The sequence below is a fragment of the Natrialba swarupiae genome (assembly GCF_008245225.1).
Classification (GTDB): Archaea; Halobacteriota; Halobacteria; order Halobacteriales; family Natrialbaceae; genus Natrarchaeobius; species Natrarchaeobius swarupiae.
In genome coordinates this window covers 1-42,389 of record NZ_VTAW01000031.1, presented here as the reverse complement: position 1 = coordinate 42,389, position 42,389 = coordinate 1, and the positions used below count along the sequence as shown (strand labels likewise).

At 64.5% G+C, this 42,389-nt stretch carries 36 protein-coding genes and 1 pseudogene; 22 read left to right on the top strand and 15 right to left on the bottom strand.

The genetic code is table 11. The features are described from left to right. Nucleotides 1-450: 450 nt before the first annotated feature. Complete coding sequence (locus tag FYC77_RS17370) at nucleotides 451-828, top strand: winged helix-turn-helix domain-containing protein (RefSeq protein WP_149082759.1); 378 nt, start codon at nucleotides 451-453, stop codon at nucleotides 826-828. Then, nucleotides 825-1,118 (top strand): DUF7521 family protein, encoded by a 294-nt coding sequence (locus FYC77_RS17365; protein ID WP_149082758.1) that lies wholly within the window; start codon nucleotides 825-827, stop codon nucleotides 1,116-1,118. The genes FYC77_RS17370 and FYC77_RS17365 overlap by 4 nt, the downstream gene beginning before the upstream one ends. Before the next feature lie 113 nt (nucleotides 1,119-1,231). Here the strand turns inward: FYC77_RS17365 and lpdA are convergent, their stop codons facing one another. The 6 genes from lpdA to FYC77_RS17335 form a co-directional block, all read right to left on the bottom strand. Next, a complete protein-coding gene (gene lpdA, locus FYC77_RS17360) occupies nucleotides 1,232-2,701 on the bottom strand; it encodes a dihydrolipoyl dehydrogenase (RefSeq protein ID WP_149082757.1) in 1,470 nt (489 codons plus the stop codon). 84 nt (nucleotides 2,702-2,785) lie between these two features. Further along, entirely contained in the window at nucleotides 2,786-4,411 is a 1,626-nt protein-coding gene (locus FYC77_RS17355; RefSeq protein WP_149082756.1) for a 2-oxo acid dehydrogenase subunit E2, read from the bottom strand. Between the two features lies 1 nt (nucleotide 4,412). Further along, complete coding sequence (locus FYC77_RS17350) at nucleotides 4,413-5,399, bottom strand: alpha-ketoacid dehydrogenase subunit beta (protein WP_149082755.1); 987 nt, start codon at nucleotides 5,397-5,399, stop codon at nucleotides 4,413-4,415. Between the two features lie 3 nt (nucleotides 5,400-5,402). After that, a complete protein-coding gene (gene pdhA, locus FYC77_RS17345) occupies nucleotides 5,403-6,533 on the bottom strand; it encodes a pyruvate dehydrogenase (acetyl-transferring) E1 component subunit alpha (protein WP_149082754.1) in 1,131 nt (376 codons plus the stop codon). Between the two features lie 412 nt (nucleotides 6,534-6,945). Continuing rightward, on the bottom strand, nucleotides 6,946-7,938 hold the full coding sequence (gene lipA / locus FYC77_RS17340) for a lipoyl synthase (protein WP_149082753.1): 993 nt from the start codon (nucleotides 7,936-7,938) through the stop codon (nucleotides 6,946-6,948). Nucleotides 7,939-8,002: 64 nt separating this feature from the next. After that, nucleotides 8,003-8,764 (bottom strand): SDR family oxidoreductase, encoded by a 762-nt coding sequence (locus tag FYC77_RS17335; RefSeq protein ID WP_149082752.1) that lies wholly within the window; start codon nucleotides 8,762-8,764, stop codon nucleotides 8,003-8,005. A gap of 201 nt (nucleotides 8,765-8,965) precedes the next feature. On the opposite strand from FYC77_RS17335, the gene FYC77_RS17330 reads away from it, so the two are divergent. The 5 genes from FYC77_RS17330 to FYC77_RS17310 all read left to right on the top strand — a co-directional run bounded on the left by FYC77_RS17330 (nucleotide 8,966) and on the right by FYC77_RS17310 (nucleotide 13,990). Next, the gene (locus tag FYC77_RS17330; RefSeq protein ID WP_238387023.1) at nucleotides 8,966-9,703 is read left to right on the top strand and encodes a YqjF family protein; all 738 of its coding nucleotides are present in this window, start codon (nucleotides 8,966-8,968) and stop codon (nucleotides 9,701-9,703) included. 52 nt (nucleotides 9,704-9,755) lie between these two features. Continuing rightward, nucleotides 9,756-10,271: a PH domain-containing protein gene (locus FYC77_RS17325; RefSeq protein WP_149082751.1), complete on the top strand. Its 516-nt coding sequence runs from the start codon at nucleotides 9,756-9,758 to the stop codon at nucleotides 10,269-10,271. Between the two features lie 90 nt (nucleotides 10,272-10,361). Continuing rightward, the gene (locus FYC77_RS17320) at nucleotides 10,362-10,967 is read left to right on the top strand and encodes a hypothetical protein (RefSeq protein ID WP_149082750.1); all 606 of its coding nucleotides are present in this window, start codon (nucleotides 10,362-10,364) and stop codon (nucleotides 10,965-10,967) included. A gap of 198 nt (nucleotides 10,968-11,165) precedes the next feature. Continuing rightward, nucleotides 11,166-11,447, top strand: coding sequence for a hypothetical protein (locus FYC77_RS17315; RefSeq protein WP_160049039.1), 282 nt, complete (start codon nucleotides 11,166-11,168; stop codon nucleotides 11,445-11,447). 185 nt (nucleotides 11,448-11,632) lie between these two features. Then, a complete protein-coding gene (locus tag FYC77_RS17310; protein ID WP_149082749.1) occupies nucleotides 11,633-13,990 on the top strand; it encodes a DEAD/DEAH box helicase in 2,358 nt (785 codons plus the stop codon). Between the two features lie 151 nt (nucleotides 13,991-14,141). On the opposite strand, the gene FYC77_RS17305 is transcribed toward FYC77_RS17310, so the two are convergent. Continuing rightward, on the bottom strand, nucleotides 14,142-14,795 hold the full coding sequence (locus tag FYC77_RS17305) for an HAD family hydrolase (RefSeq protein ID WP_149082748.1): 654 nt from the start codon (nucleotides 14,793-14,795) through the stop codon (nucleotides 14,142-14,144). A gap of 118 nt (nucleotides 14,796-14,913) precedes the next feature. Here FYC77_RS17305 and FYC77_RS17300 point away from each other — a divergent pair, with 118 nt between their 5' ends. Then, nucleotides 14,914-17,481, top strand: a complete 2,568-nt coding sequence (locus tag FYC77_RS17300; RefSeq protein ID WP_238387022.1) for a PAS domain-containing sensor histidine kinase — start codon at nucleotides 14,914-14,916, stop codon at nucleotides 17,479-17,481. Between the two features lie 85 nt (nucleotides 17,482-17,566). Here the strand turns inward: FYC77_RS17300 and FYC77_RS17295 are convergent, their stop codons facing one another. Then, entirely contained in the window at nucleotides 17,567-18,163 is a 597-nt protein-coding gene (locus tag FYC77_RS17295) for a DJ-1/PfpI family protein (protein ID WP_149082747.1), read from the bottom strand. Nucleotides 18,164-18,244: 81 nt separating this feature from the next. After that, on the bottom strand, nucleotides 18,245-19,084 hold the full coding sequence (locus FYC77_RS17290; RefSeq protein ID WP_149082746.1) for an inositol monophosphatase family protein: 840 nt from the start codon (nucleotides 19,082-19,084) through the stop codon (nucleotides 18,245-18,247). Nucleotides 19,085-19,186: 102 nt separating this feature from the next. Here FYC77_RS17290 and FYC77_RS17285 point away from each other — a divergent pair. After that, nucleotides 19,187-19,490: pseudogene (locus FYC77_RS17285) on the top strand (MazG-like family protein). Nucleotides 19,491-19,502: 12 nt separating this feature from the next. Here the strand turns inward: FYC77_RS17285 and FYC77_RS17280 are convergent. The 5 genes from FYC77_RS17280 to FYC77_RS17260 all read right to left on the bottom strand — a co-directional run bounded on the left by FYC77_RS17280 (nucleotide 19,503) and on the right by FYC77_RS17260 (nucleotide 24,392). Further along, nucleotides 19,503-20,678: an HD domain-containing protein gene (locus tag FYC77_RS17280; protein WP_149082745.1), complete on the bottom strand. Its 1,176-nt coding sequence runs from the start codon at nucleotides 20,676-20,678 to the stop codon at nucleotides 19,503-19,505. 112 nt (nucleotides 20,679-20,790) lie between these two features. Continuing rightward, nucleotides 20,791-21,312 carry an AAA family ATPase gene (locus FYC77_RS17275; protein ID WP_149082744.1) on the bottom strand — a complete coding sequence of 174 codons (522 nt, stop codon included), beginning with the start codon at nucleotides 21,310-21,312 and terminating at the stop codon, nucleotides 20,791-20,793. A 148-nt stretch (nucleotides 21,313-21,460) separates the two neighbouring features. Next, nucleotides 21,461-22,552 carry a phosphonate ABC transporter, permease protein PhnE gene (gene phnE / locus FYC77_RS17270; protein WP_149082743.1) on the bottom strand — a complete coding sequence of 364 codons (1,092 nt, stop codon included), beginning with the start codon at nucleotides 22,550-22,552 and terminating at the stop codon, nucleotides 21,461-21,463. Next, a complete protein-coding gene (locus FYC77_RS17265) occupies nucleotides 22,549-23,355 on the bottom strand; it encodes a phosphonate ABC transporter ATP-binding protein (protein ID WP_149082742.1) in 807 nt (268 codons plus the stop codon). The genes phnE and FYC77_RS17265 overlap by 4 nt, the downstream gene beginning before the upstream one ends. 41 nt (nucleotides 23,356-23,396) lie before the next feature. Beyond that, entirely contained in the window at nucleotides 23,397-24,392 is a 996-nt protein-coding gene (locus tag FYC77_RS17260; RefSeq protein WP_149082760.1) for a PhnD/SsuA/transferrin family substrate-binding protein, read from the bottom strand. A gap of 555 nt (nucleotides 24,393-24,947) precedes the next feature. Here FYC77_RS17260 and FYC77_RS17255 point away from each other — a divergent pair. From FYC77_RS17255 to pheT, 7 genes are all read left to right on the top strand, one after another. Next, nucleotides 24,948-25,724 (top strand): endonuclease NucS domain-containing protein, encoded by a 777-nt coding sequence (locus tag FYC77_RS17255; RefSeq protein WP_149082741.1) that lies wholly within the window; start codon nucleotides 24,948-24,950, stop codon nucleotides 25,722-25,724. A gap of 162 nt (nucleotides 25,725-25,886) precedes the next feature. Continuing rightward, complete coding sequence (gene endA, locus FYC77_RS17250) at nucleotides 25,887-26,933, top strand: tRNA-intron lyase (RefSeq protein WP_149082740.1); 1,047 nt, start codon at nucleotides 25,887-25,889, stop codon at nucleotides 26,931-26,933. Between the two features lie 77 nt (nucleotides 26,934-27,010). Next, nucleotides 27,011-28,246 (top strand): tubulin/FtsZ family protein, encoded by a 1,236-nt coding sequence (locus FYC77_RS17245; protein WP_149082739.1) that lies wholly within the window; start codon nucleotides 27,011-27,013, stop codon nucleotides 28,244-28,246. A gap of 236 nt (nucleotides 28,247-28,482) precedes the next feature. Next, nucleotides 28,483-30,108, top strand: coding sequence for a tryptophan--tRNA ligase (locus FYC77_RS17240; RefSeq protein ID WP_149082738.1), 1,626 nt, complete (start codon nucleotides 28,483-28,485; stop codon nucleotides 30,106-30,108). 181 nt (nucleotides 30,109-30,289) lie between these two features. Further along, nucleotides 30,290-31,732 (top strand): ICP22 family protein, encoded by a 1,443-nt coding sequence (locus FYC77_RS17235; protein ID WP_149082737.1) that lies wholly within the window; start codon nucleotides 30,290-30,292, stop codon nucleotides 31,730-31,732. A 342-nt stretch (nucleotides 31,733-32,074) separates the two neighbouring features. Then, entirely contained in the window at nucleotides 32,075-33,601 is a 1,527-nt protein-coding gene (gene pheS / locus FYC77_RS17230; protein ID WP_149082736.1) for a phenylalanine--tRNA ligase subunit alpha, read from the top strand. Continuing rightward, on the top strand, nucleotides 33,601-35,328 hold the full coding sequence (gene pheT, locus FYC77_RS17225) for a phenylalanine--tRNA ligase subunit beta (RefSeq protein WP_149082735.1): 1,728 nt from the start codon (nucleotides 33,601-33,603) through the stop codon (nucleotides 35,326-35,328). The genes pheS and pheT overlap by 1 nt, the downstream gene beginning before the upstream one ends. Nucleotides 35,329-35,693: 365 nt before the next feature. Here pheT and FYC77_RS17220 read toward each other — a convergent pair whose 3' ends face one another. Continuing rightward, on the bottom strand, nucleotides 35,694-35,891 hold the full coding sequence (locus FYC77_RS17220) for a hypothetical protein (RefSeq protein WP_149082734.1): 198 nt from the start codon (nucleotides 35,889-35,891) through the stop codon (nucleotides 35,694-35,696). A gap of 225 nt (nucleotides 35,892-36,116) precedes the next feature. On the opposite strand from FYC77_RS17220, the gene FYC77_RS17215 reads away from it, so the two are divergent. From FYC77_RS17215 to FYC77_RS17190, 6 genes are all read left to right on the top strand, one after another. Further along, nucleotides 36,117-36,425, top strand: a complete 309-nt coding sequence (locus tag FYC77_RS17215; protein WP_149082733.1) for a non-histone chromosomal MC1 family protein — start codon at nucleotides 36,117-36,119, stop codon at nucleotides 36,423-36,425. A gap of 260 nt (nucleotides 36,426-36,685) precedes the next feature. Further along, nucleotides 36,686-37,504 (top strand): prephenate dehydratase, encoded by an 819-nt coding sequence (pheA, locus tag FYC77_RS17210; RefSeq protein WP_149082732.1) that lies wholly within the window; start codon nucleotides 36,686-36,688, stop codon nucleotides 37,502-37,504. Nucleotides 37,505-37,585: 81 nt separating this feature from the next. Further along, on the top strand, nucleotides 37,586-38,041 hold the full coding sequence (locus tag FYC77_RS17205; RefSeq protein WP_149082731.1) for a peroxiredoxin: 456 nt from the start codon (nucleotides 37,586-37,588) through the stop codon (nucleotides 38,039-38,041). Between the two features lie 116 nt (nucleotides 38,042-38,157). Beyond that, the gene (locus FYC77_RS17200; RefSeq protein ID WP_149082730.1) at nucleotides 38,158-38,577 is read left to right on the top strand and encodes an Hsp20/alpha crystallin family protein; all 420 of its coding nucleotides are present in this window, start codon (nucleotides 38,158-38,160) and stop codon (nucleotides 38,575-38,577) included. A gap of 137 nt (nucleotides 38,578-38,714) precedes the next feature. Continuing rightward, nucleotides 38,715-41,669 (top strand): leucine--tRNA ligase, encoded by a 2,955-nt coding sequence (leuS, locus tag FYC77_RS17195; RefSeq protein WP_149082729.1) that lies wholly within the window; start codon nucleotides 38,715-38,717, stop codon nucleotides 41,667-41,669. Nucleotides 41,670-41,829: 160 nt separating this feature from the next. Next, nucleotides 41,830-42,294 (top strand): PAS domain-containing protein, encoded by a 465-nt coding sequence (locus tag FYC77_RS17190; RefSeq protein WP_149082728.1) that lies wholly within the window; start codon nucleotides 41,830-41,832, stop codon nucleotides 42,292-42,294. The last annotated feature ends 95 nt before the right edge of the window (nucleotides 42,295-42,389 follow it).

The window sequence follows — 42,389 nt, the reverse complement described above, 5'->3', positions numbered from 1 at the left end:
AGCCGCCGTCACCGTCCGAGGCGTAGTGGATGCGTATGCTCTCCGTGCCGGAATACGGCCGGAGAACGCGGCGACCGACGCCGCGTCGTTCGTATTCATGACGAGGTCCGGGTCCATACATAAGGCCGTCGAACGAGCAGCACATCGGAACACGATACCATGTGAAAAGGTTACACCGACCGGGGCCGCTCGAGCCGAGAGCAGTCACTCGAGATCAGGTGTCACGCGGGAGGAGGTCGGTCGGTCATTCCGCCCTTGTAGACGCGGTCGGACCGGATGATGCCCGCGTAGTTCGAATCTACGGACGCGCATGCGCAAGAAGGCTTCGTGTGTGGGCGAACCAAAAACCGATAGATGGGGGGACGAACACATCCGAGACGCCGAAAGCGACGAATCGGGAACGACACGCATCGATGCGAATAAACCACGTGGGTCGTAAGGGACGAACGAATGGTCCGGGACTCGATCGCCTCGGAGTCGACCCCACCGGCGGAGGAGATCTGCGCCGCGCTCGACGATCCCGACTGCCGAGAGATTATCCGGAATCTCGAGGAACCTATGACGGCTTCTGAGCTCACGAAGCGGTGTGACATCCCCCAATCGACGTTGTACCGAAAGCTCGAGTTGCTCACCGACTCGACGTTACTCGAGGAGTCGACCGAGATTCGCCGGGACGGTCACCACGCGAGTAAGTACTCGGTCGCATTCGACGAGATCACGCTCGCACTGGAGGACGACCGGACCCTCGGCGTGCAGATCGAGCGGCCGGCCCGGACGGCAGACGAGCGACTGGCCGAACTCTGGTCGGAGGTGCGAAAGGAGACATGAGCCCGTACGCTGAAGCGACCGAACTCGCCCTCGCGCTCGCAATCGTAAAGACGCTCGTGTTAGTCGTCGGGAGTGTCATCACGTACTTCGCATTCAAAGCCTATCGCCGGACCAGACAGCGGGCACTCGGGTTACTCGCGGGCGGGTTCGGTCTCGTCACGCTCGGATTGGTGTTGGCGGGAATGCTCTATGAACTCCTCGACGTGCCGCTGGCGATAGGGATCTTACTCGAGAGTCTACTCGTTCTCGCGGGCTTTGTGGTGATCGCGTACTCGTTGTACGTGCAGTGAGCGGTCGACGGTCGAGTCGCGGACCCAGTTTATCCGTCGTATCCGGCGAGAGATGGGATTTTGACGGCGTCGACGGTTGAGAGTTCCGTTCGGCGACGGCCACAGATCACGAACTACCGGTTTAGGGTGTGGATTGCGTGTCCGAGTGCGTTCTCGGCGGCTTCCATCACCGATTCGGAAAGGGTCGGATGGGCGTGGACCGTCGAGGCGACGTCCTCGAGGGTTGCGCCGAGTTCGATCGCGAGGCCGAGTTCGGCGATCAGCTCCGAGGCTTCGGGGCCGACGATGCTCGCGCCCAAGACGTACCCCTCCGACTCGTCGGCGACGATCGTGACGAAGCCGTCAGACTCGCCGGTCGTCAGCGCGCGGCCGCTGGCCCGGAACGGAAACTGGCCGACGACGGGCTCGAAGCCGGCCTCCTCGGCTTCCGTCTCGGTCATGCCGACGGTCGCGATCTCGGGATCGGTGAAGACGACGGCAGGAATTGCCTGGGAGTCGATGGCGGCCGGTTCGCCGGCGATCACCTCGGCGGCGACCTGCCCCTCCATGCTCCCTTTGTGGGCGAGCATCGGCTCGCCCGCGACATCGCCGGCGGCGAAGACGTGGTCGACGTTCGTACGCGCGCGCGAATCGGTTTCGATGAACCCGCGCTCGTCGGTCTCGACGCCGACGGCCTCGAGGTCGAGCGTGTCGGAGACGGGTTCGCGACCGACGGCGATGAGGATCTTCTCGACGTCGAGTTCCAGTCGTTCCGATTCGACCGCCTCCGCGCCCTCGGTTCCGCCATCGGCCGCGGCGTCGTCGGCTGGCTGTGCGACGAGGCGAACCCCGCCGTCCGGTTCGTACCACTCGGAGGCGGTGTAGCCGAACTGAAAGTCGACGCCGAGATCGCTCGCACGTTTTTTGACCGGTCGTTTGAGGTCGTCGTCGTACCCCGGCAGGATCGACTCGAGCATCTCGACGACCGTGACGTCGGTGCCGAGTTTCGTGAAGACGGTCGCGAGCTCCATCCCGATGTAGCCGCCGCCGACGATGGCCATGGAGTCGGGGACCGACTCGAGGGCGAGTGCCTGGCGGGAGTTCAAAATTGGCGGATCGTCGAACGAAAAATCGGGGATCGAGATGGGACGGGAGCCGGTCGCGACGATCGCGTGTTCGAACTCGAGGGTCTCCGACCCCTGTCCGTCGCCGCTGTGGGAGACCCGAACAGTGTGGTCGTCGACGAACGTGGCGGTTCCCTCGAGCAAGTTGACGCCGTTTGCCTTACAGAGTTTCTCGACGCCGCCCGTAAGCTGTGAGACGACCTCGTCCTTCCAGCCGACCATCCCCGAGAGATCGATCGCGGGGTCGGCGTGGATCCCCATCTCCTCGGCGTGGCGGGCCTCGTGGGCGACGTCCGTCGCGGTGATCAACGCCTTCGAGGGGATACAGCCGTGGTTCAGACACGCGCCGCCGTAGGCCTCTTTCTCGACGAGCGTGACGTCCAGATCGAGCTGTCCGGCGCGGATCGCAGCCACGTACCCCGCGGGGCCAGCGCCGATGATCAGTACGTCGGTTCCGGTGGTGACGTCTCCAACGACCATTACTCGAGCGAACGGGGCGAGGGGTTGTGTAGGTATGGGACGACGTCGGCGGGAGCCGGAGACCGGAGAGGTCGTCCCGCGCGATCACTCGAGCAACAGGAGTTCGGGGTTCTCGAGGTACTCCATGACGGTGTTCGTAAACCGCGCGCCGACGGCACCGTCGACAAGCCGGTGGTCGAACGACAGCGAGAGCGTCAACACGGACCGTGGCTCGATCGACTCGTCTCCGCTCTCGTCGGTCACAACGCGGGGTTTGCGCTTGATCTCGCCGATCGCCAGGATGCCCGCCTCGGGGTAGTTCAAGATTGGCGTCGCGTACTCGCCGCCGATACCGCCGACGTTCGTCACGGTGAACGTCGATCCTCGCAGTTCCTCGGGAGAAACCGAGCGTTCTCGAGCCTTCTGGACGAGTTCGTTCATCTCGGAGGACAGTTGCAAGAGGCCTTTTCGGTCGGCGTCCTCGACGACCGGTACCATCAGTCCGACGTCGGTGGCCGTCGCCACGCCGAGGTTGTAGTAATCGCGGTAGACGATCTCCTCGTGTTCCTCGTCGATCACCGCGTTCATCTCCGGGAACTCCTCGAGTGCGGCGACCACGGCTTTCATGATAAACGGCATGTACGTCAGCCGAATCCCCTGTTCCTCGGCTCGCGGTTTGAGCCGCTCGCGGGCCTCGACGAGGGCCGTCACGTCGACCTCGTCGTGGTGGGTGACGTGTGGGGCGCTGTACTTCGATTCGACCATCGCCTCCGCGATTCGCTTTCGCACCCCACTGAAGGGGTCGCGACGCTCGCGCTCGCCCTCGGCGAACTCGGGTTCGGTCTCCCCGGCAGCCGCCTCGCAAGCCTCGAGCGCTTCGCGGTCGGCCTGCTGTGGGCGGCGCTGGGGGTCGGCGTACTCCCGAACCGCTTCCGGAGTGACGAACGCCTCGCCGTCTCGCTGTTCGGCCGCAGGAACGACGTCGAGGTCGACGCCTTCCTCCTGAGCGATTCGACGGGTCGCGGGCGCGGCGAGCGTCCGCTCGCGATCCGACGATTCGACCTGTGGCGACGGATCGGCACTCGCCTCGCGACTCGGATCCTGACCCGCGGACTCCGCCCCTGCGCTCGCCGGTTCCACCGTGTCCGAATCGGCGGACGACGCTGATCCGGTTTCCGACGGCTCCGCCTCGTCGTCTTCCGTGACGCCCGCCGAACCGGCGGCGGCCCGAACGTCGACCGTAGTCACTCGCCCGTCGGGGCCGCTTCCCTCGAGTCTCGAGAGGACGATTCCCTCCTCGCGCGCCAGCCGTCTCACGCGCGGGGGCGCGAAGACCCGTTCCTGGGGCGTCTCGATCTCGGCCGTCCCGGCGTCGGGGTCGCCCGCGGGCTCGCCGCCGGTATCCCCCACGTCGTCGGTCGTCCCCTCGGACCCGTCGACGTCGGCCGGTTTGCTGGCGCGGTCGGCCTCGGGTTCTCGATCTTCCAGTTTGCCGTCGACGTCGAAGGTGACGAACACCTCGCCGACGGGGATGACGTCGCCCTCCTCGTAGCGCAACTCCCGCACTGAGCCGTCGACCGGCGCCGGGACCTCCACCAGCGCCTTGTCGGTCTCGACCTCCGCGACCGGCTGATCCTCGCTCACGTCGTCGCCTTCCGCGACGAGCCACGAGACCAGTTCGCCCTCCGCGACCCCCTCGCCGACGTCGGGGAGTTGGAACTTGCGGACCATCTCAGAACTCCATCGCGTTCCGGATGCCGTCTTCGATACGGGCGGCTTCTGGCAGGTAGTAGTCCTCGAGGGCGTACAGCGGGAACGGCGTGTCGAAGCCGGTGATGCGCTCGACCGGCGCCTCCTGATAGAGCAACGACTCCTCCTGGAGGGTTGCGATGATCTCGCCGGCCAACCCGCCGGTTTTCGGCGCTTCGTGGACCACGGCAGCGCGGCCGGTTTTCTCGAAGGAGTCGACTATCGCCGCCTCGTCTAACGGTGACAGCGTCCGCAAGTCGACCACCTCGACGTCGATCTCGCCGTCGAGATTGTCCGCAGCCTCGAGCGTCGGCCGAGTCATCGCACCCCACGTGTAGACGGAGATATCCGAGCCCGCGCGACGGACGGCGGCCTCGCCGATCGGCACCTCGTAGGACTCGTTCGGGATCTCCTCGCGAAACGCCCGGTAGATGAGTTTCGGCTCTAAGAAGATCACCGGATCGGGGTCACGGATCGCACTCGTCAACAGCCCCTTCGTGTCGTACGGCGTGGAGGGGACGACCACCTTGAGTCCGGGCTGGTGGACGAACATCGCCTCCGTCGACTCGGAGTGGTGTTCGGGCGCGCGAATTCCGCCGCCGTAGGGCGCACGAACGACCATCGGGCACGTAAATCTCGCGCGCGAACGCGTCCGCAAGCGCGCGGCGTGCGAGACGATCTGGTCGAACGCGGGGTAGATAAAGCCCATGAACTGGATCTCGGGAACAGGCTTCATCCCGTAGGCTGCCATCCCGATCGCGGTTCCGACGATGCCGGACTCGGCGAGCGGTGTGTCGACGACGCGGTCCTCGCCGAACGCCTCGTAGAGCCCTTCGGTCGCGCGGAAGACGCCGCCGTTTTTCCCGACGTCTTCGCCCATGACGATGACGTCCTCGTCGCGTTCCATCTCCGCGTGCAATCCGTCCCGAACCGCCTGTACCAGGGTGAGGTTTTCCGATTCTGCTGCCATCTGTTAACCCTCCAGTAGCGCGTCGTCGCCGTGTCGGTCGCGAACCGTCTCGAGGTACTCGAGTTGGCGACGTAATCGTTTTGGCATTCCCTCGTAGACGTGTGCAAAAATCTCCTCGGGGTCCGGCCGTTGTGTTCCCTCGACGGTGTCGATCGCCTCGGCGACCGCCGTCTCGATCCGTTCTTCGATGGCGTCGACGCGCTCGTCGTCCAGAATTCCCCGGTGGCGGAGGTAGGTCTCGAGTCGCGGGATCGGGTCCTTCTGTTTCCAGCGTTCGACCTCGTCGTCGTCGCGGTAGACCGAGGGGTCGTCGGCGGTGGTGTGTGCCCCAAAGCGGTACTGGACGGCCTCGATCAGCGTCGGCCGGGTCGCCCGTCCCGGCGCTTCGTCGGCGGTTTCGTCGGACTGTTTGGCCTTCTCGACCGCGTCGCGAGTGACCTTGTACACCGCGAGCGGATCCATCCCGTCGACCTGGACGCCCTCAAAGCCGTAGGCCTCGGCCTTCTGGGCGAGGGTCGCACTCGCCGTCTGGCGTTCTCTCGGAACCGAGATCGCCCACTGGTTGTTCTGACAGAAGAACACGTTCGGGGTGTCGAAGACGCCCGCGAAATTCAGAGCCTCGTGGAAATCGCCCTCGGAGGTCGCGCCGTCACCGAAATAGCAGAGAAACGCCTTGCGTTCGTCGGTGAGCGTCGAGGCCCACGCTGCGCCCACCGCGTGGGGGATCTGCGTCGCGATGGGAACCGCGACCGAGAAGATGTTGACGTCCTCGGGGATGTAGTTGCCCCGCTCGTGGCCCATCCAGTACAGTAAGGTACGCTCGAGGGTGAGACCGCGGACGAGGCCGACCCCGTGCTCGCGGTAGCTCGGGAACACCCAGTCCTCCTCGTCTAAGGCGTGGGCGCTACCGATCTGTGACCCCTCCTGGCCCGACAGCGGCGGATAGGTCCCCATCCGCCCCTGGCGCTGGAGACTTACCGCCCGTTCGTCGAACCGGCGGGCCAGGCGCATCTGCTCGTACATCTCGACGAGCGTCCCCTCCGAGAGGTCGGGTACGTCGGCCCCCTCGAGGACTCGACCTGCCTCGTCGAGTACCTGTACTCGTTCTCGGGGGTCGCGCTGTATCGTGCTCACGGGTGAACCCACCTGCACATATCCGAATAATATATCGCTCAGGATAAAGGATTTTCCCCGATATAGTTTACTATCTGTGAGATTATTGCCACACGACGACAGTGATTCGAGAGACAGGTAGACAAATATAGAGTCGACAGCGGGTTAGATTCGGGAATTATCCACGAGCGGTTTCAACACGTACATTCGACGACAGGTACCGCCACTACCGCAGCACAACACCTCGAGTGGAGAGACGCTCGAGGACGAGGCAGGCACTCGGGTGGCGGTACGTGAAAGTCAAAACCGATCGCCGAGCACTGACCGTTCCGAGGGTCGAACTGACAGGGTCATACGGTTTACTGGAGGTCGGTACCGCCGCTCCCGTGACCCGTTTTCCGGGAGCGGCGGGACACAGGGACAGCAATTCGTATCAGACTGTCCTGCGCGCCTCGTCGCGCGCTTTCTCGACGCTTTTGCCCTCTCGCAGGACGGCGTCGACGAACAGCTCGCCGGCCTTGTACGAGGAGCGAACCATCGGCCCGCTGGCACAGTAGAGGAAGCCTAACTCCTCTTCGGCGACCTGACGCCACGTCTCGTACTTGTCCGGGTGGTCGTACCGCTGAACCTCGAGGTGACTTCTCGAGGGACGCAGGTACTGACCGAGCGTGACGATGTCGACGCCGCGCTCGCGACAGTCCGCTAGGGTCTGGTAGACCTCGTGGTCGTACTCGCCGTGACCGAGCATGATCGAGGTCTTGGTGTAGGTGTCGGATTCACGCTCGACTTGCGCTAAGACCGACAGCGATTGCTCGTAGCCGGCCCGGCGGTCCCGCACGGGGTACTGGAGGCGGGAAACGGTCTCGACGTTGTGTGCGATTACGTCCGGATCGGCGTCGATTATCTTTCGTACCAGACGCTCCTCGCCCTGGAAATCGGGGATGAGCACCTCGACGAGAATGCCCGGATGGCGCGCTTTGATCTCGCGGATCGTCTCGGCGAAGTGGCCCGCCCCCTGGTCGGGGAGGTCGTCGCGGTCGACGCTCGTGAGGACGACGTAGTCGAGGCCGATCTCGGCGACCGCCTCCGCGACGTTTTCGGGTTCGTCCGGGTCGAGTGGCTCCATCCCGCCCGTCTCGACGTCACAGAAGTTACAGCCTCGAGAGCAGCGATCGCCCATGAGCATGAACGTCGCGGTGCCACCCCCCTCTCCCGCGGGTGGGTCGCCGTCTCCACCGGCGTGTTCGCCAGCCGAACCGCGTCTCGAGGACGACCGTCCCGACCAGCACTCGCCGAGGTTCGGACAGTTGGCTTCCTCACAGACGGTGTGGAGATTCCGTTCGCGCAGCGTCTCCCGAATGTCTGCGAACTCCCGTCCCGACGGCGGGCGGCTCTTGAGCCAGTCGGGCTTGCGTACGCTGCTCATACCAGTCTATTGGGGACGCGCCGTGAAAAATCGTCGCCATCACGAACCCGGTCGCGTTCGGCGATCAGTGCAGCGCTGTAACGCCGCCGTCGATGGCCAGCGGATGGCCCGTGATGAACGAGGCGTCGTCAGAGCAGAGCCAGACGGTTGCGCTGGCGACCTCGTCCGGTTGACCGAACCGATCCATCGGCCGGCCGATTATCATCTGCTCGACGTCGTCGGGGGCGGTCTCCAGTAATTCGTTCACCATCGGCGTTTCGATCACACCGGGACAGACCGCATTTATCCGGATCCCCTCGCCACCGAACTCGAGGGCAGCGCTCCGAGTGAGACCGACGACGCCGTGTTTCGTCGAGTTGTACGGCGTCATGTTCAAGTCGCCGCCCAGGCCAGACACCGAGGAGGTGTTGACGATGGCACCGCCGCCGTGTTCGAGCATGACGGGAATTTCTTCTTTCAGACAACGCCAGACGCCTTTGAGGTTGATCTCGTACAGGGAATCCCACGTGTCCTCGGTTTGTTCCGTCAGCGGAACCATCTCGGCGCCGATACCGGCGTTGTTGTGCGCGAAGTCGAGTTGGCCGTACGTGTCTACCGTCTCCTCGACCATCTGCTCGACGTCGGATTCGTCGGTCACGTCGGTTTCGACGAACGTGGCGTCGCCGCCGTCGTCTTCGATCTGCTCGACGGTTTCGTGGCCGCCGTCTTCGTCGACGTCCGCGACGACTACCTGCGCGCCTTCCGCAGCGAACCGTTTTGCAGTTGCTCGCCCGATTCCCGATCCGGCGCCGGTTACTAAGCCGGCCGTTCCTTCGATTCCCTTCATATCGGATACCCGTGCGTCCGTCGTTCACCTCGAGACGGCATAAACGACGAGCCTGAGTGGGACACCGCAGCCGATCTGCATTGATCCAACGCCGTATCGAGTGAAACGTATCCGAGGATCCGACGGAGTTCGAACGCCGTCCCGACGGATAGACGCCGAACGGACGATACAGTTAATTGGCCGACATCCCGAGTTTACGGTATGGTCCCCCTCGAGATGGGCTGGCGTCACCTGTTGTTCGAAAACTGGCCGGTCGCCCCCGACGTCGTCGACGCACACCTGCCCGACCGACTCGCGGTCGACGAACACGACGGGACCGCGTGGCTCTCGGCAGTTCCGTTCACGAACGTGGCCGTCCGTCCGGCGGGCGTTCCGCGGCGGCTGGGGATCCGCCTTCCCGAACTCAACCTCCGGACGTACGTCACCTACGACGGCGAACCCGCCGTCTACTTTTTCAATCTGGACGCCCAGGGGGTCGCGAGCGTCATCGGCGCGCGGCTCTTTCATCACCTGCCGTACTACTACGCGCGGATCTCCCTCGAGCCCCGTGAGGGGCGGATTGCGTTCTCGAGCCGTCGTCGCCACCCCGGAGCGCGGCCCGCCGAGTACGAGGCGACCTACTGGCCGACCGGAGCGCCAATCTCGGCGCCCGACGATCCGCTGGCTCGGTTTCTGGTCGAACGCTACAGCTTCTTCACCGAGGCGCCAGACGGCACGCTCCGGCGAACGGGCGTCGACCACGAACCGTGGACGCTCTATCCGGCGAGTGCCGAGGTCGAGACGAACACGCTGTTGCAGGCGAACGGCTTCGCCGTCCCCGACGCCGATCCCGTCTATTTCTACAGTCCGGGACTCGACGTCCGAGCGCGCGCGAGCGAGGTCGTAGGGGACGACAACAGGATCGGTGGTGAGCCCGACAGCACCGATTTCCACACGTAGCCACCCCATACCCCCGACAGATTTACGGCCAGCAACGGAATAGCGCGGGCCGATGGCGTTCGGCACGACCCCCGACTGGTTTCACATCAGCGACGACGAGGAAGTCGTCTGGGAGAGTCGACCGCACCCGATCGCGATGGGAACAGGCGTGCCGATCGCGATCGGTGTCGTCATCGTCGGACTGTTCGTCGCCGGCTGGACGGGAGCCGAGGGAGTCGGGATCTGGACGGTTCTTGGCGTCGTCCTCGCCGTCGCGGGCACTGCGGTCGTGGCCGCACGCTATCTGGTCTGGACGAACACCCGCTACGTGATCACCTCGAGTGAACTGTACAAGAAACGGGGTGTGATCTCGCGGGACGTCACCCAGTTTCGCCTGGACCGGATCCAGAACACGAGCCTGCGACAGTCGATGCTCGGCCGACTTGTCGGGTTCGGCGACCTGACCGTCTACACCGCCGGCTCGGGCGATCCGGAACTCACGTTCGAGCGCGTTCCCCGTCCCGAAGCCGCCTCGAGCGTGTTGAGCGATCGGCTCGAGGGGAGCGCGACGGACGAACCGGTTCGGTGAACGCTCGGATCAGAACGCCGTAATCGTGGGCGACGTTCTCTCGGTGAAACCACAAAGCCCATTACATCAACGGAGAACGGAAGCGGTACAATGGCACGACAGCAACTGCCATCGTCCGCACAGCCGGTATCGCGCGGGACGAGTATTGCGGCGAGTGCGGGGGTTGGCGTGCTGACCGCCGCAGTCGGCTACTTGATCACGTATCTAGCGGTCGCAAGCGAGGTTCACGAATCCCTCGGCGGGAACGTCGCCGAGTGGAAAGGCGTCGCCTGGTACTACTACAACGCCCACGCGGTCGACGTCCACGCCAGCGGCGAGATCGGTTCGTTCGGACGAGCCGAGACGGTAAACTTCATCACCGAGTCGGGCGCGACGAGTACGACGGTGCTCTATCTCGTCCCGCCGCTTGTACTCATCGGCGCCGGCGGATTACTGGCCTCTCACCTCGAGGCACGCGACCTCGGCGAGGCCGTCGTCGTCGGGGCACCGGTCACCGTCGGCTACGTCGTCGTGATGGGGCTCGGTGCCGTCGTCACCGAGACGAGCTCGGAGGCCACGTTCCTCGGCATCGAGGCGAGCGGAACGATGGGGCCTGCGGTCGTCCCCGCCGTTCTTCTCGCCGGCATCCTGTATCCGCTCCTGTTCGCGACCGTCGGTGCGACACTCGTCGCGCTCGTCGCCTCGCGTGGCGGGTAGACGCGAACGGAGCGCGGAGTTTCGGGGACGTCGGTTTCACCACGAATCATTTTTACATCCGCACGAAAGGTGTGAGAAGAAGGTTGACGCCAGCTCGTTTTCGCCAGACTGCAAAATGATAGGAGACGTTCGTCGAACATATCACATACCCGTAGAGTATAAGTAGTTTGCATCGGTATTCGGACCTGGTACGATACTATGGCAAATGCAGCTACAACGGGCAACGACGAAGTAAACGAGATACTGTCGGCAATTATCTCGTTTTTCATTCCGGGTGTTGGGCAGATTTACAACGGCCAGACGAAACGCGGCGGCATCATCCTGGGGGCGTACGTCGTCTTCTGGATCGTTGTCTTCGTCACGATGTTGCTTTTCATCGGGTTCCTGCTGATGTTCCTCTCGCCGCTGTTCCACATCGGCGCAGCGGCTGACGCGTATCTCCAGGCAGGAAAGATCAACGACGGCGAGATTACGGTCTAGAACGGATCGCCGTCCCGAGTTGTCGGGCCGACCACGAACCGTTCGTGGACCGTCCGACACCGACGGCCATCAGCCGAGAAGTTTGATCGATCGACGACGACACAGTCGTCCGTTCTTTCACCCGCCGAGAGCGGTGTCGCCCCGGAAGGAAACGCCTTTCACCCGGCACATCCCGTTTTCGTGTGATGGAGGTTGCCGAGGTTCTTCCCGAGTTTGCCGACGCCTTCGCCTTTGAGGAGTTCAACCGGATGCAACGCGAGGCCCTCCCCGCGCTCATCGAGCGTGAGGACAACGTCGTCGCGAGCGCACCGACGGCCTCGGGAAAGACCGCCCTCGCCGAACTGGCGATCTGTAAGGCACTCGCCGACGGCGGGACCGCGCTGTTTATCGCCCCCATGCGGGCGCTGACGAACGAGAAAGAAGACGACTGGGACCGCTTCGAGGACCTCGAGTACTCGGTGTACGTCGTCACGGGCGAGCGCGATCTCAATCCCCGCCGCGCCCGGCGAGCGGACATCCTCGTGATGACCCCCGAGAAACTCGACTCGGCCACCCGCAAACACGACTCACGGCGCTACGACTTCGTCACCGACGTCGACGTCTGCGTCATCGACGAGGTTCATCTTCTCGACGCCGACCGACGCGGATCGGTCCTCGAGGTGACGATATCGCGACTTCGGCGGCTCTGTGATCCGCGAATCGTTGCACTCTCGGCGACGATGCCCAACGTCGACGATGTAGCCGCCTGGCTCGATGCACCCCCCGAGACTACCTTCGAGTTCGGCGACGAGTACCGTCCCGTCGACTTGAACGCCGGCGTCAAAACGTACACGCACGGCGAGAACACGTTCGCCGACAAGTACCGCCGGCTGTATCGGGCGCTCGACCTCGCCGAACCACACCTTCGGGAGGACGGCCAGGCGCTCGTCTTCGTCGCCTCGAGACAGGATACGGTGCAGGCGGCGAAAAAGGCCAGAGACGAGATCGCCGAACGCGACGTCCCGATGGGCGCACGCGGGGACTACGACTTTCACACCGACTCGAAGGAACTCGAGAACGACACGCTCCGTAACTCGGTGCTCGACGGCGTGGCGTTTCACCACGCCGGGCTCTCGAAGAACGACCGTGACCTCGTCGAGAAGTGGTTCAAGGAAGGTCGGGTCGAGCTCCTCTTTTCGACGTCGACGCTGGCCTGGGGGGTGAACCTCCCCGCCCGCTGTGTCGTCATCCGCGATACGAAGCTCCACGACCCGCTCGAAGGCGAGGTGGACATGAGTCCGCTCGACGTCCTCCAGATGCTCGGCCGGGCCGGTCGTCCCGGCTACGACGACGTCGGCTACGGCTGGGTCGTCTGCGATACGGCGGAGGCCGACAAGTACCGTCGGCTGCTGAACGAGGGGAAAGAGATCGAATCCCGCCTGGCGGAGAGCTTAGAGACCCACCTCAACGCCGAGATCGCGATGGGGACGATCGGCGACGTCGAGGACGTCATGTCGTGGCTCGAGACGACCTTTTATTACGTCCGCGGCCAGTCCAAACCCGAGGAGTACGACTTTCCCGACCTCCGTGGCCGGGTTCGCGACTGCCTCGAGGAACTGGTCGACCGTGGTTTCGTCGAGACTAGCGAGGACCTCTCGATCGAGGCGACGCCACGGGGCGTCCTCGCCTCGAAGTACTACCTGCGCCTCGAGACGGCAGTCACGTTCGCGGAGCTGTGTGATCGGGTCGTCGACGACAGGAGCGGGCTGGAAACCGAAGAGATCCTCGAGGCGGTCGCGACGGCGACGGAGTTCGATTCGGTGTCGGCTCGCCAGGACGAACGCGACGCGATCGACGCGGTTCTGGTCGGCGCGGATACCAGGGATCTCTCGCCGGGCCAGCGTAAGGTCCTCGCGATTCTGCGGGGCGCGGCCAGCGGGAACACGCCGGCGGAGTTACGGAGCGACGCCTGGGTAATCCGGCGCAACGCGACCCGACTCGTCTCCGCGCTGGAGGCGTTTCTCGACCGGTTCGTGGGACCGCACGCAGCCAACCTCGCCCAGCGAACCGAGGCCAGAATCGAGAACGGCGTCGCCGAGGACGCGGTCGGCCTGACGGCGATCGACGGCGTCGGGCCGGGCCGGGCGAGCAAGCTGGCGACCGAGGGGCTCTCGACGCCAGGCGACGTCGTGACCGCTGGCGTGGCGGGGCTCGTCGACGCCGGCCTCTCGGAGGGGGTTGCCGAACGCGTCTACGAGGGTGCCCAGTCGCTCCCCTCCGTCGAGGTCGACTGGGGATCGTTCCCCGAAACGATCGAGACCGGCGAGAACGACGTCTGCGAGGTGACAGTCGAGAACGTCGGCGAGCCCGCCAGGGCGGGCGTTCGCGTGACCGTCAACGGGGTCGAGATGACGAGCACCAGCACGTATCTCCGCGAGGAGGAAACGGTCCCCGTCGGCGTCTTCGGCGCGGACGCCGAGGAACTCGAGTTTACCGTCAGCGTCGCGTTCCCCGAGGAGCCACTCGTGCCGATCGAGGCGAGTCGACACGTCGAGGTCCGCTGATACGGATTACTGTAACGATTTACCGGCGCAACCGCGACCCGTCCGGCGGTTGCGCCGGAACTGACTTACAGTAAACCGTACGAGAGGCGGCGCATCGACGTAATCCGCTCGAGCGCAGGCGGGCGGAGACGACGCCGCGGACGGTCGGTTTCTATCGGTTGCACAACGCGAGTACCGTCTCGCACAACTCGGCGGGCGTGTCGACGATCTCGTCGGCCGGCGAGAGATCGAGATCGTCGTGGGCGTCGATCCGGTAGGCGACGACGGTCGATCCGGCTCGAGCACCCGCCTCGACGCCGTTCTCGGAGTCCTCGACGACGACACACTCCTCGGCGGGGACGCCGGCCTCGCTCGCGGCGTACTCGAAGACGTCGGGTTCCGGTTTGCCCGCCGCGTCGACGTCCTCGGCGCTGACGACGTGCTCGAACCCGTCGGCGAGGTCGAACCGCGCTACGACGATGTCGATCCAGTCGTGTGGCGAGGAGGAGACGACCGCCGTGGTGACGCCGCGGTCGTCGAGTCGCTCGAGGAGGCCCTCGAGACCGTCCAGCATATCGACGTGCTCGTGGTAGATCTCGCGGGCGATCTCCTCGAAACGGGTTTCGAACTCCTCGCGGCCTATCGCCGTCCCGTACTCCTCCTCGAGGTAGTCGTACGTCTCCCGGTAGTTCATGCCGGTGACTTCGGCGACGTCGACGTCCGCGTCGGGGACGGCCGCGGGGAGGATCTCCTCACGCTGAAACTCGACCCAATAGTCCTCGCTGTCGACGAGGACGCCGTCCATGTCGAACAGAACTGCGTACATCTACGGGCGGCTACTCGAGCGGGGCGTATAGCCGTTTTGTCGGCGACTGGTCGTCGAGCGACGGAAGTTCCTCCACCTACGGAGGCTTTATTGGAGTACGTCGCCTGTAACTGGAGTAGTGACCGTTCCACAGTTGACCGACGCGCTTCGGGAGACGCTCGCTCTCTTCGACGAGGGCGGAGCACCCATGACGACGACCGAGGTCGCCGAACGGGTCGACCCCGGCCGTCGGAGCACCTACGAGCGTCTGGAACGACTCGTCGATCACGGCTGCCTCGAGACCAAGAACGTCGGTGGGAGCGGGCGCGTCTGGTGGCAGCCATCTGTGGACGAACGAGAGACGACAGAGGTGGGAAGACAGTCTGACGAGCAGTTTCGGACGCTCGTCGACGCAACCGATGAGTACGCCATCTTCATGCTCGGTCCCGAGGGGCGCGTCCGAACGTGGAATTCGGGTGCAGAACGGATCAAGGGGTACGAGGCCGACGAGATCCTCGGTACGCACTTCTCGACGTTCTACACCGACGTCGATCGCAGGGCCGGCGTTCCGGAGAACAACCTCACGGAGGCTACACGCCGCGGTTCGACTGAGGACGAAGGGTGGCGAGTCCGGGCCGACGGGTCGACGTTCTGGGCCAACGTCACGATCTCGGCGATCCGAGACGAGGACGGCGAACTCGAGGGGTTCACGAAGGTCACCCGGGATATGACCGACCGGCGGGAGTACGAGCAACGGCTCGAGGCCCAGACCGACCGGCTCGAGCGCCAGCGCGACGAACTGGAGAGCGAACTCGACGACGTCTTCGAGCGGATCTCCGATGGCTTCTACGCCCTCGACGAGGAGTTGCGCTTCATCTATCTGAACGACCACGCGGCGGACGTACTGGACCTGGATGGGGAGACAGTCGGTAGGGATATCCGAGACGAGGTCTCCCTCACCGACTCGTTCGAGAGCGCGCTGTACGAAGCCCTCGAAACGCAGGAATCCGTGATTCTCGAGGATTACTACGATCCGATCGATCGGTGGTTCTACAACGCCATCTACCCGTCGGAGTCGGGGCTCTCGGTCTACTTCCACGAGATTACCGAGCAAAAACGGCGTGAGCGGAAGTTACGGCAGTACGAGCGCATCGTCGAGACCATCGACGACGGGATGTACGTCCTCGACGGGAACCGCCAGTTCACGATGGTGAACGAGGCGTTCGCGTCGATGACCGGATACGGCCGTGACGAACTCGTCGGCGCCGCCGCGGAGACCGTCTTCGGCGGAACGTTCGTCGACATCGCCGACGAAAAACAGGCCGAACTCGAGTCGGGGGAGAAAGAGATCGCCGTCCTGGAAGAAGAGCTGTACCGGTCCGACGGCACCTCGGTGACCGTCGAGAGCCGGTTCGACCTGTTCGAAGTCGACGGCGAGATGGGACGCGTCGGCGTCGTCCGCGACATCTCCGAGCGCAAGGAACGGGAACGAAAACTCGAGCAGTGGGCCCGTCAGCAACGGGTCGTCTCCGACCTCGGCCAACTCGCCCTCGAAACGGACGACGTCGACGAACTCATGGACGAAGCGAGTCGGCAGGTGGCAAGCGTTCTCGGCACCGAGTACTGCAAGGTGCTCGACCTCGACGCCGAAAACGACCACCTCCTGCTCCGTCAGGGTGTCGGCTGGACGGACGGTCTCGTCGGCGAAGCGACGGTGTCCGCGGTCGAAGGCGATTCCCAGGCGGCGTACACGCTGGCGACCGATTACCCGATCGTCGTCGAGAACCTCGAGACGGAATCGCGATTCAGCGGCCCCGATCTCCTGCGGAGCCACGACGTTCACAGCGGAATCAGCGTCGTCATCGGATCGTTCGACGAGCCGTGGGGGATCCTGGGAACCCACGACACCACCCCCCGTGAGTTTACCGACGAAGACATCAACTTCGTCCGGAGCGTCGCCAACGTCCTCGCGGAAGCCATCGAGCGTCGTCAGTATCAGGAGCGACTCGAGGCGCTGGTCACCGACCTCGAGAAGTCGAACGAGCGTTTAGAGCAGTTCGCCTACGCCGCCTCACACGACCTCCAGGAACCGCTTCGGATGGTCTCGTCGTACCTCCAGCTTATCGAGCGTCGGTACGACGAGACCCTCGACGAGGACGGGCGGGAGTTTCTCGCGTACGCCGTCGACGGAGCCGACCGAATGCGCAAGATGATCGACGGGCTCCTTGAGTACTCTCGAGTCGAAACCCAGGGTGGCGAGTTCGAGCCGGTCGATCTGGAGGCGATCGTCGACAACGTTCGCACGGATCTCCAGGTGAAAATCGAGAATCACGACGCCGAGATCACGGTGGACGAACTGCCTCGCGTCGAGGGCGACGAAGAACAGCTGTGGCAGGTGTTCCAGAACCTGCTTTCGAACGCGATCGAGTACAGCGGAGACGAACCGCCACAGATACACGTAACCGCCGAACGGAGCGGCTCGGAGTGGACCGTCTCCGTCGCCGACGACGGGATCGGCATCGAACCCGACAGGCAGGAGCGCATCTTCGAGGTGTTCAGACGTCTGCACGGTCCCGACGAGTACTCGGGTACCGGAATCGGGCTCGCGCTCTGTCAGCGGATCGTCGAACGCCACGGCGGCGATATCTGGGTCGACTCCACCCCCGGCGAGGGCGCGACGTTTTCGTTTACGCTCCCCGACGCGTAGTTCCTCGTACCGACGCATACCCCCCACGTCGACTGTGCGAACCGGTTTCCGGTCAGGTGGTTACACGATCTGATCTTGCGGCCCGCTAGCCGAAGACCTCACCGCGACGCTCGTGGGCCATCTCCCGTGCCACGTCGTCCGCGACGGCCGCGCCGAACTCCCGCTCGAGGAGCCACAGCGCCAGGTCGATGCCGGAGGTGACGCCGCCCGCGGAGAGTACGTCGCCGTCGTCGACGACCCGTTCGTCGACCACGTTCGCGTCGGTGGCCGCGAGGTCGTCGACCGCGACGTGGTGTGTCGTCGCGGGCCGACCCTCGAGCAGCCCCGCCTCGGCGAGGATCATCGCCCCCGTACAGACCGACGCGACCGTCGCGCCGGCCGTGAAGCGCTCGTCGACGGCGTCGGGGAGGACGCCATCTTCAACGACGGCGCGCACGCCCTCGTTGGCGGTCGTCCACCCGCCGCCGGGGACGATCAGCAGATCGGGATCCCCGAGCGTTCCGTCGGGTTCGACCCGGAGATCGTGACTCGCCGTGACGAGATCCGTCTCCTCGAGCGTCACGAGATCGGTCTCGATCGACGCACCGGCCTGGGCACCGTTCTCGAGTACCTCGTAGGGACCGATCGCGTCGAGTTCGTCGAACCCCTCGAACAGCACGATTTCCGCGGAGACGTCGACCATGGTCGATACTCGAGGGGACACACCGAAACGTGTTCTGTTCCGGACACCTGTTGCCGACCGACCGTCACCCCCGCCGAGAGGCTACCGCGACGAGTCGTCGACCGTCTCGGCGACGACTGCCCGGAGCGCGTCGAACATCGGATCGGTTCCGGCGGCGACGAACCAGTTCTCGCCGCGGTCCGTCTCGAGTCCGCGTTCCGCGGCGAACAACTCGCCGAGCAGTTGTTCCTCCCGATCCGGCCGGTAACAGACGATCCCGTCCAGTCGGCCGCGGACGAGCAGCCCCCAGTGAACCGTCGGGGACCAGCTCTCGAGGCGGCGCTTGCACCGGTCCTCGAGCGCGCGGTTGATCGCCTCCGAGACCGCCTCGTGGTCGGGCTCTCGTTTGACGTCGTGGCCGATGACGGAGACGACGGTGGCGGTCGACGGCTCGAGATCGGCGTCGCGACCGCCGTCGTCACCATCGCCGTCGTCGCCATCATCGACGCCGACCGGGCGGCCGTTGTACCGGACGCCCTCACCGCCTGTGGCGACGTACAGGTCGTCGAGCATCGGCACGTACACGACGCCGAGAATTGGCTCTCCGTCCTCGAGTACCGTGATCGCCGTCGCGAACGACGCCAGTCCGGACTCGAAGTTGTTCGTCCCGTCGAGGGGATCGACGATCCACTCGAAAGACGCTCCGTCGCCACTCCCGTCGTGGACGCCGGACTCCTCGGCGTCGATCCGATGGTCCGGAAAGCGCGATCGGATCACCTCGAGAATTCGGCGTTCCGAGCCGGTATCCGCGCTAGATTTGACGTCGTGGGCGAGCCGTTCGGCCTCCGTTTCCTCCGAGCGGTACGTCTCCCGAAGGTACGATCCGCCGGCGAGGCAGGCCTCGATCGCCGTCGCCTCGAGTTCGGAGCGTGACGGGTACATGACAACATCGGTTCGAGCGCCATCCGATGAACGTTTCGATCCGGCATCTGACCGCTAATCGGCATTCGTGTAATTCTTGGCCGACCCGCCGGTGGACCGGGTATGGACGGACAACAGACGGTCGCGGAGTTCGTCGAGAGACACGATCGAGGCACCACCCGAGTTCAGACTGCTCGATCTCGTCTCCGAGGTCGGCGAACTGGGAAAGGACGCGAACGAGTCGACCGGCTACGGCACCTCTCCTGTGGACCTCGATATCGCCGACGACGAGATCGGCGACGCCCTGTTCGCGCTGTTCGCGCTGGCCGACTCCCTCGAGATCGACGCCGAGGAGGCGCTCGAAGAGGCGCTCGAGAAGTACGAAAAACGGCTTGATACGTCCGATACGCCCGGGTCAGGGGCGTAATCGAGAAAAGCGTTATCGAGTGGCGTCGGTCTCGACCGCGAGTATCGTCGAGGCAGCCGCACGGACGTCATCGAGGTGTTCTTCGGGCGCGTAGACACCGAGTCGCCACACTTCGCGGGCACAAGCGTCGAGTCCCGCGACCAGCGCGGAGCGTTCCTCGAGTCGGCGAACGTCGCCGTCGACGAGGATCTTCGCCCTGGATTCGGGTGAGGTCGGTTCCGAGGGGCTGTCGACGATCACGGCGCTCGAGTCGACGCCGGCAGCGTCGGCGATCTCGCGCTCTACCGTACGCGTTCGGTCGTACTCGAGGCCGACGACGTCTTCGGGAACGGCCTCGCGACGGGCCCAGAGCGCCCGCTTGTAGAGGTCCCGCTCCCGGATTCGGGTTGCAAAGTCGGCGGTCGGGTCGTGGTCCTCGAAGGCCGCGAGCAGTTCCGCGTCGGTGAGCCGGGCGAACGCCTCGGGGTCGAAGACGTCGTCGACGAGCAGACGTTCGCTCGCCCGATCGAGCATCGCGCCGGCGATTCGGGAGACGTGGTGGCGGTAGACGGTCGCGTTCATCAGCGTCCGGGCGATGAGTGCGCTCTCGGCGGTCGCGACGGTGCCGTCCTCGAGTGCGAGTTCGCCGTCGACGACGCGGAGGGCGTAGAGCAGACGCGAGTGATCGATCGTCCCGTAGGGGACGCCGGTGTGATGGGCGTCCCGAACCAGGTAATCCATCCGGTCGACGTCGAGGGTACCGGAGACGAGTTCACCGAGCGGGCCGCGGCCGTCGACTGTCGCCGCGATCTCGCGGGGATCGAGTCCGCGGTCCTCGAGGACGTCGCCGAGTTCGGTGTCGGCGAGCAGCCACTCGATCTCGTCGTGGTGACGGCCAAGATGGCGCTCGATCGCGGCCTCGGTCTGGTGGCCGAACGGCCCGTGACCGACGTCGTGGACCAACGCGGCGGCTCGCAGACGATCCGCGAGGTCTGCCTCGAGTCCAAGCTGGTCGACCGCACGGGAGGCGAGGTGGTAGACGCCGAGGCTGTGTTCGAATCGCGTGTGATTCGCCGAGGGATAGACCAACTGGACGGTGCTCAGCTGGCGGACGTACCGAAGGCGTTGCATCGCGGCCGTATCCAGAAGCGCCTCGGCCGTCGGGCAGAGTTCGATATAGTCGTGAACGCTATCCTTGACCGTGGTCATGGTCGAACTCGTCACGGCAACGGCTTAGCACCGGTGGTCTCGAGCGCGCCACCGACAAAACCCTCCTGCCGTCTACGGAGCGCGCCAGAAACCTCTGCCGTCTATCGGTCGATTACGCGCGCTCGCGTACCACGCCCAGTATCGAGCGATCGATCTGCCGGCGGGTCTCCTCGAGCGAGCCGGAGTTGTCGACCACGACGTGGTCGCGCTCGAGCGGCTCGAACGACTCCTTGACGAGCCGATAGACCCGGAGGTCGGCGTCGCTGACGGCGTTCGTTCGCTCGGCGAGGCGGCGCTCGACGACGTCGGGGTCACAGGTGACGCGGGTGAATACTATCTCCGCGTCCATCTCTCGGGCGAGCGCGGCCGCACGATCGCGAAGTCGCTCCGTGCGGAAGGTCGCGTCGAGGACGACCGACGAGCCACCCTCGAGAGCGGTTCGAGCGCGCTCGAGTAGTTCCTCGTAGGTCGCGTCGGTCTCAGCGGCGGTGTACTCGGGGTCTGGAAACAGCTGTTTTCGTACCTCGTCACTGCGATAGCGTTCGGCCTGCAGGCGCTCCGTCGTATAGGCTGAGGCGGCCGACTTTCCCACACCCGGCAATCCACAGTAGACGATCAGCGTTGGACGAGCCACGAACCCTGTTCGTCGGTACTGGTACAAAATCGGCCCGGATTTCGTTGCGGCCGGCTCGAACCGAGGCGATCGGCGAACGAGGCGAGTCGGAACGCACCACGAGAAACCCAAGAGAACCGAAACGGCCGCCGACTCGAGTGAGTCGACGTTACTTTAACATCGACCGGGCAAAGCGGTCGGGAAAGCCGAGGACGAGTTCGCGCCAACTCATCTTCTCCTCGTCGGATCGGAGTCGCGCCCGGAGGCGCTGACTGAACAGTTCGACGAGGAAGATCAGCACGAAGATGACAAACAGCGTCGCCATCATGTTGCTGAACGCACGGAAGTTCTCCTGGGCCGCGACGACCGCACCGAGCCCGCCCGCACCGATGACGCCGACGGTCACGGCCGCCCGAACGTTGATCTCGAAGATGTAGAGCGTCCAGGCGATAAAGGAGGTTTTGACCTGGCTCAACATCCCGAAGAAGACGATCTGGGATTTGTTCGCCCCGGTCGTCTGCATCGCCTCGATCGGACCCTCCTCGAGTTCCTCGAGTTCCTCGACGAACAGGCGACCCAGATTTCCGATCGTGTTCAGTCCGATCGCGAGCGTCGCCGCGGCCGCGCCGAGACCGACGAGGGCGACGAAGATCAGCGCCCAGATGATCGCCGGAATCGCACGGATAAACGACATGATCCCACGGAAGATGAAGTTGATCGGGAACGGCGTCACTCGTTCGGAGCCGAGCACGCTGAACAGCAACGCGAGCGGAAAGCCCAGGATGGTTCCGACGAGCCCCATCGCGAGGGTCGTTCCGGCCTCGCCGAAGATCGTGAACATACCGAGTTCCTGGAAGACGAACGCGTACAGATCCGCGGCGTTCGGCGGGAACTGAAAGAGCAGTCCACCGACGTCGGGGTCGTACACCAGTTCGTTGTTCCGGATGAACTCCCAGTAGTTCCCGACGTCGAGAAACGGAACGCCGCCGTACTCCGTTCTGGGGAAATACGATCCCATCCGGTCGGCGAAGTGACTCCACGTGAAGTTCGTCCGGTCGTCGAAAAACTCGGTCGCGGCGAGCCCTTGGAGCGTGATGAACGCGAGCACCGCGGTCCCGACGAGCCAGCCGAGTGCCCGACGCCGGCGCGTTTCCCGGATGTTTTCGAACTGTTCGTTGACCGCCGGGCTCGCCGACTCGAGCGATTGGGTTTGATCGGTTCCGCCGTCGGTCGCCGCGTTCGACCGATCCGCGTCGGTCACGGTGCGGCCCCCGTCTCACGGTTCTCGTTCGTCGACTGCTGGGGGGTCGTTCCGTCGCCGTCGTCCGAGACGAACATCCCCTCGGTGTCGATATCGCCGTAAATCTCGTCGATCACGTCGATCGTCAGGTCCTCGCGATAGCCGTCGAAGACCTTCTGGCCGTTGTGGAGGCCGATAAATCGCTGACCGTACTTGCGGGCGATGTTGACCTGGTGGAGACTGATAAACGTCGTCAGCTCCCGCTCGTTCGCCGCGCGCTGGAGGTACTGCATCACGTCCTGTGCGCTTCCGGGATCGAGACTCGCGACCGGCTCGTCGGCCAGCAACACCTCCGGTAACTGCGTGAGCGCCCGCGCGATGCCGACACGCTGTTGTTGGCCGCCGCTCATCCGCCGGGCTTTCTGTTCGGCTTCGTCCAGTAATCCGACGGTGTCGAGCGCCTCGAGTGCGCGCTGTTTCTCGTCGGTGTCTTGAAGCTGTAAGACGCTCTCGAAGAACCCACAGCGGTTGATACCGCCCGAGAGGGCGTTCGAATAGGCCGACATATCGCCGACGATGTTGTGTTGCTGGAAGATCATCGCTAGCTCCGGCCGTGGCTGGGTCATCGGCTCACCGTCGACCAGGACCTGTCCCTCGGTCGGCTCGGTGAGCGCGGACATACACCGCAACAGCGTCGATTTCCCCGATCCGGAGACGCCGAGGATGATGACGAACTCGCCCGCCGGCACTTCGAACGAGATGTTGTCGAGTGCGACGGTCTCGCCGTATGTTTTTCTCAGATTGTCGACGACGATTTTGCTCATCAGTTGTCCTGAGTTTGTAGTGGGATTATTTGTGGCTTCCCTTATATGTCGTCGAGGGGAATCCCGAGGTCATCGGTGAAGTCCCGGACCGGCTCGTAGTCGTCGTGGTCGGCCTCGACGATACCGCTGAACCACAGCGTGTGATCGTCGAACGCCTGCCAATCGTCTTCTTGATCGTCGTCAAGATCGTACTCGTCTGGATCCGCCGAGGCGTCCGGATCGTTGTAATCCTCGAGGAGGCCGTCGGGCAGGTCGAGGTCGAGTGCGTCGGCGAGGTCGAAGGCGTCGTGGTCGAGTTCCTCGGCGGTAACGCCGCGCATGAACTCCTCGATGTCGTATCGAAGATCTTCCTCCCACGCGGTGTTGACGACGATCGGCGCACGCGGGATCGGTGGCGAGACGTCCAGGAGTCGAAGCTCCGGATCCCGCGTGCCGGCGATGTCGACCTCCGGCGAAATTTCGTAGAGATCCGGGAAGTCGCCCTCGATCTGGTCTTCCGGAACGTGCGGGATGGACGCGAACTCGCCTGCGCCCGCCGCGGCGATGGTGTCGTCCTGGATGAGTTCCTCGACGGCGAGGTCGTGTGCGACGCCGCTTCGCCACTCGAAGTCTTCGGCACTGCCACCCTGGGCGGCGTTACCGATGTCGAGCCCGTTGTCCTGGAGCATCCACAGCGGTGCCATCCCACCCGACACCGAGCCGACGTCGGCCGAGGCGACCGCTTCACCCTCGAGATCGGCAACCTCGGTGATTCCGCTGTCGGCCGTGGTGACGAGCGTTCCGAAGTATCGCTCCGCACCGAAGGCCTCCCGCATCCCGACGACGTCAATCTCCTCGGGGCCGAGGTTCGGGACCGCACCCGGCGACGTATCGGCGAAGATCCGATCGCCGTCACTGGCGCGGTCGAGTTGCTCCATCGTTCCGGAGTAGCTACTCGTCGGTAGCCCTTCGATCTCGACGTCGAACTCGTCTTCGATCAGTTCGAACAGGGGCTGATACTGGATCTCGATGTCGATCGTATCCTCGGCCGGGTTCATCACCCAGGTGATCGGGTCGTCGTCGGCATCCCCGTTGCCACCGTTGCCGCCGTTTCCGCCGTTTCCGCCGTTGCCACCGTTTCCGTTCCCATTTCCGTTTCCGTCCGACGAGCACCCTGCCAGTGCCAACGCACCAGCTGCACCAGTGGTCGCCAGGAATTTCCGTCTCGTTTTCGACGCTGCGGTAGTCTTGTCCACCATTCGCGTTATCCTGAGACACTGCATCTAAATAAGTTTTATAATGTTGCTATTTGTCCGCTCGACGGATGCTGTTTCCAACGTTCGAATAAAGTAGAAATTACAATCGGAAGTGGATGGCTGTTTTTGTGTTTTTACCCCACAAAAGGCGTAATACCCACATATATTTACTCCCCAGAGCACCGATCGGAAACAATCGAAATGGTTTAGACACGGATCGCACAATCCCCTCTCGAGCAGGAGGAACGACGAGGCCACTCGACATCGCTTACTTCCGATACACCCCCAACCGTTTTCCCGCCACGGACGTCCACCCACGGACGCGGGTTTAAGTACGGAGCCGCGGCCAACGGGGACATGATCGACGACGCGATTCGCGTGCTCGCGGGCGACTGTACCGTCATCGCCGAAGGAGCCGACCGCGAGGAGTACCGCGGGCGGGTGACGACGATGGTCAAGCCCGACAACACCGTCCTCGTCCACGACGTCGACGGCTACCAGCCCGTCGCGTGGCTCACCCGTGCCGACAGCGTCTCGAGCGACCGTGCCGACGGCTTCGCACTCGTCGCAAAGAAAGACGAGCAACTCCTCCGAATCGCCACCCACGACCAGGACGGGTTCGCCCACTACCCCTCCTCGCCCGCGGGCATGCCAGTCGGCACATGTCCCGACTGTGACGGCGCACTCGTCCGATCGAACGACGTCCACTGTGTCGACTGTGGGACCCGCTACGGCGTACCCGCCGACGCGACGATCAAGACCGACCAGAGCAACTGCGACTGTGGTCTCCCCCGAATGCGCGTCGAACGCGGCCTCGCGTTCAACGTCTGTCTCGACCGGAACTGCGAGTCGCTCGACGACGCGGTCGGGGAGGCGTTCGACCGCGAGTGGTGCTGTCCCGAACCCGATTGCGACGGTGACCTCCGAATCCTGCGCCGTGGCGGCCTCATCGCGGGGTGTGAACACTACCCCGACTGCGACACCGGCTTCGCGCTCCCGTCGGGCGTCGTCGACGGCGAGTGCGCCTGCGGTCTACCGACGTTCGAGACCCGAACCGGCGTCCGCTGTCTCGATGCCACCTGCGAGCGCGCGGCGACGCGATCGCTCGAGACCGAACCCGCGAGCGATGACTGAGACGGATTGCTGTAACGATGTGACGACGCCACTCGACCGAGTCGCACCGGCTCGGAGCCCTCGAAGGAAACACCCGTGGTGCTCTCGGCCGGCTTTTCGGTCGATAGTCAGCCGAAACGATCGATCCACAGCCACTTAGTGTCCGCCGGCTAAGCCACGTCCATGTCACTCGAGGGGCGATACGACGACGAGACGGGCGTCGTCCGCGTAGGCAGCGACGCACGCCAACGGTATCACGACTCACGAGGCTACGGCTACCCGCTGTCGGGCAACGAGATCGCGCTGGCACCCGTCGAGGCCGCTCACCTGCTCTTTCGGGGCGATCTCGAGGCAGTCGTCGACGACACCGGGGATCGCCTCGAGTTCCGATCGTTCGTCGCCCGCGAGCCCGGCGACGGCTTCGGAGTGAGATTTCTCGTCTACGCCGACCTGCGCTCTCGGGGCTTTTATCTCTCGCCGGCCGCCGAACCCTGGGTCGACGACCCGCCTGAAACCGATTTCGCCGTCTTTCCCCGAGGGAAGGGGCCCGGAGACGGGGAGATCGGCTACGCGCTGACGATCATCGGCGAGCGGACCGACGTGCCGGCGAGTGACCTCTCCGACGGCGTGTTGGCGGTCGTCGACGAGGAGAGCGAGATTACCTACTTCGACGTAAGCCGAGAGGATCCGCGGGGGAGCTCCGAGAACGAACTCCCCGATCGGTGCGGCGCCGACCTGCTGGCCGATCGCGTCGTCGTCTGGGATCCTCCCCTCGAGCTGTATGAGGAGGCGTTCTACGGCCAGCCCCTCGAGGGCCGGGAGTACGAGCGGCCGACGCTGCAGTGTTCGTTGCTCGAGGCGACCTACCTCGCCGAGCGCGGCGCGATCGATCTCGATCCGGCGACCGTCCGACAGCGAGGTCGAGAGGTCGAAGGCGAGCGGTTTCGGCGACGGTTTCGGGTCTACGCGGCGCTTCGCGACCGCGGAATCGTCCCCAAGACCGGCTACAAGTTCGGTGCAGACTTTCGGACGTACGCGAACGTCGAGTCGGTCGACGATCTCGGCCACTCCGAGTTGCTGATTCGCGTCCACCCGTCAGGATACGTCTTCGAACCGCGGGATCTCGCACTCGACGTTCGCCTCGCCCACGGCGTCCGCAAGACGATGGTCTTCGCGCTCGTCGGCGAGAACGGCGTGGAGTGGTGGTCACTCGAGCGGTTGACGCCCTGAGCGGGATATGTTTCGGGGCACAACGAAAACGGTCGTGAACGGAAACGTGAAAGCCCCACCAGCCGATAGGTGACGGTATGCAACTCGAGGTGATCGGCGTCGGCGGCGCGGGGTGTCGGATCGCCGATGCGATCGTCGACGCCGAGCCGGACGACCACTCGTTCGTCGGCGACGCGTTCGCGTTCGACACGGACGCGACCAGTCTGGCGGAACTCTTCTCGATCCCGGAGGACCACCGATACTGCTACGGCGGGACGGTCGAGAACGGACTCAACGGGAACCTGAGCCGGGGCGAGGCAGTCGGCGAGGAGGCAGTCGACGAACTCGATCGCCGGCTGGATCGAGGACAGCCGTCGATTGCCGACGCGTTTCTCGTCGTCGTCGGTCTCGGCGGAGCATCCGGCGGTGGGACGGCACCCCACCTAGTCGCGACGCTTCAAACGGTGTACGACGCGCCGGTGTACGCCCTCGCCACGTTGCCCGCCGAACGCGAACTCACGCCCCCGGAGCCGGACGACGACCTGCGGCGAGCGCCGAACGCCGGTAGTGTCACCGACGAGGACGTCACCGGTTCCGGCGGCGATGACGGAGACGGGGACGAAGACGAAGTGGAGCCGGAGCCGATAACCCGTCCGCTCGCCGAGGAGAACGCGATCCGAACGCTCGAGTCCCTCATTGGGCTCGCGAACGCGATCATCTGTTTCGACAACGAGCCCTGGTTGAAACCCGGCGAACGCCTCGTCGAGGGCCACGATCGGCTCAACCAGGAGATCGCAACGCGCGTCGCGGCGCTTTTCGGCGCGACCGCGGACGTACGCGACGAGACGGCGACGCCGGAGGCCGAAACCGTCATCGACGCAAACGACGTCGGGCGGATCCTCGGCGACGGAACCGATCTGGTGACGCTCGGATACGGCGAACAGCGTGTCGAAGCCGAAAACGGATCCCGGTTCGGTCTCGGCTTGTTCTCGACGGAGCCGTCGGTCGACACCGCCGCCGCAGTCAGCGCCATCGAGACCACCGTCGGGAAGGCGTTACGTGGCAAACTCACCCTCGAGTGTGAACGAGAGAACGCCGACCGTGGGATGTTGATCGTCGGGGGACCGCCCGAGTGGCTCAACCGGCGGGCGATCACCGACGCCCGGAAGACGATCGAGTCGACGACGGGGTCGGTCGAGGTCCTGGGCGGCGACGCACCCCGTCCCGGGACGGATCTCGTCTTCGTCGTCGTCGTCCTCGCTGGCGTCGAACCGGTCGAACGCATCGCGGAGATGCGAGCCAGAAACAAGCCGATCGATACCGGCGGGGGGTGAGGACGCTCGCCGAACGCGGGCGTCTCTCGTTCGTTACCGAAATCGATGGGCATCGCTACGTCGGTCGTCCGTCGGCTCCGGCGAAGTCGTTCGATCTGCGTTCCGGGTACCCACTCGTGCCTTCGGGCCGAGTGCGGCGGACACGTCGATTGTCGGCCGCGTTCCGTCTCCGTCGAGGCACTCCTCACGGAACGGAAGCGAAGGTTTTTGCGCGCCGGAGCGCCAAGGCGGTGGTGATGACCGGAGACGATCCACTCGAGGAATCCGAGGACGGAACACCGTTACCCGACGGCGGGGCAGCAGGCGCTGACGGCGAGGGATCGAAGGTCCCTCGAGCAGACGGCGGAGCCGTCGACGACGTGGCCCTCGACCCCTGGGGATCCTCGAGCGTCTCCGACTACCGCAAACTGTTCGAGGAGTTCGGCATCGAGGAGTTCGACGAGGTACTCGAGGAGGTGCCGAACCCTCACTACCTGATGCGTCGGGGAGTCATCTTCGGCCACCGTGACTACCGCCCGGTCGCCGAGGCGATGCGCGAGGACGAACCCGCGGCCGTTCTCTCGGGCTTCATGCCGACGGGGGACCCCCACATCGGCCACAAGCTCGTCTTCGACGAGATCATCTGGCACCAACAGCAGGGCGCGGACGCCTACGGTCTGATCGCCGACCTCGAGGCCCACGCCGCCCGCGGGATGAGCTGGGAGGAGATCGACGAGCACGCCCGGAGTTACCTCCTCTCGTTGCTCGCACTCGGCTTCGACCCCGAGGAGGGGACGCTCTACCGCCAGTCCGAAAACCGGGAGGTCCAGGACCTGGCGTTCGAACTCGGCGCGGAGGCCAACTTCTCGGAGTTCCAGTCGATCTACGGCTTCGACGGCGAGACCGACGTCTCACACATGCAGTCGGTCGTCACCCAGATGGCCGATATCCTCTATCCGCAACTCGAGGAACCCAAGCCGACAGTGATCCCCGTCGGTCCCGACCAGGATCCCCACGTCCGGCTGGCGCGGGATCTGGCCGAACGGATGCGCTTTTTCAAGGTATCGAAGGCCTACGCCAGCTTCGAACTCGAGCCCGACGAACGCGCTCTCGTCGTCGAGTTATACGAGCGACTCGAGCCCGAAGAGTTCGACGACGACACCCTGCGGTGTACTCACGTCGCCGAGGCGCTCGCCGAGACGCCGCTTTCCGACCTCGAGACCGACGCGGACACCCTGAGTTCGGTGCTGACGAAACTCGAGGAAGCGGGGATGGAGCCGATTCGCCCCCGCACGCGGTTTTTCGACCGGCGAGCGACCGACGATGCGTTCGAGGCGCTGATCGACGCCATCGACGGCGAAAAGCGCGTCTACGAGAATCACGTCGACGCCTTCGATATCGACCTCGCCGAAGCCGAAGAACTGGCCCGCGAGGTCGAGGTCGACAACGGCGGTTACGGCTTCCGGCCGCCGTCGTCGATCTATCACCGCTTCATGACTGGCCTCACCGGCGGGAAGATGTCCTCGTCGATTCCGGCAAGCCACATCTCCCTGCTCGACGACCCCGAGGAGGGCTACGACAAGGTCAAATCGGCGACGACGGGTGGCCGCGAGACCGCAGAGGAACAGCGCGAGAAGGGCGGGAAAGCCGACGAGTGTCCCGTCTACGAGCTGTACGCCTACCTGCTTTCCGGCGACGACGACGAGTTCGCCAAACTGGTTTACGACGAGTGCGTCGGCGGCGAGCGCCTCTGTGGCGACTGTAAGGAACAGGCCGCCGAGCTCATGCGCGAGTTCCTCGCGGACCACCAGGAGAAACGCGCGGAAGTCGAAGGACTTCTCGAGGAGGCGGAGATCGAACTCGAGTCGTCGAGACGTCGGTAACGCGGGTCGCCGAGACGTCGGTAGCACTCGAGTCGCCGCGGTGACGAGACCACCTGCGCGCCGATTCGATGGACTCGAGCGCAACGGTGGTATCGTGGAACGTATTTTTCATCACGTAGTGACAATATCTTACCACGTCTGACGTAGATATATACGGCTGTTCGTGAAACCGTCAGCTAGGATGGTCCCCGATCCTCCCGACAGCGACGAGGGACTCCTGATCTGCGTCGACGTCCTCGGCGCGTTCGGCGTCACGTCGGCCGAGATCAAACGAGAGGGCGGAACCGACGGGCCACTCGAGGAGGTCCTCGCCGACGCACTCGAGGATGGGCGGGACCGGGTGGCGGTCCTCCGGCGGATGATCGCCCGGAGCGACCGCGGCGTCTCCTGCTCGGCGCGGTACTCCCAGGAAAGTCTCGAGTCCGAACTCGCCGGCGTCTTCGAGGCCGTCGGCTGGTCGTTCGACTGCGCGACGGCGGTCTCGCGCGACAGGCTCTCGGCGAGCGTCGTCGACCACAACGGCCGGCGACGCGAGGCGACCCTCGAGTATCCCGACTCGCCGCTCGGAACCGACAACCTGCCGGCGATCCTCGCGAGAATCGACGAGACGTTACTCGCTGGAACCGGCGCTCGATTCGTCTTGCTCTCCGACGGCGTCGATCGGTGGCGTGCGGCGCTGGTCGACGGCGAGGAATTCGAGGACCTGCTGGAACGCTACGGGGAGCGCATCGAGGCCGTCGACCGACCGCTGTTGCCCGAACACGGACTCGAGATGTACGTTCCGGCGAAGCGAGATCGTTCGGGCGCGAGAAGCGGCCAAAAGCGTTCGAACGCAGGGAGCGGCCAGGACGAACCGTGGCCAGCCTGGACGAGCGAGCGCGAGCGCGACGGAGCCGGTGTGAGGACGGGCGACCCGGAAGCGTCGGCCGAGAGTTCCCAGGCGACGCTCGACGACGTCGCGTCGTTCATCGAGGAGGCCGAATCGGGGTCTGGGTCAGAGCCCGCGTCGAACGCCCGGTCGTCGACGAGAGACGAATCCGAGACGCGCGGCGAGGGCGAATCTCGGTCACGCGAGGAGACGACGACGGAGCCGACGTGGTCGACGGCCACTGACGAGGGCGGAACCGGCGAAACCGACGGATTCGAACTCCGTGGATCGCCGACGGTGTCGCGGGTAGGCGACGAAGGCGACTCGAAGGAGACCGACGACGACACAGGTTCGCCCGGAGCCACGGGCGGTGAACCCGACGAGGCACGCGGCGAGGGATCGCCCGGTTCCGAGGAGGAGTCAACGGGATTCGGAACGCTCTCCGGGACGACGAAAACCGCCCGCGTCTCGAACGACTCCTTCGGGTCGGGCGTCGAGTGGGAGACCGAAGACGACCGCTATCGGGCGCTTGGAATGGCGCTGGGAGCGGGCGGCGCGGTCTCCGTCGAGGGCGTCCTCGAGGACGACGAGTTCCTTCCGGAACTTCCGGCGACCGAACCGAACGAAACGCGCCTCGAGTTCGACGACGAGTTCGACCCGACGGCACTGCCGAAAGCCAAGGCGACCGCCGAGGAGTCCGGGTTCGTCTGGATGGGATCGGGATCGCTCGAGACGACGCGGGTTTCCGACGGGTGATTCGGCCTTCGGTCGGCTCACGGAGCGTCGCCCCTCACGTTTTGTACCGTCGACCGATTCGTACGAACGGTTCGGCGTCGTGTGAACGAATCCCACAAGGTTTTTGCTGGACGGGCGGATTCTCACCCGTATGGTATCCGAATCCCATCCGGATCGCGTCGCCAGCAGACCACACCGGACGCAAGCGGGATTCGGCTTTTTCTTCGCGTCACTCGAGTGACGGCGGACCCGTGGGTGCCCACACCGGGCGTCCGCGGCGAAACCGTCCACAGCGCGCCGGTCACAGGCCGGCGTCGAGTCGGAACCGCTAACTGACCGCCACTCGGCCATACCAACAAGCGAATGCAACTGAAGGAATCACAGGTCGCGGTCTTAGAGACCGCGAGCGCGGACGAGGCAACGTCCGTCGACGCCGTCGCCGAGGCGACAGACCTTCCGCCCGAAACCGTCACCGGAGCGGTCTTCGAACTCGAGGAGGAGGGGCTGGTCGCCATCGAGGAACGCGTCGACGAAACGATCTCGCTCACCGACGAAGGCGTGACGTACGCCGACGAGCGACTCCCCGAAATCCGACTGTACGAGGCCGCCGTCGACGCGGGTGCGGCCGACGAACCCGCCCAGATGGGGCAGGTGATCGGCGCGTCGGGACTCGAGGGAGCAGGGGTCGACATCGCGCTCTCGAACTACGCGCGAAAGGGCTACGGCTCGATCGACAGCGGTGAGATCACCGCCGATCCGGACGCCGACTCGGCGTCCGACGCCGAGGCGAACGCCCTCGAGACGCTCGCCGACGCCGAGGAAACGGCAGCCGACGCCGTCGACGTCGAGGGTGACGTTCTCGACGGACTCGAGCGGCGCGGATTGCTCGAGCGCTCCGAGTCGACCGTCCGCGAGGTGACGCTCACCGAACGGGCCGTGACGGAACTAATGGCGGGAATCGAGACCGCCGAAACCGTCGGTCAGGTGACGCCCGAACTGTTGACCAGCGGTGAGTGGGACGAGGTCGAGTTCGCCGAGTACAACGTCGAGGCCGACGCCGAACGGTTCGAGGGCGGACGGGTCCACATCCTGCGACAGACCGCAGAGCGCGTCAAGGAGACGCTCGTCGGCATGGGCTTTCAGGAGATGGAAGGCCCCCACGTCGACGCGGACTTCTGGATCAACGACTGCCTGTTCATGCCCCAGGACCATCCAGCCAGAACACACTGGGACCGCTTCGCACTCGAGGCGCCGACCCACATCGACGACCTCCCCGACCAACTGGTGGCAGACGTCGAGCGCGCCCACCGTGAGGGCGTCGGCGAGGACGGCGAGGGCTATCACTCGCCGTGGGACGAGGAGTTCGCCCGCGCGCTCGCGCTCCGCGGGCACACGACCTCGCTGTCGACCCGCTATCTCTCCGGCGAGCAGATCGGCGAGATCGAGCCGCCCGCGCGCTTTTTCAGCGTCGAAAAAGTGTATCGCAACGACACGCTCGATCCGACCCACTTACTCGAGTTCTTCCAGATCGAGGGGTGGGTGATGGCCGAGGACCTCTCCGTGCGAGACCTGATGGGCACCTTCGAGGAGTTCTACGCCCAGTTCGGGATCACGGACATCGAGTTCAAACCCCACTACAACCCCTACACCGAGCCGAGCTTCGAGCTGTTCGGCACCCATCCCACGACCGGAGAACTGGTCGAGATCGGTAACTCGGGCATCTTCCGCGAGGAGATGTTAGCACCACTCGGCGTCGACTGTGACGTGATGGCCTGGGGGCTCGCACTCGAGCGGTTGCTCATGCTCATGTACGGCTTCGAGGACATCCGCGACATCCACGGGACGCTCTGTGATCTGAAACTGCTGCGGGAGACGGAGGTGACCTACTGATGCCCACGGTCGACATCGACCCAGACGAACTACGCGAACTGACCGGCCGCGAGGAGAAAGGCGACGAGGAACTCAAAGAGGACCTGTTCGGTCTCGGCCTCGAGTTCGAGGGACGAACCGAGGAGGGCGCGTTCGAACTCGAGTTCGCTCCCGACCGGCTCGATCGGCTCTCGGTCGAGGGTGTTGCCCGCTCGATGCGGTATCACTACGGTGATTCCCGTGGCGTGTACGTCCCCTCGACGAACGCCGCCGAATGGACGATCGTCGTCGACGACTCCGTTCCCGACGAGCGGCCGTACGTGACGGGGGCCGTCGTCAGGAACGTCGACCTCGACGAGGAGGGCCTCGAGTCGCTCATCCAACTGCAGGAGAAACTGCACGCGACGATGGGGCGAAAGCGCGCAAAGGGCGCGATCGGGATCCACGACCTGACAATGATGAAGGGAAACCCGGCGACGGAGGGGAGCCCGACGATCGAGTACGTCGGTGTTGAACCCGACGGGGATCGGTTCGTCCCCCTCGATTCCGACCAGGAGCTGACGCCCGCAGAGGTGCTCGAGGAACACCAGACCGGCCAGACCTACGCCGACCTCGTCAGCGACTACGAGCGCTACCCGGCGATCTACGATGAGCTCGGGTTATTCTCGTTCCCGCCGGTGATCAACGGTCGCCGCACGGAGGTCTCGACGGATTCTCGCGATCTGTTCGTCGAGATGACCGGCACCGATCAGTGGACGATCGACAAGATGCTCAATATTGTCTGTTACGCACTCGCGGCCCGCGGAGCGACCCTCGAGTCAGTAACGGTCGAGTACCCAGATGGCGACTCGGGCGGACGTGAACTGGTCCGTCCCGACCTCTCGACGAAGACCAAGACGGTCGCCCACGGCCGCATCGAGACGATCCTCGGCATCGATCTCGGTTCCGAGGAAGTGATCGACCTCGCGGAGCGCTCCGGACTCGAGGCGGAAACAGAAGAAAACGAGAACGGCGATCTGGTCTACGACGTCACGATCCCGCCCTATCGTGTCGACGTGCTTCATCCGTTAGACGTTATCGACGATCTCGGTCGCGCCTACGGCTTCAACGACCTCGAGCCGAAGTACCCCGACGTGGGCACCGTCGGCGGCCGCCACGAACGCTCGCGTCTCGAGGACGCCGTCCGCACGCAACTCGTGGGTCTGGGCTTCGAGGACCTGCTGAACTTCCACATGATCAGCGAGGCGGAGAACTTCGATCGACTCGAGATCGCTCCCGACGACGACGTCTACGGTGCGGGTGATCCACCCACGATCAAAGGCCCATACAGCGAGGACTACACGATGCTCCGGACGTGGGTGACGCCCTCACTGCTGATGGTCTTAGAGCGAAACACTCACCGCGCCTACCCACAGGATCTCGCGGAGATCGGCTTCACCGCCGCGGTCGACGACAGCGAGAACACCGGCGTCGCCGAACGGCGACGCGTCGGGGCCGTCCTCGCCAGCCACGAGGCCGGCTACGAGGACGCCAAGGCCCGCCTCCAGGCACTCGCGCGGCGGTTCGACGTCGATCTCGAGACGCCGCCGACGGACCACCCAACCTACATTCCGGGCCGAACGGCGAGCGTCGTGATCGACGGCGAGGAGGTCGGCGTCATCGGCGAGGTTCACCCGAAGGTGCTCGTCGAACACGACCTCGAGGTGCCCGTCGCTGGCTTCGAGTTCGACCTCGAGGCGCTGCGCTGACCAGCCGCTGGCGATTCTTTTTGAACGCAGGAACTGCCCGGTGGTGACGAGTCAGAAACGGTACCGCGAGTGAACGAAGTGAGCGAGCGGGCCGACGACTGACTCGGAGCGAGTGGAACGGGCGGAGAGGAAAGAGGAGTGCTTTTGATCGAATCTGAGCGGAGTGAAGTTCCGCGAGGTCCAAAAGAGCGCCGAGTGACCAGCGAAACAGCTGAACCCCTTGATCAACGGCAACTCGATACTCAAGCGAAACACGGCTGAACGAGCCCTGGGATAGGGTCAGAACATACGCAGACCACTCCGCGCTCTTTTGAAGATTTTGTCGAGGGTGCGCCGGGCGCACCCGCAAAGCAAAACTTCGTTCCTTAGAATTCGTGCTCGACGTCGTCCCCGTCGGCTTTCTGGATAATGATCTTGCCGTCCCGGACCCGGACGAAAACCTCGTCGCCGATGTCCATCCCCGCGACTGCGAGTTCGTCCTCGTGGAGGTTGAGGTGGACGTTGTGATAGTTGCCGTCTTCGTCTTTCGCACCGCTTGGACTCAGCTTCTTTTTCCGTACCATCGCGGGATTCTATGACGAACTTCGCCGTAGGATATACTTAAGTGTTTTCTACGATCGAACGGACAAGTGCCACGGACAACCAGTACGAACGGAATCGGGACGGAAAATACTGATACTGCGGTGGAATAGCGAACTGGGCCTACTTAAATATACCGACGCTGTCGGTCGGTTTTCGGGGATATCTTTATGTCAGGTCGTGCGCTGAATTGACACGGAGGTAAAACCATGGTACGCGAAGACGGTAAGCGAAACTTTGCACTGCGGGAATCGAACGGGGACGAGTCGAGTGTCTTCTCGGGAAACACACCACGACAGGCGGCGCTGAAAGCCGCCCGGCGGCTCGAGCCGGGTTCCAGCGAGGATGCAGCCGACCGCGTCGAACTCAAGCTCCGCGAGAAAGGGACGGACAAGGTCCATATCTACGACGGGTGGGCCTGGGAGGAGACCGCACCCGACGACAAACCCGACTGGATGCCAAGCGAGATCACGGAGGCGAACGTCTCCAAGAAAGGTATCGAACACCTGGACGAGTAATCTACGATCGCGTGCGTTTTGCGAGTTGAGGGCCGATTGGTTTCGTCGTCGGACCGTGGGGCGTCGGTAGAAACGTTCGCATGAAGCCGTGGCTGTGGTCGGAACCGCCTCGGTACAGAACGTTCCGGTCTGCCGGGATATCTGGCAATCCAGGGGTTAGCTATCGAGTGTATGCGTATTCCATTAGCGGCGAATACCTCACGAGTCCGTATGAGTCGAAACCCACGCGTTTTTGACGCCCTCGACCCAACTGCGAGGTGATGGCCGCAGTCACACTCGGACCCGAAGGGACCTACTCCCACCGGGCGACGCGCGCGATCGCCGACGCCGAAGAGATCGACTTTCGACAGTCGGTCACATCGATCGTCGACGCCGTCGCTGGCGGGGAGTACGATCGTGGCGTGATTCCGATCGAAAACAGCATCGAGGGAAGCGTCACCGAGAGCCTCGACGCGCTCGCTGAGTACGACGTCGCCGTCGTCCGCGAGATCGTCACGCCGATCAGACACGCCCTACTCGCCCAGGGCAAGGGGTTCGAGACGATCGCCAGTCACTCCCAGGCGCTCGCCCAGTGTCGGAGCTACCTCGAGTCCGAGTACCCCGACGTCGCCCTCGAGGCCGTCGCCAGCACGGCACAGGGCGTCGAGTTCGCCCGCGAAGACCCCTCCGTCGCGGGTATCGGCCACCCGGCGAACGCCGAGAACGGAAACGCCCTGGAGGTCCTCGCCGAGGACATCCAGGACCAGGACTCGAACGCGACCCGGTTTTTCGCCATCGCACCCGTCGAGGATCGCTCGACCGGTGGTGGCAAGACGACGCTCGTCGCCTACCCGAACGCGAACTACCCCGGACTGTTGCTCGAGTTGCTCGAGCCCTTCGCCGACCGGGACATCAATATGACCCGCGTCGAGTCGCGTCCGAGCGGACGGCGCCTCGGCGACTACGTCTTCCACATCGACCTCGAGGCCGGTCTCTACGAGTCCCGAACGATCGAGGCGATCGAGGAGATCGAAGGACTCTCCGAGGACGGCTGGGTTCGCCGACTCGGCTCCTACGATACCGAACACGTCGTCGACTGATCGAGACGGGTCGCCAACCGAACCGGTCCGGCCGGCAACTCGAGTCCCAACCGTTTTATCGCTGTCTGGCGGTGTCCCGGTATGGCACTCGCTTCGGGCGACGACGCACCGACCGTAACGGCACCGAACCAGGACGGTGAGGAGGTAACCCTCTCGTTCGAGGAGCCGACGGTCCTGTACTTCTACCCCCGCGACGAGACGCCGGGTTGTACAACCGAAGCCGCTCAGTTCCAGCGCGAACTCGAGAGCTACCGAGACGCGGGCGTAGCGGTCTACGGCGTCTCCACGGACGACGTGGAGTCTCACCGATCGTTTTCCGAGGCGGAGGCCCTCGAGTTCGACCTGCTCGCGGATCCCGACGCCGAACTCGCCACGGCGTTCGACGTCGACGTGCGAGATGGCGCGGCCGCACGGACGACGTTTTTCCTCGCCGACGGGGAAGTCCACGCCGCCTACGAGGACGTCGACCCGGACGGCCACGCCCGGGAGGTCCTCCGCGAGGCGTTCGAGGAAGGGATCGTCTCGTCGCCGGAGTAAGCGAGCGAATCGGGTGGATACGTCGCGGGAGATAAAACCCGTCCAGAGACGAAACAGTCAGTTCTGTCGTTCGAGTTCGGGCAGAATTTATCCCCCTCGAGGTCGTAGCTACGGCTATGCGAGGAAACCCGTTCGACGAACTCGAGGAGATGCTCGATCGGCTCAGCCGGCAGGTCGGTGAGGGAATGACCGGCGGCGGACTCCAGGTGCCGGGATCGGTTCCCGTCGACGTCGCCGACGCGGGCGAGGAGTACATCGTCACCGCGGACCTCCCCGGCTACGAGACCGACGACATCTCGTTGACGCTCTCGGAGGGAACGCTTCGACTCGAGGCGATGCGCACTCACGAGACGGAGTACGCGGAAGGGCAGTACATCCGGCGTGAGCGCACGCACAAGACGGCAAACCGGCGCATTCGACTGCCCGAGCCGGTCGAAGAGGACGAGGTGTCGGCAGGCTACGAAAACGGCGTTTTGACGATTCAGCTCCCGAAAGTCGGCGGGGGCGAGGAGTCGAGGCAGATCGACATCGAGTGATCGGACGGGCGCGGTGACGTCCTTGATCGGGTTCAGGCGACCCCCGCGAGTGGCCGCGACTCTGGCCAACAGCGTCGTCGCGCGCAGTTCGGCCCGATGTGGTAGTGCTTTTACCCCATCCGACACTACGGGGAGCCATGAGCTACGACCCGCAGGAACTCGAGGCCGAGTGGCGCAGTCGCTGGGCCGAATCGGGGCGGTACGAGGCTGACCCCGACGGGCGAGACCTAGACGATTCCACGTTCGTGACGGTGCCGTACCCGTATCCGAGCGGCGGGATGCACATCGGACACGCCAGGACGTACACCGTTCCGGACGTCTACGCGCGGTATCGCCGCCAGCAAGGCGACAACGTGCTCTTTCCGATCGGCTGGCACGTCACCGGCACGCCGATCATCGGTGCCGTCGAGCGTCTCAAGAAAGGCGAGGAGGATCAGCTGTCGGTCCTGCGGGATACGTACAACGTCTCCGAGGACACCCTCGCCGACCTCGAGACGCCGATGGGCTACGCCCGCCACTTCATCGAGGAACACTACAAGCGGGGAATGCAGCAGCTGGGGTTGTCGATCGACTGGCGTCGAGAGTTCACGACGAACGACGAGCGCTACTCGAAGTTCATCACCTGGCAGTACGAAACCCTGAAAGAGCGAGGGCTGCTCGAGAAGGGGCTGCATCCGGTCAAGTACTGTACCGAACAGGAGAACCCGGTGACGACCCACGACTTACTCGAGGGCGAGGACGTCGAGTACCAGGAGTACACGCTCGTCAAATTCGAGTCCGGCGAGACGGTCTTCCCCATGGCGACGCTCCGTCCCGAGACCGTTCGCGGAGTCACGAACGCCTACATCGACCCCGAGGGCGAGTACGTCGAGGCGACGGTCGACGGCGAACGGTGGGTCGTCTCCCTCGAGGCCGTCGAGAAACTCGAGCTACAGGACCACGAGATCGCGGTCGAACGCGAGGTCGCGGGCGAAGAGTACGTCGGCGAGTCCGTCACGAACCCGATCACCGGCGACGAGGTGCTCGTGCTCCCGGCGTCGTTCGTCGACCCCGACAGCGGGACGGGCGTCGTGATGTCCGTGCCGGCCCACAGCCCGGACGACTACCTCGCGCTCGAGGAGGCGAAAGCCGACGCACAGCGACTGCGCGAGTACGGTATCGATCCGGCCAACGTCGAGGCCATCGAACCGGTTCCGATCCTCTCGGTCGACGACTACGGCGAGATCCCGGCGAGAGACGCCGTCGAGTCCCACGGCATCGACTCCGCAGACGACCCCGACCCGAAGGCGGTCACCCAGGAGGTCTACAACCGGGAGTTCCACCAGGGCGTCCTCTCCGAGGAGTACGGCGAGTTCGCCGGCGAGGTCGTCGAGGACGTCCGTGAGGAGCTGAAAGCCCACTTCCAGACACAGGGCGAGTTCGCGGCGATGTACGACTTCCCCGAGCCCGTGATCTCGCGGGCCGGCGGGAAGGTCGTCGTCGCCGAACAGGAGACCTGGTTCCTGCGGTACAACGACGAAGAGTGGCAAGCGAAGACCCTCGAGGCGGTCGAGAACCTCGAGGCGATTCCGGAGACAACCCGCGAGCAGTACACCCACACCGTCGACTGGCTCGAAGAGTGGCCCTGCATCCGCAACTACGGCCTCGGGACGCGACTGCCGTGGGACGACGAGTTCGTCATCGAACCCTTATCGGACTCGACGATCTACATGGCCTACTACACCATCGCCCACCGACTCGAGGACGTCCCGCCGGAGGCGATGGACAGGGCGTTTTTCGACACCCTGTTTTACGGCCCCGAGGCCGCGGACGACCCCGACGAGCGCGCACTCGAGTTACGCGAGGAGTGGGAGTACTGGTACCCCGTCGACTTCCGGTGTTCGGCGAACGACCTGATCTCGAATCACCTCACCTTTTTCCTCTATCACCACGCCGAGCTGTTCGAGAAGTCGGAGTGGCCACAGGGGATCACCAGCATGGGCATGGGCCTCCTCGAGGGCGAGAAGATGAGCTCCTCGAAGGGCCACGTCGTCCTCCCCGACGAGGCCATCGACGAGTACGGTGCCGACACGGTGCGCTTTTTCCTGCTCAACAGCTCCGAGCCCTGGCAGGACTTCGACTGGCGCGCCGAGGAGGTCGGCTCGACGCGCGATCAGTTATCCCGATTCTGGAACCGCGCACTCGAGGTTATCGACGCCCCCGACGGCGAGCGCGACCTCGAGACGATCGATCGCTGGCTGCTCGCGAAGCTCCAGGAGACCGTGCGCTCGGTCACCGACGCGATGGACCGCTTCGAGACCCGAACCGCAAGCCAGCAGGCGTTCTACGGCTTCGAAGAGTACCTCAAGTGGTACCGTCGCCGCGCCGACCTCGAGCGCCCGGGCGCTCGGTGGACGCTCCGGACGGTCCTCGAGACCCGTCTGCGTCTGCTCGCGCCGTTCGTCCCGTTCCTGGCGAACGAACTCCACGAGCGCCTGACCGGCGAGTCGGCGGAGGACGTCCCGTGGCCCGAACCCGTTCCGGAGTTCGAGGACTCGACGATCGTCGTCCAGGAGAGACTGGTCGAGGACGTCCTCGAAGACGTTCGCGACATCGTCGACGTCACCGACACCGATCCGGAGACGGTCCGACTCTACGTCGCCGCCGACTGGAAACGCGACGTCCTCGAGACCGTCATCGACGTCGGTCCGAACCAGGGCCAGGTGATGGGCGAGGTCATGCAAAACGACCAGCTGCGCGAGAAAGGCGACGCCGTCAACAGCCTCGTCGGCGACCTCGTCTCGTTCGTCCGCGAGCACGACGACGACACCCTCGAGACGCTGGCGTCGGTCGACGAGCAGTCGGTCTACGAGGAGGCCGCGTCGTTTTTCGCCCGCGAGTTCGATGCTGACGTCGAGGTCTACGGGGAGAGCGCGGCGCGACGCGCCGCGGAAGAAACGAGTAGCGCGGAACGAAGTTCCGCGGACAGTCGAGCGGCAGAGCCGCGAGACGGCGGCGACGACGAGGAACCGCGAGAAGACGCCGGCCCGGTGGACCCCGACGGGAAAGCGAGTCAGGCCGAACCGTTCCGGCCAGCGATCCATCTCGAGTAAACTACCCAACCCGACCCGTTCTCTAACTCTCTTTGGCGTTTTCCAGCCAGCAGGAGGGTCGTCGATTCCACCAGTGATAGCTCGAATCACCGACAATCCGATTCGCCGGGCGTGAACGAGCCACGGCCGAACTTATTATCGTTCGTCGACTAACCGACCCGTGACTCGTTCCGACGGCCCACCCGCGAGCCGGGACGACGCTCCCCGTACCCCGGAGCCCCCGTCTCGAGGAGACATTGCCACCCTCCTGCTCTCGGCGACGGGCGAGATCCTCGGGGTAACCGAATCCGTTACCGAGCGGACGGGGTATTCGGCGGAAGATCTCCGCGGAACGCCGCTCGCGTCCATTCTCTTGGACGTTCCCGACGCACTCGAGGCGGTAACCGACCGTGACGTCGGAAACGACGGGGACGCCGGAGTTACACCGACGTCGTGTTCGCTCGCGATTCGGACCGCCGACGGCGACGTCGCCGCGTTCGACGGGCGACTCGAGCGCCTCCCGCGTGACGGAACGGACGACGTGGTCGTCGGAACGCTCCACTGGCGACCACGGTCCCGAGCCGGCGGTGAGACGGTTCTAGCAGTACTTCCGGGGTTTAGTTCCAGCAGCTGTTTTTCGGCGTAGAACACGTCTATTGACAGAATGAAAGAGACGAAACGTGCTCAGGCGGAAGGGCTACAGTTTCTCAGCAATTACTGTTCAGCATTCACGACTCGGTT

What these genes read in the sequence shown, in the direction of transcription:
- FYC77_RS17370 (WP_149082759.1), top strand. Translation starts at nt 451, where the DNA reads ATGGTCCGGGACTCGATCGCCTCGGAGTCGACCCCACCGGCGGAGGAG.
- FYC77_RS17365 (WP_149082758.1), top strand. Translation starts at nt 825, where the DNA reads ATGAGCCCGTACGCTGAAGCGACCGAACTCGCCCTCGCGCTCGCAATC.
- lpdA (WP_149082757.1), bottom strand. Translation starts at nt 2,701, where the DNA reads ATGGTCGTTGGAGACGTCACCACCGGAACCGACGTACTGATCATCGGC.
- FYC77_RS17355 (WP_149082756.1), bottom strand. Translation starts at nt 4,411, where the DNA reads ATGGTCCGCAAGTTCCAACTCCCCGACGTCGGCGAGGGGGTCGCGGAG.
- FYC77_RS17350 (WP_149082755.1), bottom strand. Translation starts at nt 5,399, where the DNA reads ATGGCAGCAGAATCGGAAAACCTCACCCTGGTACAGGCGGTTCGGGAC.
- lipA (WP_149082753.1), bottom strand. Translation starts at nt 7,938, where the DNA reads ATGAGCAGCGTACGCAAGCCCGACTGGCTCAAGAGCCGCCCGCCGTCG.
- FYC77_RS17335 (WP_149082752.1), bottom strand. Translation starts at nt 8,764, where the DNA reads ATGAAGGGAATCGAAGGAACGGCCGGCTTAGTAACCGGCGCCGGATCG.
- FYC77_RS17330 (WP_238387023.1), top strand. Translation starts at nt 8,966, where the DNA reads ATGGTCCCCCTCGAGATGGGCTGGCGTCACCTGTTGTTCGAAAACTGG.
- FYC77_RS17325 (WP_149082751.1), top strand. Translation starts at nt 9,756, where the DNA reads ATGGCGTTCGGCACGACCCCCGACTGGTTTCACATCAGCGACGACGAG.
- FYC77_RS17320 (WP_149082750.1), top strand. Translation starts at nt 10,362, where the DNA reads ATGGCACGACAGCAACTGCCATCGTCCGCACAGCCGGTATCGCGCGGG.
- FYC77_RS17315 (WP_160049039.1), top strand. Translation starts at nt 11,166, where the DNA reads ATGGCAAATGCAGCTACAACGGGCAACGACGAAGTAAACGAGATACTG.
- FYC77_RS17310 (WP_149082749.1), top strand. Translation starts at nt 11,633, where the DNA reads ATGGAGGTTGCCGAGGTTCTTCCCGAGTTTGCCGACGCCTTCGCCTTT.
- FYC77_RS17305 (WP_149082748.1), bottom strand. Translation starts at nt 14,795, where the DNA reads ATGTACGCAGTTCTGTTCGACATGGACGGCGTCCTCGTCGACAGCGAG.
- FYC77_RS17295 (WP_149082747.1), bottom strand. Translation starts at nt 18,163, where the DNA reads ATGGTCGACGTCTCCGCGGAAATCGTGCTGTTCGAGGGGTTCGACGAA.
- FYC77_RS17290 (WP_149082746.1), bottom strand. Translation starts at nt 19,084, where the DNA reads ATGTACCCGTCACGCTCCGAACTCGAGGCGACGGCGATCGAGGCCTGC.
- FYC77_RS17280 (WP_149082745.1), bottom strand. Translation starts at nt 20,678, where the DNA reads ATGACCACGGTCAAGGATAGCGTTCACGACTATATCGAACTCTGCCCG.
- FYC77_RS17265 (WP_149082742.1), bottom strand. Translation starts at nt 23,355, where the DNA reads ATGAGCAAAATCGTCGTCGACAATCTGAGAAAAACATACGGCGAGACC.
- FYC77_RS17260 (WP_149082760.1), bottom strand. Translation starts at nt 24,392, where the DNA reads ATGAACCCGGCCGAGGATACGATCGACATCGAGATCCAGTATCAGCCC.
- FYC77_RS17255 (WP_149082741.1), top strand. Translation starts at nt 24,948, where the DNA reads ATGATCGACGACGCGATTCGCGTGCTCGCGGGCGACTGTACCGTCATC.
- endA (WP_149082740.1), top strand. Translation starts at nt 25,887, where the DNA reads ATGTCACTCGAGGGGCGATACGACGACGAGACGGGCGTCGTCCGCGTA.
- FYC77_RS17245 (WP_149082739.1), top strand. Translation starts at nt 27,011, where the DNA reads ATGCAACTCGAGGTGATCGGCGTCGGCGGCGCGGGGTGTCGGATCGCC.
- FYC77_RS17240 (WP_149082738.1), top strand. Translation starts at nt 28,483, where the DNA reads ATGACCGGAGACGATCCACTCGAGGAATCCGAGGACGGAACACCGTTA.
- FYC77_RS17235 (WP_149082737.1), top strand. Translation starts at nt 30,290, where the DNA reads ATGGTCCCCGATCCTCCCGACAGCGACGAGGGACTCCTGATCTGCGTC.
- pheS (WP_149082736.1), top strand. Translation starts at nt 32,075, where the DNA reads ATGCAACTGAAGGAATCACAGGTCGCGGTCTTAGAGACCGCGAGCGCG.
- pheT (WP_149082735.1), top strand. Translation starts at nt 33,601, where the DNA reads ATGCCCACGGTCGACATCGACCCAGACGAACTACGCGAACTGACCGGC.
- FYC77_RS17220 (WP_149082734.1), bottom strand. Translation starts at nt 35,891, where the DNA reads ATGGTACGGAAAAAGAAGCTGAGTCCAAGCGGTGCGAAAGACGAAGAC.
- FYC77_RS17215 (WP_149082733.1), top strand. Translation starts at nt 36,117, where the DNA reads ATGGTACGCGAAGACGGTAAGCGAAACTTTGCACTGCGGGAATCGAAC.
- pheA (WP_149082732.1), top strand. Translation starts at nt 36,686, where the DNA reads ATGGCCGCAGTCACACTCGGACCCGAAGGGACCTACTCCCACCGGGCG.
- FYC77_RS17205 (WP_149082731.1), top strand. Translation starts at nt 37,586, where the DNA reads ATGGCACTCGCTTCGGGCGACGACGCACCGACCGTAACGGCACCGAAC.
- FYC77_RS17200 (WP_149082730.1), top strand. Translation starts at nt 38,158, where the DNA reads ATGCGAGGAAACCCGTTCGACGAACTCGAGGAGATGCTCGATCGGCTC.
- leuS (WP_149082729.1), top strand. Translation starts at nt 38,715, where the DNA reads ATGAGCTACGACCCGCAGGAACTCGAGGCCGAGTGGCGCAGTCGCTGG.